At 51.7% G+C, this 57152-nt stretch carries 55 protein-coding genes and 1 tRNA gene (2 of these 56 running past the window's edge); 25 read left to right on the top strand and 31 right to left on the bottom strand.

The features are described 5' to 3' along the window. The 3 genes from purB to ACH50O_RS12125 all read right to left on the bottom strand — a co-directional run. On the bottom strand, positions 1–26 hold the start of the coding sequence (purB, locus tag ACH50O_RS12135) for an adenylosuccinate lyase (protein ID WP_446808055.1). 1333 nt of this gene lie to the left of the window's left edge; the window shows 26 of its 1359 coding nt (coding positions 1–26); it begins with the start codon at positions 24–26; its stop codon lies beyond the left edge, outside the window. 61 nt (positions 27–87) lie between these two features. Continuing rightward, entirely contained in the window at positions 88–1182 is a 1095-nt protein-coding gene (gene mnmA, locus ACH50O_RS12130) for a tRNA 2-thiouridine(34) synthase MnmA (RefSeq protein WP_446808054.1), read from the bottom strand. Next, positions 1179–1634 (bottom strand): NUDIX hydrolase, encoded by a 456-nt coding sequence (locus ACH50O_RS12125; protein ID WP_446808053.1) that lies wholly within the window; start codon positions 1632–1634, stop codon positions 1179–1181. The genes mnmA and ACH50O_RS12125 overlap by 4 nt, the downstream gene beginning before the upstream one ends. A 125-nt stretch (positions 1635–1759) precedes the next feature. On the opposite strand from ACH50O_RS12125, the gene clpS reads away from it, so the two are divergent. Further along, positions 1760–2083, top strand: coding sequence for an ATP-dependent Clp protease adapter ClpS (clpS, locus tag ACH50O_RS12120; protein WP_446808052.1), 324 nt, complete (start codon positions 1760–1762; stop codon positions 2081–2083). Between the two features lie 9 nt (positions 2084–2092). After that, a complete protein-coding gene (clpA, locus tag ACH50O_RS12115; protein WP_446808051.1) occupies positions 2093–4369 on the top strand; it encodes an ATP-dependent Clp protease ATP-binding subunit ClpA in 2277 nt (758 codons plus the stop codon). Between the two features lie 33 nt (positions 4370–4402). Here the strand turns inward: clpA and infA are convergent, their stop codons facing one another. From infA to ACH50O_RS12100, 3 genes are all read right to left on the bottom strand, one after another. Then, complete coding sequence (gene infA / locus ACH50O_RS12110) at positions 4403–4621, bottom strand: translation initiation factor IF-1 (protein ID WP_013819653.1); 219 nt, start codon at positions 4619–4621, stop codon at positions 4403–4405. Between the two features lie 102 nt (positions 4622–4723). Beyond that, positions 4724–6835: a RelA/SpoT family protein gene (locus ACH50O_RS12105; protein WP_446808050.1), complete on the bottom strand. Its 2112-nt coding sequence runs from the start codon at positions 6833–6835 to the stop codon at positions 4724–4726. Between the two features lie 165 nt (positions 6836–7000). Further along, positions 7001–7474: a hypothetical protein gene (locus ACH50O_RS12100; RefSeq protein WP_446808049.1), complete on the bottom strand. Its 474-nt coding sequence runs from the start codon at positions 7472–7474 to the stop codon at positions 7001–7003. 425 nt (positions 7475–7899) lie between these two features. On the opposite strand from ACH50O_RS12100, the gene ACH50O_RS12095 reads away from it, so the two are divergent. From ACH50O_RS12095 to ACH50O_RS12070, 6 genes are all read left to right on the top strand, one after another. Beyond that, on the top strand, positions 7900–9216 hold the full coding sequence (locus tag ACH50O_RS12095; protein WP_446808048.1) for a cobyrinate a,c-diamide synthase: 1317 nt from the start codon (positions 7900–7902) through the stop codon (positions 9214–9216). Positions 9217–9304: 88 nt separating this feature from the next. Then, positions 9305–10357 carry a recombinase RecA gene (recA, locus tag ACH50O_RS12090; RefSeq protein ID WP_446808047.1) on the top strand — a complete coding sequence of 351 codons (1053 nt, stop codon included), beginning with the start codon at positions 9305–9307 and terminating at the stop codon, positions 10355–10357. Further along, positions 10320–10817, top strand: coding sequence for a regulatory protein RecX (locus ACH50O_RS12085; protein WP_446808046.1), 498 nt, complete (start codon positions 10320–10322; stop codon positions 10815–10817). Before recA ends, ACH50O_RS12085 begins: the two co-directional genes overlap by 38 nt. Before the next feature lie 100 nt (positions 10818–10917). Then, the gene (gene alaS, locus ACH50O_RS12080) at positions 10918–13527 is read left to right on the top strand and encodes an alanine--tRNA ligase (RefSeq protein ID WP_446808045.1); all 2610 of its coding nucleotides are present in this window, start codon (positions 10918–10920) and stop codon (positions 13525–13527) included. Between the two features lie 190 nt (positions 13528–13717). Next, positions 13718–14404, top strand: coding sequence for a 4'-phosphopantetheinyl transferase family protein (locus tag ACH50O_RS12075; protein WP_446808044.1), 687 nt, complete (start codon positions 13718–13720; stop codon positions 14402–14404). A gap of 259 nt (positions 14405–14663) precedes the next feature. Next, the gene (locus ACH50O_RS12070; protein ID WP_446808043.1) at positions 14664–15026 is read left to right on the top strand and encodes a hypothetical protein; all 363 of its coding nucleotides are present in this window, start codon (positions 14664–14666) and stop codon (positions 15024–15026) included. A 473-nt stretch (positions 15027–15499) separates the two neighbouring features. On the opposite strand, the gene ACH50O_RS12065 is transcribed toward ACH50O_RS12070, so the two are convergent. The 9 genes from ACH50O_RS12065 to ACH50O_RS12025 all read right to left on the bottom strand — a co-directional run bounded on the left by ACH50O_RS12065 (position 15500) and on the right by ACH50O_RS12025 (position 22588). Then, a tRNA-Ser gene (locus ACH50O_RS12065) sits at positions 15500–15590 on the bottom strand. A gap of 10 nt (positions 15591–15600) precedes the next feature. Continuing rightward, positions 15601–15792 carry a carbon storage regulator CsrA gene (gene csrA / locus ACH50O_RS12060; protein ID WP_020482891.1) on the bottom strand — a complete coding sequence of 64 codons (192 nt, stop codon included), beginning with the start codon at positions 15790–15792 and terminating at the stop codon, positions 15601–15603. A 323-nt stretch (positions 15793–16115) separates the two neighbouring features. After that, entirely contained in the window at positions 16116–16583 is a 468-nt protein-coding gene (locus tag ACH50O_RS12055; protein ID WP_446808042.1) for a hypothetical protein, read from the bottom strand. 295 nt (positions 16584–16878) lie between these two features. Continuing rightward, positions 16879–17340, bottom strand: a complete 462-nt coding sequence (locus ACH50O_RS12050; protein WP_446808041.1) for a hydrogenase maturation protease — start codon at positions 17338–17340, stop codon at positions 16879–16881. Beyond that, on the bottom strand, positions 17337–18836 hold the full coding sequence (locus ACH50O_RS12045) for a Ni/Fe hydrogenase subunit alpha (RefSeq protein WP_446808040.1): 1500 nt from the start codon (positions 18834–18836) through the stop codon (positions 17337–17339). Before ACH50O_RS12045 ends, ACH50O_RS12050 begins: the two co-directional genes overlap by 4 nt. A 13-nt stretch (positions 18837–18849) precedes the next feature. Further along, on the bottom strand, positions 18850–19389 hold the full coding sequence (locus ACH50O_RS12040) for an NADP oxidoreductase (RefSeq protein ID WP_446808039.1): 540 nt from the start codon (positions 19387–19389) through the stop codon (positions 18850–18852). After that, on the bottom strand, positions 19379–20206 hold the full coding sequence (locus ACH50O_RS12035; RefSeq protein WP_446808038.1) for a 2Fe-2S iron-sulfur cluster-binding protein: 828 nt from the start codon (positions 20204–20206) through the stop codon (positions 19379–19381). Before ACH50O_RS12035 ends, ACH50O_RS12040 begins: the two co-directional genes overlap by 11 nt. Before the next feature lies 1 nt (position 20207). Further along, positions 20208–21989 carry an NAD(P)H-dependent oxidoreductase subunit E gene (locus tag ACH50O_RS12030; RefSeq protein WP_446808037.1) on the bottom strand — a complete coding sequence of 594 codons (1782 nt, stop codon included), beginning with the start codon at positions 21987–21989 and terminating at the stop codon, positions 20208–20210. Between the two features lie 332 nt (positions 21990–22321). Beyond that, positions 22322–22588 carry a hypothetical protein gene (locus ACH50O_RS12025; RefSeq protein ID WP_446808036.1) on the bottom strand — a complete coding sequence of 89 codons (267 nt, stop codon included), beginning with the start codon at positions 22586–22588 and terminating at the stop codon, positions 22322–22324. Between the two features lie 325 nt (positions 22589–22913). Here ACH50O_RS12025 and ACH50O_RS12020 point away from each other — a divergent pair, with 325 nt between their 5' ends. Beyond that, the gene (locus ACH50O_RS12020) at positions 22914–23660 is read left to right on the top strand and encodes a hypothetical protein (protein WP_446808035.1); all 747 of its coding nucleotides are present in this window, start codon (positions 22914–22916) and stop codon (positions 23658–23660) included. Between the two features lie 128 nt (positions 23661–23788). Here ACH50O_RS12020 and ACH50O_RS12015 read toward each other — a convergent pair whose 3' ends face one another. From ACH50O_RS12015 to ACH50O_RS11980, 8 genes are all read right to left on the bottom strand, one after another. Then, positions 23789–25564: a bifunctional metallophosphatase/5'-nucleotidase gene (locus ACH50O_RS12015; protein WP_446808034.1), complete on the bottom strand. Its 1776-nt coding sequence runs from the start codon at positions 25562–25564 to the stop codon at positions 23789–23791. A gap of 11 nt (positions 25565–25575) precedes the next feature. Further along, on the bottom strand, positions 25576–26133 hold the full coding sequence (locus ACH50O_RS12010; RefSeq protein WP_446808033.1) for a hypothetical protein: 558 nt from the start codon (positions 26131–26133) through the stop codon (positions 25576–25578). A 1130-nt stretch (positions 26134–27263) separates the two neighbouring features. After that, positions 27264–28439: a cation:proton antiporter gene (locus ACH50O_RS12005; RefSeq protein WP_446808032.1), complete on the bottom strand. Its 1176-nt coding sequence runs from the start codon at positions 28437–28439 to the stop codon at positions 27264–27266. 1096 nt (positions 28440–29535) lie between these two features. Beyond that, positions 29536–29850 carry a hypothetical protein gene (locus tag ACH50O_RS12000; RefSeq protein WP_446808031.1) on the bottom strand — a complete coding sequence of 105 codons (315 nt, stop codon included), beginning with the start codon at positions 29848–29850 and terminating at the stop codon, positions 29536–29538. A 165-nt stretch (positions 29851–30015) separates the two neighbouring features. Further along, entirely contained in the window at positions 30016–30339 is a 324-nt protein-coding gene (locus tag ACH50O_RS11995) for a hypothetical protein (protein ID WP_446808030.1), read from the bottom strand. A gap of 633 nt (positions 30340–30972) precedes the next feature. Next, positions 30973–31554: a hypothetical protein gene (locus tag ACH50O_RS11990; protein ID WP_446808029.1), complete on the bottom strand. Its 582-nt coding sequence runs from the start codon at positions 31552–31554 to the stop codon at positions 30973–30975. 63 nt (positions 31555–31617) lie between these two features. Further along, on the bottom strand, positions 31618–34137 hold the full coding sequence (locus tag ACH50O_RS11985) for an ExeM/NucH family extracellular endonuclease (protein WP_446808028.1): 2520 nt from the start codon (positions 34135–34137) through the stop codon (positions 31618–31620). A 297-nt stretch (positions 34138–34434) separates the two neighbouring features. Next, the gene (locus ACH50O_RS11980) at positions 34435–35229 is read right to left on the bottom strand and encodes a UDP-2,3-diacylglucosamine diphosphatase (RefSeq protein ID WP_446808027.1); all 795 of its coding nucleotides are present in this window, start codon (positions 35227–35229) and stop codon (positions 34435–34437) included. A 295-nt stretch (positions 35230–35524) separates the two neighbouring features. Between ACH50O_RS11980 and phoU the strand changes: the two genes are divergently transcribed. The 3 genes from phoU to ACH50O_RS11965 are packed head-to-tail and all read left to right on the top strand — an operon-like array spanning position 35525 to position 38604. Continuing rightward, entirely contained in the window at positions 35525–36241 is a 717-nt protein-coding gene (phoU, locus tag ACH50O_RS11975) for a phosphate signaling complex protein PhoU (protein ID WP_446808026.1), read from the top strand. A gap of 51 nt (positions 36242–36292) precedes the next feature. Further along, positions 36293–38227, top strand: a complete 1935-nt coding sequence (locus ACH50O_RS11970; protein ID WP_446808025.1) for a pyruvate kinase — start codon at positions 36293–36295, stop codon at positions 38225–38227. Positions 38228–38247: 20 nt separating this feature from the next. Beyond that, positions 38248–38604, top strand: coding sequence for a hypothetical protein (locus ACH50O_RS11965; protein ID WP_446808024.1), 357 nt, complete (start codon positions 38248–38250; stop codon positions 38602–38604). Between the two features lie 92 nt (positions 38605–38696). Here ACH50O_RS11965 and ACH50O_RS11960 read toward each other — a convergent pair whose 3' ends face one another. Continuing rightward, entirely contained in the window at positions 38697–39470 is a 774-nt protein-coding gene (locus tag ACH50O_RS11960; RefSeq protein WP_446808023.1) for a ParA family protein, read from the bottom strand. A 58-nt stretch (positions 39471–39528) separates the two neighbouring features. Beyond that, positions 39529–40017 carry a zinc ribbon-containing protein gene (locus tag ACH50O_RS11955; RefSeq protein WP_446812142.1) on the bottom strand — a complete coding sequence of 163 codons (489 nt, stop codon included), beginning with the start codon at positions 40015–40017 and terminating at the stop codon, positions 39529–39531. Between the two features lie 91 nt (positions 40018–40108). On the opposite strand from ACH50O_RS11955, the gene leuS reads away from it, so the two are divergent. The 3 genes from leuS to holA are packed head-to-tail and all read left to right on the top strand — an operon-like array spanning position 40109 to position 44248. Then, a complete protein-coding gene (gene leuS, locus ACH50O_RS11950) occupies positions 40109–42697 on the top strand; it encodes a leucine--tRNA ligase (RefSeq protein ID WP_446808022.1) in 2589 nt (862 codons plus the stop codon). A 22-nt stretch (positions 42698–42719) separates the two neighbouring features. Beyond that, positions 42720–43223: an LPS-assembly lipoprotein LptE gene (locus ACH50O_RS11945; protein WP_446808021.1), complete on the top strand. Its 504-nt coding sequence runs from the start codon at positions 42720–42722 to the stop codon at positions 43221–43223. Between the two features lie 2 nt (positions 43224–43225). Next, positions 43226–44248 (top strand): DNA polymerase III subunit delta, encoded by a 1023-nt coding sequence (gene holA, locus ACH50O_RS11940; protein WP_446808020.1) that lies wholly within the window; start codon positions 43226–43228, stop codon positions 44246–44248. Positions 44249–44321: 73 nt separating this feature from the next. On the opposite strand, the gene pepA is transcribed toward holA, so the two are convergent. Further along, on the bottom strand, positions 44322–45176 hold the full coding sequence (gene pepA, locus ACH50O_RS11935) for a flocculation-associated PEP-CTERM protein PepA (protein ID WP_446808019.1): 855 nt from the start codon (positions 45174–45176) through the stop codon (positions 44322–44324). A 300-nt stretch (positions 45177–45476) separates the two neighbouring features. On the opposite strand from pepA, the gene ACH50O_RS11930 reads away from it, so the two are divergent. Further along, positions 45477–45650, top strand: a complete 174-nt coding sequence (locus ACH50O_RS11930) for a rubredoxin (protein WP_446808018.1) — start codon at positions 45477–45479, stop codon at positions 45648–45650. 113 nt (positions 45651–45763) lie between these two features. On the opposite strand, the gene ACH50O_RS11925 is transcribed toward ACH50O_RS11930, so the two are convergent. Continuing rightward, positions 45764–47473 carry a proline--tRNA ligase gene (locus tag ACH50O_RS11925; protein ID WP_446808017.1) on the bottom strand — a complete coding sequence of 570 codons (1710 nt, stop codon included), beginning with the start codon at positions 47471–47473 and terminating at the stop codon, positions 45764–45766. A 163-nt stretch (positions 47474–47636) separates the two neighbouring features. Between ACH50O_RS11925 and ACH50O_RS11920 the strand changes: the two genes are divergently transcribed. Next, the gene (locus ACH50O_RS11920; protein WP_446808016.1) at positions 47637–48275 is read left to right on the top strand and encodes a response regulator; all 639 of its coding nucleotides are present in this window, start codon (positions 47637–47639) and stop codon (positions 48273–48275) included. Between the two features lie 42 nt (positions 48276–48317). On the opposite strand, the gene ACH50O_RS11915 is transcribed toward ACH50O_RS11920, so the two are convergent. The 3 genes from ACH50O_RS11915 to ACH50O_RS11905 form a co-directional block, all read right to left on the bottom strand. Continuing rightward, on the bottom strand, positions 48318–49223 hold the full coding sequence (locus ACH50O_RS11915; RefSeq protein ID WP_446808015.1) for an NAD(P)-dependent methylenetetrahydromethanopterin dehydrogenase: 906 nt from the start codon (positions 49221–49223) through the stop codon (positions 48318–48320). A gap of 47 nt (positions 49224–49270) precedes the next feature. Then, on the bottom strand, positions 49271–50179 hold the full coding sequence (locus ACH50O_RS11910; RefSeq protein ID WP_446808014.1) for an NAD(P)-dependent methylenetetrahydromethanopterin dehydrogenase: 909 nt from the start codon (positions 50177–50179) through the stop codon (positions 49271–49273). 86 nt (positions 50180–50265) lie between these two features. Further along, on the bottom strand, positions 50266–51060 hold the full coding sequence (locus ACH50O_RS11905) for an inositol monophosphatase family protein (RefSeq protein ID WP_446808013.1): 795 nt from the start codon (positions 51058–51060) through the stop codon (positions 50266–50268). Between the two features lie 90 nt (positions 51061–51150). Between ACH50O_RS11905 and ACH50O_RS11900 the strand changes: the two genes are divergently transcribed. The 5 genes from ACH50O_RS11900 to ACH50O_RS11880 all read left to right on the top strand — a co-directional run bounded on the left by ACH50O_RS11900 (position 51151) and on the right by ACH50O_RS11880 (position 54852). Next, a complete protein-coding gene (locus ACH50O_RS11900) occupies positions 51151–51879 on the top strand; it encodes an RNA methyltransferase (RefSeq protein ID WP_446808012.1) in 729 nt (242 codons plus the stop codon). Positions 51880–52080: 201 nt separating this feature from the next. Then, complete coding sequence (locus tag ACH50O_RS11895; RefSeq protein WP_446808011.1) at positions 52081–52812, top strand: methyltransferase domain-containing protein; 732 nt, start codon at positions 52081–52083, stop codon at positions 52810–52812. Positions 52813–52931: 119 nt separating this feature from the next. Next, positions 52932–53420 carry a Fe-S cluster assembly transcription factor gene (locus ACH50O_RS11890; RefSeq protein WP_446808010.1) on the top strand — a complete coding sequence of 163 codons (489 nt, stop codon included), beginning with the start codon at positions 52932–52934 and terminating at the stop codon, positions 53418–53420. Then, a complete protein-coding gene (locus ACH50O_RS11885) occupies positions 53417–54517 on the top strand; it encodes a cysteine desulfurase family protein (protein WP_446808009.1) in 1101 nt (366 codons plus the stop codon). The genes ACH50O_RS11890 and ACH50O_RS11885 overlap by 4 nt, the downstream gene beginning before the upstream one ends. An 11-nt stretch (positions 54518–54528) precedes the next feature. After that, positions 54529–54852, top strand: coding sequence for a HesB/IscA family protein (locus tag ACH50O_RS11880; RefSeq protein ID WP_446808008.1), 324 nt, complete (start codon positions 54529–54531; stop codon positions 54850–54852). A gap of 68 nt (positions 54853–54920) precedes the next feature. Here ACH50O_RS11880 and ACH50O_RS11875 read toward each other — a convergent pair whose 3' ends face one another. Next, complete coding sequence (locus ACH50O_RS11875) at positions 54921–55244, bottom strand: HvfA family oxazolone/thioamide-modified RiPP metallophore (RefSeq protein WP_446808007.1); 324 nt, start codon at positions 55242–55244, stop codon at positions 54921–54923. Between the two features lie 197 nt (positions 55245–55441). On the opposite strand from ACH50O_RS11875, the gene def reads away from it, so the two are divergent. The 3 genes in view from def to ACH50O_RS11860 are tightly spaced (at most 20 nt apart) and all read left to right on the top strand, a layout consistent with a single transcriptional unit that may run on beyond the window. Further along, a complete protein-coding gene (gene def / locus ACH50O_RS11870) occupies positions 55442–55969 on the top strand; it encodes a peptide deformylase (protein WP_446808006.1) in 528 nt (175 codons plus the stop codon). Between the two features lie 10 nt (positions 55970–55979). Continuing rightward, positions 55980–56894, top strand: a complete 915-nt coding sequence (locus ACH50O_RS11865) for a quinoprotein relay system zinc metallohydrolase 2 (protein ID WP_446808005.1) — start codon at positions 55980–55982, stop codon at positions 56892–56894. A 20-nt stretch (positions 56895–56914) separates the two neighbouring features. Further along, a protein-coding gene (locus ACH50O_RS11860) for a quinoprotein dehydrogenase-associated SoxYZ-like carrier (protein WP_446808004.1) crosses the window boundary here: on the top strand, positions 56915–57152 show its 5' portion. 596 nt of this gene lie beyond the right edge of the window; the window shows 238 of its 834 coding nt (coding positions 1–238); the start codon lies at positions 56915–56917; its stop codon lies beyond the right edge, outside the window.

The raw sequence follows: 57152 nt of genomic DNA, 5'->3' as shown, positions 1-57152 counted from the left end.
ATGGGGGAGATGGCAGTGAGGGTCATGATGGTTTCCTATCTTGAATGTGAGATGAGCTTTATTGTGTTCATCCCATCTTGCATGGATTTATTGGTTGTATTTGGATTCGATGATGCCGCCGCCTAAGCAAATCTCGCCGGCATAAAACACAACGGATTGCCCTGGTGTAATCGCTCTTTGCGATTGGTCGAAGCGAACTATGACGCGCAGACCGCCATCCAGCGGTTCGACAACGCAATCCTGATCCGGTTGGCGGTAACGAGTCTTGGCCGCGCAGCGTAGCGGTCCGCTCAACGGCTCATTGCCGCACCAGTCCAGTTGTCCAGCTTCCAGGGTGTTGTGCAGCATCAGCGGATGTTCGTGGCCCTGGCCGACTATCAGCACATTGTTGTCCAAGTCTTTTTCCAATACGAACCAAGGTTCGTCAGGCGCGTCCTTGACGCCGCCTATGCCCAACCCTTGGCGTTGGCCCAGGGTGTAATACATCAGGCCGTGGTGCTTCCCGATATATTGGCCTTCGGGAGTGCGCATTTCGCCGGGTTGATGAGGCAGGTAGCGTTGCAGGAATTCCTTGAACTTACGCTCGCCGATGAAGCAGATGCCGGTGCTGTCTTTCTTGCGACTGTTGGCAAACCCTGCTTTATCGGCCATGGCCCGAATTTCAGGTTTATGCAGGTGGCCGATCGGGAACAGGGTTCGCGATAAAGCTTTCTGGCCCATTGCGTATAAGAAATAGCTTTGTTCCTTGTTGGGATCCAGGCCTTTCAATAGTTGAAATTCGTCGTCTTGTTCGCGAACGCGGGCGTAATGGCCGGTGGCAATATATTCGGCACCCAGGTCTTCGATTGCGTAATCCAAAAACGCTTTGAATTTGACGTGTTTATTACAAAGGATGTCGGGATTGGGTGTCCGGCCGGCTTTAAACTCCGACAAAAACACTGCAAATACGTCGTCCCAGTATTCGGCGGCGAAGTTGACAGTCTTAAGCTCTATGCCCAATTTGTCGCAGACCTGCTGTGCATCGGCCAAATCTTCCATTGCAGTACAATATTCGGTACCGTCGTCCTCTTCCCAGTTTTTCATGAACAAACCGGTGACCTTGTGGCCTTGTTCTTGCAGGATTAATGCGGTGACGGAAGAGTCGACGCCGCCGGACATGCCGACGATGATATGTTTACTCATTCTAAATCGAGAAAAGACTGTAAGATGGTAAGCGGATAACGGTGGCCTTTCAGGTATTCGTCCACTGTAGTTAATACCAAAGGGCTGCGTAATTGTTGGCGCTTAGCGTAAATTTCATTGCGGCTTAACCAATGAGTGTCGATAATGCCGTCATCGAGAGGTTGTTCTGGATTGTGGTTGTTGACCGTGCCGGAAAAGCAGAAGCGAACAAAACTGGGCATATGTGGATTTCTACGCCATAGTTGTGTGGCGATTAACGCCTCCGGTTCAAATTGCCAAGCGGTTTCCTCCCACACTTCGCGTTTGACGGCGCTGATTAAATCTTCACCTTCTTCCAAATGACCTGCCGGCTGATTGAACGCAAGGCCTCGAGCCGTTGTCTCTTCAACCAGCAGAAAGCGGCCGTCTTTTTCGATCACGGCGGCTACGGTGACGTGAGGTTTCCAAACCATGATGTTGATAGAAAACGGTAAAAGGCGCGCATTTTACTAGAAATGTTTTTTATATGCCTAAAGATTGAAATTTAATGTTTAAGACGCTATTTTTAAGACCACAATGATTCGCAGCACCAAAGCTTATGTCCGATTTTGAACCCTTGAAAGATGTTGACGGTAATACTGCGCTGCAAGAAGCCAAACCGCAGCTGAAAAGACCGCCGCTATATAAGGTTATGTTGCTTAACGACGACTTTACGCCTATGGATTTTGTCGTCGAAATATTGACTGATTTTTTTAACATGAGCGAAGAGAAAGCAACGCAGGTGATGTTGCAAGTGCATACGCAGGGTGTAGGCGTTTGCGGTACCTATACCAAAGACGTTGCTGAAACCAAAGTACATATTGTTAATGAATATTCCCGCGAGCATCATCACCCGCTGATGTGCACGATGGAAGAGGCGTGAGGAGTAACCATGCTAAGTAAAGAACTTGAAGTGACATTGAATGCTGCTTTTACCGGAGCTCATGCCAAACGACACGAATTCATTACGGTCGAGCACTTGTTGCTGGCTTTGTTGGACAACGTCACGACGATACCGATTTTGATCGCCTGCGGCTGCAATGTAAATGCGTTACGGGCCGAGTTAACGCGGTTTATAGACGAAACCATTTCCCTGATTCCGGAAGGTATCCAGCGAGAAACCCAACCGACTTTAGGTTTTCAGCGCGTGTTGCAGCGTGCGGTTTTTCATGTGCAGGCCTCCGATAAAAAAGAAGTGACCGGTGCCAATTTATTCGTCGCGTTATTTAGCGAGCAGGATTCGCATGCGGTTTATCTTTTGAATAAACAGGATATTACTCGACTTGACGTCGTAAATTATCTGGCGCATGGGGTCTCCAAAATCGAGCAGTTCAGAAAAGAGAGCAGCGAAGAGCCGGAAGCCGAGCGTGGCGCCAATGAAGCCTTGTCCAGTCCGTTGGAAAAATATGCAACCAACCTGAACGACGAAGCGCTTAAAGGCAATATCGACCCGCTGATCGGCCGCGAACTGGAAGTGGAAAGAACCATTCAAGTGCTTTGCCGCCGGCGCAAAAACAATCCTCTTTTGGTAGGGGAAGCCGGTGTAGGTAAAACCGCGATTGCTGAAGGTTTGGCGAAAAGAATTGTCGAAGAGCAAGTTCCCGATATATTGCTTAACAGCGTTATTTATTCCTTGGATATGGGTGCGCTGGTTGCAGGTACCAAATACCGTGGTGACTTTGAAAAGCGCTTGAAGGCCTTAATAAATCAGCTGAAAAAAGAACCCGACTCGATTTTATTTATCGATGAAATTCACACCATTATTGGAGCGGGTTCTGCGTCCGGCGGGGTGATGGATGCGTCCAATTTGATTAAGCCGGTATTGGCGTCGGGGCAACTGCGTTGTATCGGTTCCACCACATATCAGGAATATCGCGGTATTTTCGAAAAAGACCATGCCTTGGCGCGGCGCTTTCAGAAAATCGATGTGATAGAGCCTTCAATCGAAGACACTGTGCTGATATTGAAAGGCTTGAAATCGCGCTTTGAGGAGCATCACGGTCTGAAATACACGCAAGAAGCGTTGCGACTGGCGGTGGAATTATCGGCACGCTATATCACCGATAGACATTTGCCGGACAAAGCCATCGACGTGATCGACGAGGCTGGAGCCAGACAGCGTTTGTTTGCCGGCGTGGAACGTAAAGATCTGATTGATACCGCCGAGATTGAAGAAATTGTCGCTAAAATTGCCAGGGTGCCGGCCCAATCGGTATCGTCCAACGATATCGATAAGCTATCCAATCTGGAAAAGAATCTGAAAATGCTGGTATTCGGTCAAGACGAGGCTATTTCAGAGTTGGCTTCAGCTATCAAATTGTCGAGGGCGGGTTTGCGGGATACCACGAAAACCATAGGTTCCTTCCTGTTTGCTGGCCCTACCGGTGTCGGCAAAACCGAAGTGACCCGGCAGCTAGCCAAAGTATTGGGTATAGAATTAATTCGTTTCGATATGTCGGAGTACATGGAGCGGCATACCGTATCGCGTTTAATCGGCGCGCCTCCGGGTTATGTCGGCTTTGATCAGGGTGGGTTGTTGACCGAAGCGGTGACCAAGCATCCGCATGCTGTGTTGTTATTGGACGAATTGGAGAAAGCTCATCCGGATGTGTTCAACCTGTTATTGCAGGTGATGGACCACGGCACCTTGACCGATAATAACGGCCGTAAAGCCGATTTCAGAAATATCATCTTGATCATGACCACCAATGCCGGTGCGGAGGAAAGCAGTCGGGCATCTATCGGTTTCACCCAGCAAAACCATGCTTCGGATAGTATGAAAGTGATCGAGCGGGGTTTTTCGCCGGAATTTAGAAATCGTCTGGATGCGATTGTTCAATTCAAACCGTTGGATATGGCCGTAGTCGGTAGCGTGGTCGATAAGTTTATTTTCGAACTGGAAGCGGTGCTGGCGGATAAAAATGTCACGTTGACTTTGGAGCCGGCGGCGCGGGCGTGGCTGGCCGAGCACGGTTGCGATCCGAAAATGGGTGCAAGGCCAATGGCGCGTTTGATTCAGGAAAAGGTCAAAAAGCCGCTGGCTGAAGATCTATTGTTCGGTCGTTTGGCGAATGGCGGGCATGTGCGCGTTCACGTCGAGAACGATGCGCTGGCTTTTGCCATCGAGAGCAAACAGCTAATCGTTTCTGAATTGAATCAAGTCGTGTAGAACGAGGGAAGCAATCGCTTTCCCGGAGACGGGTTAGCGATTGCGGAAGGTGATACGGCCTTTTGTCAGGTCGTAAGGTGTCATTTCTACGCGGACTTTATCGCCGGTCAGGATGCGGATATAGTGTTTACGCATTTTGCCGGAGATATGGGCGGTAACGATATGACCGTTTTCCAATTCGACCCGAAACATAGTATTGGGCAGGGTGTCGATAACCTTGCCATCCATTTCAATCTGATCTTCTTTTGCCATAGTTAAAGCTCTAAACTTAAAACGGCTATGTTAGCATGAATCCTCAGCCGAGCTTCTAAAAAAGTCTCCTACACAGGCGAATTAGCCGTCACTACTGGCCCTTCAGACTTTTCTCCTAACTTCAATAATATTCGGTAAATGGCTGATACGCGTCAGTACTAGACTGAGCTGCGCGGTGTTTTCAATTTGAATCGTCATGTTCAGGATTGCGGATAAATCGTCGTGAGTCTTCAGTGAGGCACTGCTGATATGCACTTTGCCCGCAGCCAATACCTGTGAAACATCGTTCAGTAAATTTTGGGCGTTAAAGGCATGAATCATAATAGGTACGCTGTGGTGTACGGTTTGTTGGCCGCTCCAATCGGCTCTCAACAATTGCAGTTGTTGCTCGGGCGATAAATGGCGGATATTCTCGCAGTCGCGGCGGTGAATGGTAATGCCGCGCTTGTGCGAGATAAAGCCGATAATGTCGTCACCTTTTACCGGCGAGCAGCAATGCGCCAGCGTGGTGACCACATTATCGATATCGTCTATCGTCACCGCCGACTGCGGATTGGCTTTGCTGGCTACCAGCTTGATCGGCGTAGGCTCCAATTCCGGGATTTTCAGCGCGCCCGCCAATTGCCTGTTGTTAATGTCGCCGTGACCAAGCGCTTCGTAAAAATGTTCCGCGTCCGCGAATTTAAAATGTTTTAACAATTCGTTGATGTCGACCGTTTTTAAACCCAGCCGTTTGCTCTCTTTATCCAGCAGCAATTTGCCGCCGGCGATATTCTCGGCTTGCTGCTGTTGTTTGAACCAGCTTTTTACCTTGCTGATTGCGCGCGGTGTTTTTAGATAACCCAAGTTGGGATTCAGCCAATTATGATTGGGCTGACCGTTTTTGACGGTGATGATTTCCACCTGTTCCCCGGAACACAGTTTGTAAGTCAGTGGTTTGATCTGGCCGTTGACCTTGGCGCCTCGGCAGCTATGACCGACTTCGGTATGGATTGCATAAGCAAAATCCAGCGGCGTAGCACCTTTAATCAAATCGATCAATTTACCTGCCGGCGTCAGCACGAATACCCGGTCGGAAAACAATTCGGTATGGAAGTTTTCCAACAAATTTGCGGCGCTATCCTTGTCTTCCAATAATTGCCTGAGCGAGGCGATGTTTTTCTCGGTGGCGGCGTTGAATTTACTGCCTTCTTTATAGCGCCAGTGCGCAGCAACTCCCAATTCGGCGAAGTCGTGCATGGCTTTGGTGCGGATCTGAATTTCGATACGGTTGCCGTCTTCATCCAAAACCACGGTATGCAACGATTGATAGCCGTTTTCCTTGGGGTTGGCGATGTAATCGTCGAATTCGCGTGGAATATGCTGCCAATGACTATGTGCCAAGCCCAGCACCATATAACAAGCCGACAAGCTATCGACGACCACCCGAACCGCCAATAAGTCGTAAAGCTCGTCTATCCCCAAGTGCTTGCGGCGCATTTTGTTCCAGATGCTATAGATATGTTTAGGCCTGCCGTAAATTTTGGCTTCGATACCTTCTTTTATTAATTGGTCGTTGAGCGCGGCTAAAAATCGTTCGATACACGATTGCCGCTGTTCCCGATTTACCGCCAGCGATTCGGTGACAAAACGGTAGTTTTCCGGGTCGAGGTAGCGAAACGCCAAGTCTTCCAGTTCCCATTTAAATTGATTGATACCCAAGCGGTTGGCCAGCGGCGCATAGATGTCCAGCGTTTCTCGGGCAATGAAACGGCGAATATCGTCTTGCTCGTGTTGCAAGCCCCGGAGCCGTTGAATGCGGAACGCTAATTTAATCAACACCGCGCGTACGTCGTGGGTCATGGCCAGCAGCATGCGCCGTAAAATCTCGGCCTGATTGGGCTGATTCGCCATCTCGGTGCTGTAGATGCTAACTTTGTTCAGCCAGGAGACGTCTTTAACCAGATCTGCAACCACTGGCCCGAATTGATCGCGGATTGTGATTTCGTTGAGTTTGCCGTCGACACGCGAGTCGCTGAGTAGCGCCGTTAAAATGGTTTCCAGATCGACATGCACGCTCATTAAAATTGTCGCCACATCGATGCCGCGCGGACGGGCAGAGTCAGGGCAACCGGCTGTTAAACGGGCTATCAGCGTTAGCGCTTTTTCGATCTGCAGGCTATCGGTTTCGGCAAAGCCTGGAAATAAGGTGGCGACTGGAGTGGTGTTGGTCATGCCGCTATTGTAAAACTGAATGGTGGTGGGATAGTTGCGGAGTTGGCGGCCGTTTCTAGGGCAGCAGGCAGGATAAATTTAGCGTTCCGGCCAGCCGCAAAGCAAGGTAGCTCCGCGGACTGGTCGAAAATTTATCTCGCCTGTTTTATCGGCACTGGCCGGCGATCAATACTTATCTTTAGCCGTGATACGGCCTTTATCGTTGACCGAAACCTTTAATTTGTTACCGGCGACCTCAATAAACAATTCGTACTCTTCGCCGACGCCATTCGGATTGATTACCAGCTCTGCCTTTTCCAGACGATAGCCGGCAAAGTTATCTGCCAATACTTTGGTGACGTCGGGCGATATTTCCAGCCCGTTTGCCAACAATATTTCATTCGCAAACAAGGCGCCGTCGGTTCTAAACAGTTCGTGTTTCAGTTCGTCCTCGGTATCCTTGAAGCTCACTTCCAACAGTTGTTGACCAAAATGGGTTTCGTGACTGGCTTTAAGGTCTTGCGCCTGCGGATGTCTTTTCAAGATGTTGGCCCGAACTTTATCGGGTATCGTCACGTTGCCGGCTTCTTCGGCTTGTGCCGTCGAGAAACTGCCGCTAAAAGCAGCGGCGGCGAATAATGAGATGACTAAAGTACGCATGTTTTCTCCTACAGTGGTGGGTGTCCCAATGACTTGAATCGTTGGGGATAGTTTCATTGCCATTTTGCCGATAAGGCATAAATCTAACGGGGCGCGATCAATGCAAAACCAATTCTTGCTCCCGATCATGGCATGAAGCCGTTAGCGCTTAACCGGGGCCGATTATGCGATAAAAAATTAAAATGCCGGTATGATTTTTCCGTGAACATTACAGAGATCAATATTTCATTTTTCCAATCCGCGTATTCCGTCTTGTGTCGTCAGGTTGACGTGGCTGCGGTTTGGCTCATGCGTCACGCTCGACTGGAGTCATGGCTTGTACCCAAATTAATTTGCCTATGTGGTCGTGCAAATCTGCGCGCCGACGGGCTTGTAAATACTAATCAGCATTTTTCAAATGTGGATTTACCAAAAGGACTGAAATTTTGAACGTTTCCTCCGTTCCAGTCGAAGCTGGCGAACCGCGCAGTTGTCCGGCCATATTGATCAGCGCTCCGGCTTCCGGGCAGGGCAAGACCACCGTTACCGCCGCGCTGGCTTATTACCATAGGCAGCAAGGCCGTCGGGTGCGGGTATTCAAAACCGGCCCGGATTTCATCGATCCGCAGATTTTGACTTTCGCTTGCGGACAGCCTGTTTACCAGCTCGATTTATGGATGATGGGCGAGGCGCATTGCCGCGAATTGTTGTATCGCGCCGCCGGCGAAGCTGATTTGATCTTGATCGAAGGGGTGATGGGTTTGTTCGATGGCGACAGCAGTAGCGCCGATCTGGCTCTGGCCTTGGCGGTGCCGGTGGCGGCGGTGATCGATGCGCAAGGCATGGCGCAAACCTTTGCTGCAGTTGCATTCGGCCTGGCCCACTATCGGCCGCAGCTAGCGTTTGCCGGCGTGATCGCCAATAAAGTAGGCAGCTCTGGGCATGCGAGATTGTTGCTGGAGGCTTTGCCGGCGGACATGCCTTTATTGGCGGCAATGAGCCGCGACGAAGCCGTCGGCTTGCCATCCCGGCATTTGGGCTTGCTGCAAGCCGATGAAATCGGCGACCTGGATACCCGGTTGGCCCGAGCCGCGGAATTAGTCAACAGCTTTACGCCCTGCGTGTTGCCGGCTCCAGTTGGGTTTGCCAACGTTTCCAACAATCCGCCGCCGCGATTGCTGGCGGGAAAACGTATTGCGGTGGCGCGCGACGCGGCGTTTTCGTTTATCTATCAAGCCAATCTGGATTGTTTGCGAGCGATGGGGGCCGAACTGGTATATTTCTCCCCATTGTTAGACCGCAGTTTACCGGAGGCCGACAGCGTTTATTTACCTGGCGGATACCCGGAACAGCATCTGCAAGCTTTGGCAGACAACACAGCGATGAAGCAGGCTTTAAGCGCGCATCATCGGGCCGGCAAAGCCATCTATGCCGAATGCGGTGGCTTTTTGTATTTGCTGGATAGCCTGGCCGACAAGGAAGGCCATCGAGCGGCGATGGTAGGCTTGTTATCCGGTAGCGCCGCCATGCAAACTAGGTTAGCTAACCTGGGTATGCATAGCCTGCAATTGGAGCAGGGCGAGATTCGCGGCCACAGCTTTCATTTTTCCACGCTGGAAACCGCGCTGCAGCCCTTGGCTACCTCAACCGCGCAACGCAGCTTTGGGCACGGTGAAGGCTTTTTCCGTCAGGGTGCCCTGCAAGCCTCCTATCTGCACTTGTATTTCCCGTTTAATCCGCAGCTTGCCGCAGGTTTTTTCTAAGCTTCGTACAGAGATTAAAACTGTTTCAAGGCCAGGGTCTATGGGATAATGCGCCGCTTTCACCGGCCAGACAACAGCAGGTACCAAAATGGACGAAAACAAAAAAAAGGCGCTGGGCGCCGCCTTAATGCAGATCGAGAAACAATTCGGCAAGGGCTCCGTGATGCGGATGGGCGACGTCGCTGCCAGCCGCGACATCGAAGTGGTGTCTACCGGTTCGCTGTCCTTGGATATTGCCCTCGGCGTGGGCGGTTTGCCGCGCGGCCGGATCATCGAAATCTATGGGCCGGAGTCGTCTGGTAAAACCACGTTAACGCTGCAAACCATCGCCCAAATGCAAAAACTGGGCGGCACGGCGGCGTTCGTCGATGCCGAGCACGCGCTGGACCCTATCTATGCGCAAAAGATCGGTGTGAATATCGACGACTTATTGGTGTCGCAGCCGGATACCGGCGAGCAGGCTCTGGAGATTACCGATATGTTGGTGCGCTCCGGTGCGGTCGACATCGTGGTCATCGACTCGGTCGCGGCCTTGACCCCCAAAGCTGAAATCGAAGGCGATATGGGCGATTCGCATATGGGCTTGCAAGCGCGCTTGATGTCGCAAGCCTTGCGTAAGCTGACTGCCAATATCAAACGCTCCAACACCCTGGTGGTATTCATCAACCAGTTGCGGATGAAAATAGGGGTGATGTTCGGCAATCCGGAAACCACCACCGGCGGCAATGCCCTGAAGTTTTACGCGTCGGTGCGTTTGGATATTCGCCGCATCGGCTCGATCAAGAAAGGTGACGAGGTAATCGGCAACGAAACTCGCGTCAAAGTCGTTAAAAACAAAGTCGCGCCGCCGTTCAAACAAGCCGATTTCGAGATTCTCTATGGCGAAGGCGTGTCCTTCTTCGGCGAGTTAGTGGATTTGGGTGTGGAGTTTGGTTTTGTACAAAAGTCCGGATCCTGGTATGCCTACAACAACGAGAAGATCGGTCAGGGCAAGGACAACGCCAAGCAATTTTTACGCGATAATCCTGACAAAGCCGCCGAACTGGAAAAAGCGATACGCGAGAAAGCCTTCGCCAAATTAGCCACAGCGCCGGCAGCAGTGCATGAAGACGACGACGCCGAGTTTGTCGACGGCGATTGAGCGCCGGCAACAGATCGAAGCAGTCTGCCTAAGATTATTGGCCCGCCGCGAACATAGTCGGCGGGAGTTGCTGGATAAATTGGCACTACGCGGCTTTAATCGCGACGAAGTTGAACCGGTCATTGATGGGATGGCCGAACAGAATTGGCAGAACGACGAACGCTACACTGAATGTTATGTGCGTCAGCGTATCCAAAATGGCTATGGGCCGATACGTATACGCTACGAGTTGCAACAGCGCGGTATCAACGATGCCGAACTAGATTTGCAAGCCGAAGAGCAGGGCGGTTGGCAGAACTTGTTGCTTGATGTGTATTTGGGAAAATACGGCGATGGTAAATCGCTGACCCAAAACGAATGGTTAAAACGCAGTCGCTTCTTGCAGCAACGCGGTTTCAGCGGCGAGATGATCAAGCGCTTGTTTGCCGAACTGAAAATAAAATTAAATAGGTCGACTTAATGCTAAGGCCCGGAATAGCTTTAGGATGATTCGACAAGTGGCTTCAAGTTAATCAAGGCCACGTATTTGTAACGGAATAAAAACCACCGAAGTAAGCACAATGAAAATAATGACCAGCTCCGAATTGCGGACCGCCTTTTTGGAATTCTTTCGTCAACAAGGCCACGCCGTGCAGCCGTCCAGCTCATTGGTGCCGGGCAACGACCCGACCCTGTTGTTTACCAATGCAGGGATGGTGCAGTTCAAGGATGTGTTTCTGGGTCGAGAAAAGCTCGATTTCACCCGCGCCGCGACCAGTCAGCGTTGCGTGCGGGCAGGCGGTAAGCACAACGATTTGGAAAATGTCGGCTACACCGCGCGGCATCATACCTTTTTCGAAATGCTGGGTAATTTCAGCTTCGGCGATTATTTCAAACGCGATGCGATTCATTTTGCCTGGGATTTTTTGACCAAGGAATTGGGTATCCCTAAGGAAAAACTGTGGGTCACGGTGTTTGATGAAGATTCCGAGGCCGAAGCCATCTGGCTGGAAGATATCAAACACGATCCGAAACGCTTCTCGCGGATCGGCGCCAAGGATAATTTTTGGTCGATGGGCGATGTAGGGCCTTGCGGTCCTTGCACCGAGATTTTCTACGACCACGGCGAACATGTGGCCGGCGGCCCTCCCGGCAGCCCGGACGAAGATGGCGACCGTTATATCGAAATTTGGAACTTGGTGTTCATGCAATACGACCGCGACAAGGACGGCAACCTGACCCCGTTGCCGGCGCCATCGGTCGATACCGGCATGGGCTTGGAACGGATTTCGGCGGTGATGCAAGGCGTACACAGCAACTACGAAATCGACCTGTTCCAAAACCTGTTAAAAGTCGCCGCGCAATTGGCCGGCACCACCGATTTGGCGAATAGTTCGCTGCGCGTGATCGCCGATCATATTCGTTCTTGCGCCTTCCTGGTGGCTGATGGCGTGTTGCCGTCCAACGAAGGCCGAGGCTATGTGTTGCGCCGCATCGTGCGCCGGGCGATCCGTCATGGTTATCGCTTAGGCATTCAAGATACGTTCTTCTACAAACTGGTCGCACCGTTAGTCGCCGAGATGGGCGCTGCATATCCGGAATTGGCCAAAGCTCAGGAGCAAGTAGAGCGTGTATTGAAAAAAGAAGAAGAGCGCTTCGCGGAAACGCTGGAACAGGGCATGAAGATCCTGGAAGCCTGTGTCGCCAAATTGGATGGTCACGTCATCCCCGGCGACGTGGTGTTCTTGTTGTACGACACTTATGGCTTCCCGGTGGATTTGACTGCCGATTTTGCCCGCGAACATAAGCTCAGCGTCGATCACGCCGGCTTTGAAGTGGAAATGGCGGCGCAACGCGATCGTGCCCGAGCCGGCGGTAGTTTTGCAGCCGATTATGATCAAGACATCAAACACGATAGCAGCACCGAATTTACCGGCTATTTCCATCTGGATGGTTCGGTGCAAATTCTGGGCTTGTTCAAGCAAGGTCAGCCGGTCGATGCTTTGGAAGCCGGCGACGAAGGCGTGGTGATTTTAGATCAGACCCCATTCTATGCGGAGTCCGGCGGTCAAGTCGGCGACACCGGCCGCATCGAATGCGGCGACGCGGTTTTCGAAGTGCACGATACCCAGAAGCAGGGCGGTAAATTGTTCCTGCACAAAGGTAAAGTGCTGCGTGGCACGCTCAGCGAAGGTCAGGCTTGCGAAGTCAGCGTCGATGCCGAGATTCGCAAAGCTACCGAACGCAACCATTCAGCCACGCATTTATTGCATGCCGCGTTGCGGGCGACCTTGGGTGAACATGTCGCGCAGAAAGGTTCGCAAGTGAATGCCGAGCGCTTGCGTTTCGATTTCTCGCATTTTGAACCGATGACGCCAACGGAAATCGCCACCGTCGAACGCTTGGTTAACGAACAAATCCGTTTGAACAACCCGGTAGCCGCCGAAATCATGGCCAAAGATGATGCGGTGAAAGCCGGGGCGATGGCCTTGTTCGGCGAGAAATACGGCGACGAAGTGCGGGTATTGAAAATCGGCGAGTTCTCCACCGAGCTCTGCGGCGGTACGCATGTCGATAGAGCCGGCGACATCGGTTTGTTCAAAATCGTCGGAGAAACCGGCGTCGCCGCCGGCGTCAGACGTCTGGAAGCCGTCACCGGTCAAGGCGCATTGGATTGGATCGATCAACGCGAGAAAGCCTTACTCAGCGTCGCCGGCTTGCTGAAATCCGCACCGGATAAAGCCGCCGATAAAGTCCATCAATTGCTGGAAAAAACTCGCGGCCTGGAAAAAGAACTGGAAAAACTCAAAGCCAAACTGGCTAGCTCGGCCGGCGACGAAATGACCAACCAGGCCGTCGATGTTAACGGTGTGAAAGTGTTGGCCGTGAAACTCGACGATGTCGATCCGAAAGCCCTGCGCGACTTGGCCGACCAGTTGAAAAACAAGCTGGGCAGCGCGGCATTGGTATTGGCGGCCGTCAGCGGCGATAAAGTTAGTCTGATCGCCAGTGTGTCGAAAGATGCGATGGATAAAGTCAAAGCCGGGGAATTGGTGAATTTTGTCGCCACCCAAGTCGGCGGTAAAGGCGGTGGTAGGCCGGATATGGCGCAAGCCGGTGGCAATGATCCTGTCGGATTGCCGGCGGCTTTGGCGGCGGTGCCGGAGTGGGTGAGGGCTAAATTAGGTTAGTTGGTCATTACCCGCCGTTAAATTTGGTGGTGTTGTGTCGCTGACGCGACGGTTAATCTAATGTCGGTTCGAGAGCCGGTGCTTTCGTTACTCCCTTTGGCGCTGTGTGGCCGCAGTTTTACCAATCTCCGTAATTCATAGTGTCCGTATTGCTGCTGGAGAAGCTGATGGGGCTATATAAGGCTGGCCAATGAGCCCGAATTTTATCGATGTCTACCACGGGCAATTGAAAGTGCCGGAACGGAAACTGCAAAGTTTCATGAGGTTGCTGTCCGGCGATGAAAAACTCAAGGCGGAGTCGTTTAAATTCCCTTTATTGCGCAATCGCTACATCGCCGTACGCGGGTTGTTGCGGCAAACCCTGGCAGGCTATCTGGATGTTGACCCGGTTGGCTTAAGATTTGATATCGGCCAACACGGCAAGCCGGCCTTGAGCGGAGGCCATTTGCATTTCAATCTCTCCCACAGCGCCGATACTCTAGTGATGGCCGTTGGCAATATTGCCGACATCGGTATCGACATTGAGATCAGCAAGCCAAAACGCGATTTAGCTCAATTGGCGGAACGGTGTTTTTCCGCAAAGGAGTATCAGGGCTGGTGTCAGTTGCCGCCGGCACAGCAAGGTCCGGCCTTTTACCGGTTGTGGACCAAGAAGGAAGCCTTCGTCAAGGCGGTTGGGCGGGGTATCGTGTTGGGTGTGGAACGCTGCGAGTTTGAATTGGTTGGCGGTGGAAAATTGTTAGACATTCCGGCCGAATATGGTCCTGCGCACGCCTGGCAAGTCCATGAACTGGATGTGGGCGAAGAAGCCTGCGCGGCCCTGGTGACGCCGGATTGCTCATACGCATTGCGCCGCTTGGCGTTGTTAGTTGACTAAGGCTTTTCCGGTCGTTCGGCCAAAGATAGGGCCTTGAAGCCGACTATGCTTAAGTCAGCGCAATAATCGCTCGCCCGGTTTGCCCAAAAGCGGAAATGTTATTGGCGTCTTTTTTCGTGGTTTGAATAAAAATCTCTCCTTCACCCGGCAATCGGCGGTTCGCCTGGTTTAATCCAATCATAATCAGCGCTTAATTCTGTTTTAAGCGATCCTCTTTAGAATTTGCCGCAACTGAATCTTTTCCATAGAGGGAGTTTACATGTTCAGAATGGCAAAAATTATCTTACTGAGTCTGTCGATTGTATCTGTTGCGCTGGCTGATGGTGATTGGGGTGAACATCATCATCATCACCATCACCGGCATCATCATGGCTATCCTGCTTACAGCGTAGAACGGGTTTATGTCCCTGAGAGAGTTGTTGAATATGTGCCGGTGGAGCGGCGCTACTACGCGCCGCCGCCTCCTGCAAGGTATGGCTATTACGATCAACGCTCTCCTCAGGGCTTGGTTGGCGGCTTGGTTGGCAGTGCGCTGGGTTACGAAATGGGGGGCGGCGATCCTCTGGCGGCAGGCATAGGTGCTGCGGCGGGTTCTTGGCTGGGTAACGGAATGAATAGATGATTTCCGGTTGTATCTTTCTGGAAATTCACCAATGACGACTGATAACAGCGGCGATTCCGGAGCTTCCCGCATTGGGATTGATATTTGCTTGGGAACAGAAACAACAGCCGGCGATTGCTTCGCTTCAACTTGCTGACTTTCTTTTGTGATTGGTTTGTCGGTCTATGGCATCGGCAAATCAGTTGTTCGTCGCGCTAGCTTTTTGGATCGAGCAACAACCCTTTGAAATTCCTGGCAAGTTTTAGCGCTTGGTAAGTCGCTTTTTCAGGATTTTTATTTGCCGGCTTCGGATGATTTTCCGAGCATCAAAAGAGACTTGAAGTTTCGCGGGGACGCGAACATGGAAATAAAAGGCGTATTGTTCGTCTAACAAGTCAGGGTGTTGTTCCCATAAAAAAGCCTCTTGTGTAACAAATTTGCTAAACAAGAGGCCTTTCGCTAAGACCATTTTGCAATCAATGGCTTTTATTTGTTGGCGGAGAGAGAGGGATTCGAACCCTCGATGCGCTTTTGGCACATACTCCCTTAGCAGGGGAGCGCCTTCGGCCTCTCGGCCATCTCTCCTATAACTTGCTCAGCCTTCAGTGCTCCCTGCTTCAGACTGTTCTTTTTTAATTCTCTCGTAGATTTCTTCCCTATGTACCGATATATCTTTTGGTGCGTTCACACCAATCCTAACCTGATTCCCTTTTACCCCGAGAACTGTAACAGTCACATCGTCACCAATCATCAAGGTCTCTCCCACTCTACGAGTCAAGATAAGCATACTATCTCCCTACACTATTAATGCGCTTTGTTACTGCAACATACTCGAATCGACAATTATATCCCTTTTTTAAAAAAAGAAAAGAGAAATAGTAAAAATCCTATAACAGGAACTCCCAGACATTACACACCAGTATCAATTCGGCAAGGAAAAAGCGGCAAGGCATAGTCGGTGATTCGGTCAAGCAACTCCAACACATGGATGTCATCCTTAGATGAGATGAGTACTTTCCCACTCCATGCATTGGGCGGCGTTACTACTTGATTTGATCGGTCGTTAAGCCAGCCAGATTATGGATCTGCGAGCCCATCAATCGCCGGCATTCAATTTTGAGATAATTTTTCGCCATCGAAATGACCAATTGGCCTTTCTGTCTGTGATTCATAAAGGTCTATTGAGTCAATAGATATGTCGTCATTCTTGAAGTAGGTCAGAACCACTTCTAGAATCACGTGCTTCTCGCTTGCAGTTAATGATCCGAACAAAGGAGTAATATAAACAATAGGCTTTGACGGACCTTTCTCGACCTTCAACAGAATACCATCGGCGATATAGCCTTGAATCAAATTTCTTAGCGACTCCTGTTTTCCACGTTCGGCAGTATGAGTAGGCGGCTGTTGAAAATCATGGACTGAGGCGTTAGTGAGCCACAAGTAAAGAAAAGCTAAAAATGCACTTAATACGATAAAACCCAGTATTATCAAAAGACTGGATTTTTTGATGTTTGCACCGCAATACGGACATTTTGCAGGACTGCCTTGAATTTCGTAATCACATTCCTTGCATTTCATACAAAATTAAAGCCCGATGCAGAGTCTAAATTCCCAACTCTTACAAGCACTGAAAGTTGGTATCCCCTAAACACCAAATCCAAGGCTGCCAACATTAGAGTATCCTGTTAAAAATTGATTTTATTGATAATTATCTAAAAGAATTGGCCGCGCAACTATATCCATGGAATAAGCTTTTCATCGACCACGGCAGGAGTATAACGCACTTAAGCGCTCTTAAGCGCATGAAAGCTTCTCATAATGTTAGCGCGTCGCTTACCGCGTCATAAGGCCATTTACGATTAATGTTTCCGGCTCAAATGACACGGGAGTTTGGTTGACTCAGAAACTGTTCCATATATCGACAAGCCTGTTCTAAATTGTCCGCGCAGCGTTCGCTTAACCCCGTACCCAGTTCGAAGGCTTCGGCTTGGATGCTTAATAAAAAGCAGGGCGGTAACGGCTGCTTGCAGATGGTTTGATAGACCTGTAACAGTGCCGCCGGGCTTAGGGCATGACTGCTGTAGCTCTGGTCCTGGGCTGCGGTAAGTGGAGTAAATGCGAAGCGGTTAGGGCAATCCACCGAGGCATCGACAAACACCACTAACTCGCGATTTTGCAAATCCAGTGCGTGTTCGATTTGCAATTGAAAGTCGCTGAGTAATTCGATACGGGTCAGGTCGAGATGTTCGGCGAGATAGTCCAATACTAATGGACCAACGGCATCATCGCCACGGCTGGGGTTGCCGTAACCGAACACCAGGACGGGTTTGCTCATTCGCTACCGTGGATAAATTCGCCGTTGCTATGCCGAATCAGTTTATCCACCAGTTTGCCTTTGGCATCGACCAGTTCCAACTGCAACGGCATTTTGCCCACCGCATGTGTGGCGCAGGATAGGCAAGGGTCGTAGGCGCGGATTGCCACTTCCAGGTTATTGAGCAACGGTTCGGTCAATTCGTGACCCGACAGATATTCCGTCGCGACTTGCCGTACCGATTCGTTCATCGCCGTGTTGTTACTGGTGGTCGAGACGATCAGATTGGCTTTGGTGACGATGTCGTTTTCGTCGATTTGATAATGATGAAACAACGTACCGCGCGGTGCTTCGATGACGCCAATGCCTTCATAGCGTTTTTCGCCCTTAGCGACCAGGTCGTTACTCAATAAATCGGCATCATCCAATAAGGCTTGGATGCTTTCCGCGCAATGTAGCAATTCGATCATTCGCGCCCAATGGAAAGCTAGGGTGCTATGCACCATCGCTTCACCGCTGCGCTGCTTGAACTCGACGCGAGCGGTTTCCGCCAGCGGTGTGTCGATAAAATCGCAGTTGTTGACCCGCGCCAACGGTCCCACCCGATACCAGCCATCGGCTTTGCCCAGCGAAGTCAGGTAAGGAAATTTCATATAGGTCCAGGAACGCACTTCTTCGCGGATCAGTGCCGGGTAATCGCAATAATCGTAATGGTCGACCAGGGATTCGCCTTGTTCGTCTTTCACGCGGATGCCGCCGTGATAAAGCTCCAGCGCGCCGTTGGGCTTGATCAAACTCAGGTAATTGCTGCGGATGGTGGCGAAGTCGTCGTAATAGGGCAGGTGGGAGGTGTGGACTTTTGTGACCAGTTGCAAAGCGGCTTGCGCCCAAGTCACGATTTGGGCGATGTCTTGTTTCAAATAGTCGCGCTCTGCTTTGCTTAAGGCTTTGTTCATGCCGCCGGGAATCGCCCCGGTGCCGTGGATCCGCTTGCCGGAGACCATGCGGATCACTTCCTGGCCGTATTTGCGCAACTTCACGCCTTGCAAGCCAATGTCAGGATAGTTGGCCAACACCGCGACAATACTGCGCTTGCCAATCTCACTTTCAAAACCAAACAGCAAATCCGGACTAGACAGGTGGAAGAAATGCAAAGCATGCGATTGCAAGACCTGACCGAAATGCAGCAAGCGGCGCAATTTATCCGCTGCCGGCGGCAGATTGACCGGATCGACGCCGACCAACTGGTCGATAGCCTTGGCCGCGGCTAGATGGTGGCTGACCGGGCAGATGCCGCACAAGCGCTGCACCATCACCGGTAGTTCCCAGTAAGGGCGGCCCTGGATAAATTTTTCAAAACCGCGAAACTCGACGATGTGCAGGCGGGCTTGCTGGACTTTATTGTTCTCATCCAACAGTAGGGTCACTTTACCGTGGCCTTCGACGCGGGAAACCGGATCGACGGCGACCCGTTTTAAGTTTTGCGGATTGGCCGCCGTTTCAAGGTGTTCGTACACAAGCGTTCCCCTGTTAGTCGTAATGGACCAACTCATAAGGTAAAGTCGGGTCGCGGCCCTCGATCAATGCGCTGAGGTAGGTCCAGAACACATCGGCGGACGGCGGGCAGCCGGGCATAAAGTAATCGATCTTCACAATTTCGTGGACAGGCCGCACCTTATCCAGCAATAAAGGCAATTCAGGATCGTTGGGTATCTGTGGATTGTCCACGCCGATGCCGTCTTGGTAGGCTTCCAGCAGGCAATCTTCCAACTTAAAAAAATTGCGCAGCGCCGGCAGGCCGCCGTTGATCGCGCAGGCGCCGACCGCCACCAGAATTTTGCAGTTGTGGCGAAATTCGCGCAGCACATGCACGTTTTCGGAATTGCACACGCCGCCTTCGATCAGGCCGATGTCGCACGGTCCGCAATGTTCGATGTCGGTCAGCGGCGAGCGGTCGAATTCGACGATGTCCGCCAATTTCAACAAGCGTTCGTCGATATCGAGAAACGACATATGGCAACCGAAGCAGCCGGCCAGCGAGGTGGTGGCGATTTTAATCTTAGCGGCCATGTTTGATATCCGGAGCGGGAGGCATGGTTGCCGCGTAGTGGGAATCGGGCCCGCCGTTCTGCGGTAGCCTGGTCTGATCGCAGCTTGGGTACCCTGTTGCCGCGCCGGTTTCCAGAACCGCCTTTTCGCAGGCTACATCGCTGATGGGATGATGGTCGTAAATTCGTTCGCCAATTGGTGCGAGGTATGCACTGCGTTTCACCAGGATCGCACCGGTTGGACAGACATGGGCGGCTTCATCGTTGACGCTAATATCGCTGTCTTTCAACTTGCCGCTAGGGGAGTTGACGATCAGGCGTTTGTGGATACCGCGCCCGGCGATGCCGAATACGTCCTTGCCGTCTTTATCCCTGCTGGCGCGTACGCACAGATTACAGAAAATGCAGCGGTCGTGGTCGATCAAGATATCCGGGTGCGACGCGTCGAGTTCCCGCTTCGCATAAAAGTGCGGGTAGTGGTTATCCAGCATGTTTTGATGGTAGGCCACGGCTTGTAACTGGCAATTGCCGGATTTTTCGCAGGATGGGCAGAAATGGTTGCCTTCCACAAACAGCATCTGGGTGATACGTTGGCGGTCGTGTTGCAGGTCTGGGCTGTTGCTGATGACGGTTTGGCCGTCGGCTGCCGGCAGAGTGCAGGCGGTGTTGGTGCGGCCGTTGACTTTGACCGTACACAGTTTGCAACTGCCGTAAGGGGCGTAACCCGGCCGGTGGCACAGATACGGAATGTACACGCCGGCGGTGCGTGCGGCCTCGATAATGGTTTGGCCATCGCTGAACGGCACGGCGATGCCGTCGATGCAAAGGGTGCCGCTCATGTCAGTTCTCCACTTGCGATAAATGCGCCGCGTCGTCGTCGCGCTGAGCCATGCGGCGGGCTACGGCCAAGGTAGCGTCCAAATCAAAGCCCGGTGTAAAACTGCTTTGTTTTAATTGCTTCAGATACAGCTCCGGATGGCTGGCCAAGGTGCTTAAAATCGGATTGGCGGCGGAATCGCCTAGACCGCAATGGCTGGTGTTTTTGACGATCAGGCATATCTCGCTGAGTTCTTCCAGATCGACCGCGGCGCCGTTGCCTTCGACAATTTTCCGCAGCTGATTTTTCAATAGCGTGGTGCCGACTCGGCACGGTGTGCAAAAGCCGCAGCTTTCATGGGCAAAGAAATCGGTAAAGTTTTGCACGATGTCGAAAATGCTGCGGCTACTGTTGAACACCATAAATGAGCCGGCGGTGGACAGGTCTTCGAAAGCCACGCGCCGTTGCAATTCCCGGTTGGAAATAAAGGTGCCGGACGGCCCGCCCACTTGCACGCCCATGACGTCGTCCGCGCCGCAGTCCCGCAAAATATCCTCGACAGGGGTGCCGAACGGGTATTCGTAAATGCCGGGCCGCGTGCAGTCGCCGCTGATGCTGAGCAGTTTGCTGCCGGTGGATTGGGGGGTACCGACCCCGGCAAACCATTGCCCGCCTTGTATGGCGATGTGGGTGGCGGCGAAAAAAGTCTCGACGTTATCGACCACGGTGGGTTTGCGTTGATAGCCGCAGATCACCGAGTTCGGCGGTTTAACCCGGGGTATGCCGGGCTTGCCTTCCAAGGATTCGATTTGCGCGGACGCTTCGCCGCAAATATAGGCGCCGGCACCCATGCGAATTTCGATGCCGAAATCAAAACCTGTTCGGCCCAGGATATTTTGCCCCAACAAACCCTGTTCGCGGCGAAGTTGCAAGATGCGCTGTAATTTGTCATGCAGAAATAAATACTCGGCGCGGAGATACAGTAAACCCTGGTCCGAGCCGATAATCGCGGCGCACAAAGTCATGCCTTCAAAGATTTGGTCGGCGTAGAGATCAAGCAGCATCCGGTCTTTAAAGGTACCGGGTTCGCCTTCGTCGGCGTTACAAATGACGTAGCGCGGAGTAGCAGCTTGAACGGAACAGGTGCGCCATTTCAAAGCGGTTTTAAAACCGGCGCCGCCGCGGCCGCGCAGATTGGATAAGTCCACTTCCTCCAGCGTTTCCGTCAGGCCGCGCGCAAAGGTGGCCGCCAGTGCCGCGCCGTTATTGAACGGTTGGTTCAGCAATAAGCCGGGTTTGCGGATCTGCTCGGTAACCGCAAAGAACTCGACCGGCCAAGCACTTAACGGTTCTTGCCGTTCGATCAGATCGGCGATAGCGTCTATTTTGGGAATATCCAGACGGGTTAAAGGGTAGCCATTGATCAAACCGGCTGGGCCTTGATCGCACATGCCGGTGCAAGAGGTATTGTTAAGACTGACCAGACCGTCTGTACGGACTTGGCCGACTTGGACCTTCAGTTTTTCCGCCAGATAGTTCAGCAATGCTTCCTTACCCAGCATCCGGTCGGTAATCGAATCGCTGATATGAATGTCGTAACGGCCTTGCGGCGTCAGGTGCAAGAAGCTATAAAATTCCGCGACGGCAATAATCTGCGTGCGGGGTATATGCAGGGCCGTAGCCAATTGCTCGATAGCTGCTTTCGGAATATGCAGGTACTGTGCCTGCACGGCCCTTAACATCTGTAAAAGTCTTTCCGGTTTATGCTCCGCCTCTGCAAGTACGGATCGAATAAAATTATTCATCGTGAGTTACTGGGCAGTTAAGTTGAATCGCCGTGTCCCATTGCATTTGAAAAATCATGAGCCACCCCGTATACCGTTCTTCTATTGGCGCTAGATTTTTCAAACCCATCACTGGCACTCTACCTGGAAAAAACAGCCCCACAAGATTGTTTGCGCGGGAAGCTTAAATTCCGATTGCCAAGCTAAATTGCCTGCCTTGTCACTCATTGCGGAAAAGCTAGACGCCGATTGCGATTTTCACCGTTTTCGCAGCTAGGGTTTTGCAAATTCGCTGTCGTCCATGGCGCAATACTAAACAAATTGGCCGGTGATGGACAGCAAAATATTGCCGTTTAAATCGAGGCAGTCAGGCGAAAGGGATTACGCTGTTGGCAGGGAATTCGTTTCTTCCCGGACTCGCGAATGCAGTCATGTTTGCGGTATTGGTAACACAGTATGCACCGGTTCAAACGCCGTTGGTAACGGACATAGGCGCAACTGACCAAACGTTCCAGACGATGCCGCAGCCTGCCGTCGTTTGCTGCTAGCGGCCTGACTTGGCGGGCGTGTAATGCGGCATAAAGCCGGCGGGCTTGGTCTATTAAGGTGTCGTTATCCATCGTCATAACCTGACCTAATCGCTAATGAGGCGGGAAAAAACGGCGTGTGCAAGCGCGATAGAACATGCAGAACAGAATTCTTGCGCATAATGGCACGGGGTGCTTTGATTTCAATCAAGCCGGCGAAACTTTGTTTCGCGGCTTTGGCGCGCCAAGGTGCCGGGTCTCTATCCTGCGCACATTTATAATAATAGGCACAAAACATGATTTAAGGTGTGATGGCCGATGTGCCGGTTATCCGCGAATAAACCGGAAATTCCTGCCGAAACCGAATCAGGGACCCCGGCCGTCCTAGACTTTTTAATGACGCAAACGCGCGATAGCCATGTCCAATATTCTTCATAAACTATTCGAAATACCGATTTGCCTTGGAGTAGTGCTTGCTTTGGCTGCTTGTAGCCATATACCTGCCCGGCACGCCGCCGGCACGGAGACTATCGACTTATTCTCGGAGAGTTTGCCGGCAGTTGCCGCCGAGTTTGTCACCACCCGGACAGGCGGGAAGCCGGAACACGACGAGCTGCCGTTGCCGGTTGCGCTTGGTTGGCGGTTCTGGCGCGATAGCCGGCAGATCACGATAGAAAGACCGCAATTGGGCATCGGCGAGCTTTGGCAGCGCGACGGGCAGGCGCTTAGTCACCGTAAGCTTTACCACGGCGACCGGCGCGTAATCGAGTTTCAAAGCGGCGATTTACGCATGCTGGGCATGACGCCGTCCTGGCAAAAGCTCTCGTTAATGCTGGACAGCCAACTGCTGAATAAGTTGACTGCCGGCGAAATCGAATGGACCGATGGCGTCCCGGCCCGCGAATATCGGGGCAAAGTTGCGGCAACCGAATGGCATGTGGTGATGCGTCCGGATCTGGGCCTGCCGGTGTTGATCGAACGCCGGCAAGGCGAGTTTTCCGAGCTTACGGAACTAATTCACGCTTATCCGCTTGATGCCGCGCCTTGGCAACCGACGCCAAGCAACAGCTACGACGTGATCGATTTTGCCGATTTGGGCGACAAGGAATCCGATTCGTTTGTGATTAAGGTACAAGCGCAAATGGGGTATGAATCCCAGCATTGATAAACCAGGCCAACGGCTTCGGTTTGATGCTTGGCTGGCGATGGCTGACGAAGCAAATAAAAAAAAGCCCGCTGTATCGCGTACCAGCGGGCCCGAGTCCTACAGAGCTTACAACTAATCCATAAAACTTACGGCGCTGGCAAAATCCGGTTTTGCGGGCCGGGGGCTACCGTGCCGTTCACGGTAAAGTAGCTTTCCAGCGCATCCAGATCCAGCGCGCCGCCCAGGCGGTTGGTGCCTTGGGTCAACACGTAATACTGATCGCCGCCGTCGGCCATGAAATTATTCACGGTAATCCGATAGCTGGCGGCGGGATCGACCACCACGCCATTGATTTTGATACTGGCTGGATCGACGTTATCGCACGCCGTGCCCTTTTCCTTCCATTCGTAGCTAAAGCCGTCGGAGACTTGCAGGATACGGTTGAAAGGCTGTCCGCTTGCCGGCGCGCCCGCCGGATAACCTACAGTGCAACCGGTGAACTGCTGCTCCAGCAAAGTGTGGATTTGCGCGCCGGTTAAGGTCAAGGTCACCACGGTATTGCCGAAGGGTTGCACGGTAAAGGCTTCCGCATAGGTGACCTTGCCGTCGCCTTCGTTGGCGGTGCCGGATGGGTAAGTCAGATTGGCACGGATGCCGCCGGGGTTCATAAACGCGGCGACCGCTTCGCCGAAGCCGACGTTGCGAGTCGCCAGCAATTGCGCATCGGCAATCACGTCGCCCAAGGCCGATTCGCCGGCCGCGTTGGCTGTGGTGGTGATGGCGGCACTGATGCTGCCGATTACCCGGTTGGCGATAGGAGTGGACAGGGTTTTGTAATTGTTGACGATGGTTTTAATCGCCGCATTCGGGGTAATGGTGGCGGTCGCGCGGCGGTCGACCACGATGTTTTCGGCGCTGACGCTGCTGACTTCGCCGTTGGCGGTGTTGATCGCCACGTCGATGTCGGTCAACACCCGGCCTTGGGAATTGGCGCTGGTCACCGAAATCAAGCGGCCGGCCTTGTTGGCGATTTGGCAGTTGTAGGCTTGATGGGTGTGGCCGGAAATCACCAAATCCACCTCATCGTCCAATTGATTGACGATGGTTTTGAGCGGCGAACCGTCCAAACCGCCGTCGCAGTTATTGATGGTGGAGGCGGTTTGGCTGACCGGTATCGTGCCGCCTTGATGGATCAGGACCACGACGGCTTCGACGCCGCGCGCGCGCAATTTCGGAATCAACGCATTCACGGTTGCCGCTTCGTCTTTAAACTCCAGGCCGGCCACGCCGGTGGGAGTGACTATGGTGGGGGTTTCCTTCAAAGTCATGCCGATGAAACCGATCCGGACGCCGCCTACCACTTTGATGGCGTATTGCGGAAACAAGGTTTTGCCGGTGGCTGTTTCCACGACATTGGCGGCCAGGAATTTGAAAGCCGCGCCCTCGAACGGCACCGGCGTGCCGACTGAAGCGCCTTGGCAGGAGTTCGGATCGGTCGGGTGGCAGCCGCCGTTTTGCATGCGTTTCAGCTCATTCTTGCCTTCGTCGAATTCGTGATTGCCGACCGCGTTAAATTCCAGACCCAGGCGGTTCATGGTTTCGATGGTCGGCTCGTCGTGAAACAGCGCCGAAACCAGCGGCGTGGCGCCGATGATGTCGCCGGCCGAGACTACTATACTGCTGGGGTTTTGGCTTTTCAGGTTTTCGACATAACCGGCCAGCCAGTCGACGCCGCCGACCGGAATCGTGGCGGTAGGGTCGCTAGGCAGATTGCGCAAATTACCCGGCGATTCCAATTGGCCGTGGAAGTCGTTGAAGGCGACGATTTTGATGGTGACGGTCGGGATAGTGGTAACGGCATGAGCAAGGCCAAACGCGCCTAAACCCAGCGCGATGCCGAAAGCAAGTTTATTCAGTTTCATCGTTGGCGTCCTTACACGTTGGATTGGCGGCGGCGCGAAACCCAGCCCAGCAGGCCGGCACCGGAGAGATACAAGCAGGCGGCAGCGGGTAGGGGCACGGCGGTCAGGCTGACAGCGCCCACGGTGGCATCGATGGCGCTGCTGTTGTCGTCCACTGCGGATTGCAGCAGGTAGCCGAAGATTTGGTAATTGCCAGGGCCCAATAAAAATTCGCCGCGGCTGTAGTTTGCGTCCGCGAAAGCAGCGTCGAAGTCGATGCCGACATTGACCGGATAATTGTTAACCGGCGACGAAGTCGCGCCCAGCAAGTTGCCGGTGCCGTTGAATACGGCGAAACGGTCGCCGGCGTATCCGCCATCCACAACTCTCAAGATCGCCGAACCACTCAAACTAAATTCGAAGCTTAGCGTGTCGTTGTTCAAGTCTATCCATTCCGCTGAACCGGAATTTGCCACCGATGGGTCTACGTCGAACGCATGCCAGGCCCCATCGGCATTGATGGTAATTGCCTCGGCTTGAGCGCAAAGTGCCGACAGCAAGGCTGCGGCGAGAACAGATTTTTTGATCATTTTAGGACGCTCCGATAAAGATAGTCAGTGGCGGTTTAAGTCACCGGCAGCTCGTTCATAGTTGGATTGAGAAGTTGCCATCGTCATGTTTAAAGCAAGCACAGACTAGGGAAATTTTGTGATGAACTTGTGATTGTTAGATGAAGATTCGGCGAAACGTAATACAAATTGATTGCCGCTTACTTGCGGGCTGCGGCCGCGGATTGTGTGGTCGGCATGAATTCAATGAAATTGTTTAGGGATGGGGTGAGCAGGGAACTCGGTCAGGCCATCTCGTTTGGAGCTTGGCGAATTGGGTTCTGAAGTGGAATGATCGAGAAACTAGCTCGAATGGTGGCGTTCGGAGCCGCAGCATTTGAGAAATTTTCTCGGCCGTTCTAGCTTGGAGCTCGACCGTTGCACAAAATTACGCCAATGGCGTGGTCCGGAGCTCGGTGGATTGAGTTCTGAAACGGAATGGTCGAGAAAATAGCTCGGAAGGTGGAGCTCGGAGCTCGGCCGTTGCACAAAATTACGCCAATGGAGTGGTTCGGAGCTCGGCGGATTGAGTTCTCAAACGGAATGGTCGAGAAAATAGCTTGGGCGATGGTGTTCCGAGCTCAAATGTTTCCGGATGTTATCGGGTATTCTAGACTCATTAAGTGTCGCTATCGCGACGGTTTTATTTGAAGTCGGTTCTCGGACCGACGACCGAGATACTTTCGCTACGAAAACCATCCCTGGTTTTCGCTCTCCGGGCCAGCCTATCGGCTGTTCAAATTCGCTTCCAAGCGAATTTGTGCGCGGCCAAAAGAAAGTATCCAAAGAAAAGGCGGCCCGGATGCCGCTTGTTCCCTGCGGTGCCCCTATCGGGCTGCTCACTCGGCACATCCATGTACCTCGCCCTTCGGGTGCTGCGCATGCAAATCGACTGTCCCGCCGATTTGTCCGTTTAAACCCTCCGGTGCTCGGCGCGGCATACGGGAGAAAACCCCGCCGAGAAGTTTAAACCCAGCTAATATTCGCGCAGTTTTGTAGGGCGCATTAGCGACAGCGTAATGCGCCGAATGCATTAATGCCAACATTCGGCGCAATACGGCTTACGCCTATTGTCGCCCTACGAATTGCGCCTTACGGCCTTCAGTAGGTACTTACCAATTCATAGGCTTTCCCTGTCTGATTCTTTCAGCCAGAATAGGAAACACCAATACGGAAATCATACCTGCGCCTACCAAAACCGCTGCTCGATTTGGAGCCATAAGTCCTGACGAAACACCGATTTCTGAAATGATCACGATCATAGGTAGGCCTGTGGCGGAATAAAGGGCGAATGGCAGTCGGTCTGAAGCTGAAAGAACCTTGTTGTAAAGTAGAACCGGCATACCACGAATCAGGATCAGTAGACCCAATAAACAGATGATCTGAACTGGAGCCAGCGGATTCGCCCAAAGCGCACTGACGTCAAATTTCATACCGGCGACAATAAAGAAGATGGGAATCAAAAAACCATAACCGATGGCATCCAGCTTCTGGCGCAGAATCACTCCGCCATCCCCTTTGCTGGCTAGGCTTACCACCATGCCGGCAGCAAATGCGCCAACTACCACGTTCAATCCAAACTTACCCGCTAAAACCACTAACAGGGCTTGGAGCGCGATACAAATTCTGACCGGCAATTGACCGCTACTTTGCATGGTTTGGGCTAGGATGTCGATCAAGGATGAAGATCGAGCGCGAATCGCCGTATCCGCAATCAAAAAAGTAACGCCCACGAATGTCACGATGAAGACCGTATGCAAAAACGTACTATGAGTCGGGATAATCAGCAAAGAGACGACCATCAGCGGGCCGAATTCACCCATCGCGGCTGCTGACATGAGCAACTTACCAAAGTCCGTAGTCAAAATGCCTTCATCGCGGAGTATGGGGGCCAATATGCCGAGTGCCGTAGTTGACAAGGCGACGGCGGCCAATATTGGTGGAGCTTGAATCAGACCGATGGCGTGAACGATGTACATGCACGCCATAGCCACCGTAAATGAAACTAGCCATCCGCCAACGGCCAGCGTTAAAGGTTTGCCTTGGATTTCGCCGAGATTGATTTCCATGCCCACCATGAAAAGCAAAAAAGTCAGACCTAGCTCGCCTAACATATCGACCAAACCATCCGGGGAGACCCAGTTGAAAATATGAGGTCCAATCAGTATTCCCAGCAGCAGTTCAACGACCACAACGGGCATTCGAAAGCGAGTCGGCATTCTGGCAAGCAACGGTGCGAAAGCCGCTGACAGGGCGATGACAAATAGCGCGGTACGGTATGATTCCATGACTTTCTCCAGGTTTAAGGTTGGCTAGCGATACAAGGAATATCAGGCAGGACTTAATGAAAAAATCACTTTATCCGTTCTTTTCGCAAATCTTTTTTCAGCAAGGCTTCATAAACGGGAGGGCTTCCAATCCGATCGGCAATAAGCAATGCGTAAAACAGGCGACGAACAAAGGTACAGCGTCGAATGCTTTAAGGTCAACATACGGCGCATGCGGCTGCGCCTTTGACGCTCTACGAATTGTGCCTTACGGCCTTAATTTAGTGTCGCTAACGCGACGGATGTTTTAATGTCGGTTCTCGCACCGACAGGCGAGATACTTTTCTTTGCTCCGCCAAAGAAAAGTATCCAAAAGAAAGGCGGCCCGAATGCCGCTTCGAACCCTCCGGTGCTCGGCGCGGCATACGGGAGAAAACCCCGCCTCGACGTTTAAACCCAGCTAATATTTGTGGAGTTTTATAGGGCGCATTAGCGATAGCGTAATGCGCCGAATGCTTTAAGGCCAACATGCGGCGCAATACGGCTGCGCCTATTGACGCCCTACGAATTGCGCCTTACGGCCTTGAACTTGAACGATGAACAAAATAACTCCGAAGTTACGGTTCGAAGCTGGATTAGTAGGATTCGTGTCGCTATCGCGACGGGTGTTTTGAAGTCGGTTCTCGGACCGACGACCGAGATACTTTCTTTTGCTCCGCCAAAAGAAAGTATCCAAAGAAAAGGCGGCCCGGATGCCGCTTGTTCCCTGCGCTCCTCGGGTTCGAACGGGGTTTTCCGAAGGGGCTTCCCAGCCCCTGCGTAAAACGCGCCGCATCCCTGCGGCGCCCCTGACGGGCTAATCCGTTCGAACCCTCCGGTGCTCGGCGCGGCATACGGGAGAAAACCCCGCCGCGACGTTTAAACCCAGCTAATATTTGTGCAGTTTTGTAGGGCGCATTTGCGATAGCGTAATGCGCCAAATGCTTTAAGGCCAACATGCGGCGCAATACGGCTGCGCCTGTTGACGCCCTACGACTTGCGCCTTACGGCCTTAGGTAAGCGTCCGGTTTTAGATGACCATTACAGCGTCGGCTGGATTGAATTGTTATGCGTGGTGCTACTGACCTTTTACAATGGTCAATTTAATAATTGGCGCTACTGATTCAGCAGTAATCCCACGCTCTTTGCAATATTTTGTGGTAAGCCACTCGTAAACCGACTTTTGTCCCTTACTGGCATTGCAGCCACGGCAGCATAAAGCAATGTTTTCTCTAGTTATTACGCGTGCGTCATTAATGATGTGTTCCCAACTTGCAGAAAACCTAGCTGATTCCTTTGGTGAGACAAATTTGCAGCCGCAATAGACGCATGAGGTATCTCTTTCTCGAACTTCTTTTTCTAGCCAGCTTGGGATATTCCAGTTATTTGCCATATGTCGCGCTTCTCATCTGAGCATAGCGTCTGAATTCATGGACTCGACGCGGCTTTATCGCGGTGCGTCCCTTGGAATCATGGGTTGGGCATCATGACTACGTTGCCTCATCTGCATGTGCTACGAGAGGTTTACTTCTTCTGAACAAACTGAAAAGACCCATTATCAATCTTCCGATTCTGTGGGAAGACCGCAAGTTGCCTTCAACACTGTCATAACGGAACGTATGGCTGGTTCCAGTGGCTTATGCGTTCCATTATCAAGTACGGCAATTACGATTGCAGCCTCAGCAAAAACGCCTTCGCCAAAAGGGGCATGAAATAGGCCTGGTGAACTTGTAACCTGAGTTGATGAGGAAAGTTCTCGTGGCACTTTCTTAGGAACAGAGAGTTGTGCATGTTTCGTTGCATCCGCAACATCTCTGATTATGGAAAAGTCCGGGCACCTAGAAGTAAGTTCTTCGCGGACGCTTTCTATACGTTTGTTCATGATCTGTCTATCCTGCCCCGTATAGCCTTCCAAAGCCACATAGTCAGCCATATGGTAAAGAACGATTGCGGCTAACCGCGCGCGACGAGCGTTCTGGACGTCAGCGAGAAACTCGGCAACAGTTGGCTCCACCGTTGAAGTATAGAAATCAGCAGCCGAAAATGGTGTTGAAAAATACGAACTAAAAATTTGCAGAAATATATCATCCCCGGTACTTTGCTTCTAGGCTGCTGGGTAGGGTGGGCACGGTTTTTGTGCCCACGCGGTATTAAATATATACCGCTGACGGTGGGGAGAAAAGCGTTGTCCAGCCTACGTTTTTGATTTTTCACGAAATTTCGGGAGTGGTTTTCTCCCGTTATTCCGCCCCGAGCATCGCAGCTTTTGGCGAGAATAGCCCGCAGGGAAGCGGCAAGGATGCCGCTTGTTTTCGGAGGGCCAGGGACGGCCCTTCCGAAAACCCTCGGCAAAAGCGAGAAGCACAGGAAATTGGCGGAATGTCGGGTGGCCTTTTCTTTGGATACTTTCTTTTGGCCAAGCAAAAGAAAGTATCGCGGTTGTCGGTCCGCGAACCGACGTTAGAATAAACCGTCGCGTTAGCGACACAAAAACCTCAACGGATTAAATCAAGTTTTAGCCTCGCTTCCGCCGAAACCCACCCAAACTCACCACCACCCCACAAACAAACATCAACAAAGACGGCGGCAACGGCACTGCCGTAATATCAAAGCCACGGCTGGCGTTAATTCCCACCGGACCTTGATTCAAAAAGATCAGGCCTTGATTGAAGTCGGACAAATCGGAAGCGATAGCCACCGAAACTTGGCCGATGGTCAAGGCTTTAAAATGCAATGTCGCCAGATTGAACGACAGCGCAGTCGACGGATTGCTGCTTATGCCGGGAAACGCCGAGCCGGCGGCATGCAGATTCACCAGCAAGCTATCGTCGGAAAACAGCGGATTGACGGTGCTGCCTTGAAACTCCAACAGACCGGAGATCGAGCTGGTGGTGTTTAAGCCAAAAGCCAATAACTCATCGCTGTTGTCGCCGGCGAACAGATCGTTCGCGACTAGTTCAATATCGAAAACATCGCCGACGTGGATCGGGCTGCCGGCGGTTTCCAGGCTGAAGGAGAGGGTCGCAGCCTGACAATTGGCAGTGGTCAGCAATAAGCCGGCGCCGCATAGCGCCAGCACATGAATCAAGTTTTTCATATTGGTATCCAAAAATAATGTATCCAAGGCCGCCGGCAAACGGTTTGCCGGCGGCCATCCGGGTTATTGAGCGTTAGCGGAAGCGGTATAGCTGTTGTAATAGCCATACCAGATTCGATAATCGGCGTAAGTCACACAACCGGTCGCATCGTAATCGGCCTCGCGGTTAAAGCCGGCTTTGCCGCTGCATTTGCCGACTTGGGCCTTGATCAGATTGGCGTCGTTATTGTCGACATCGCCGTCGTTATCCAGGTCGCCGGGTACAAACAGCTTGATCAACAGCGGATCGTGGTCGGAGGAACGGTAAGCGTCCGCCGCGTAAAAGCTGTTGATTTGGCCGGTGGTTTTAAACTCGGTGTTGTAATCCAGCGCGCGCGGTTCGTCGGCGTTGATGTGCCATTCGCCGATCCCTTTAACTTGCGGCGCCAATGCGGCGTTGGCCAGGCCGTGATCCAGATAACCGGCCGCGCCATCGAACACATAGCTATAAGCCGCCTGATTGCCCACCAAAGTTTCCAGCAGATTGTGATAGCCGGCGTTTTTCAAGGCAGTGATCGGGTCTTCCTGCGCATAGCTGTTTAGATCGCCGATGATCAGGGCATTGCTGACACCGTTGTGGGTCGGGTCGTTTGCCAGCCAGCTAGCCAAGGCTTGGGCGGCAGCCGTGCGGGTTTGGTTGCAATTGCCCTGGCCGTCGCCGGTATCCGGGTCGTTGACGTCAAGGCAGTCGGAGCCTTTGGATTTAAGATGGTTGACGGCTACCGTCAGCAACTTGTTGGAGGCTTTATCCAAAAAGGTTTGGGCAAGGGTGGGGCGGTTTTTGGTATCGATAAACTGCTGGTTTACCGAGGAATCCAAAATAGCCACCGAGCCTGCTGTCGACACTTTGGCGGGCTTATAGACGATACCAACCGCAATCTCGTCGGTACCGACTTTGCTCAAACCCGGATTGATAAAGGCGTAGGTGCCGGCGCCGGCCAGTTGATTCAAACCGTTCACCAGATCGGCGATGGCGCTGGTGCTGCCGTAACCGTCGTTTTCGATTTCCATCAACCCGATCACATCTGCGTTCAGCGCATGGATGGCCGGAATGATTTTGGCGCGCTGCCGGTTAAATTCCGCGAGCGCATTCGCGCCGCGCGCGGTTGGAAAGCCGCCGCCCAAGCCGTTACCGTTAAAGTAATTCAGCACGTTGAAGCTGGCGACTTTTAAAGAACCCAGGGCCGATAGCGTAGGAGCCGAACTGCGGCCGTTGTCGGCCACAAAGGTCAAAGGCTGAGTCGGTTGCAGGCGGTACACGCCAAAGTCGTAAGCCAACACCCCGGTGGCGCCAACCACCGAATCGCCGCCCCGCAATGGGGTGGCCGCGCTCAAACCCGTCGGTTGCGGGTAAATTACCGGGTCCGGATTTTGGGTATTGGAGCCGTCGTCTACCAGCAATTGGTTTAGCAGGTTTTGCGCGGCAACATCAACGGCGGCTTGGCCGGGCGCCGCAACTTGGGTGGGCGTCAACAAGCGGCCGCCGGAAGATAATAGAAATTCGCCGTAGCGGGCCAGATTGTAGTTTTCAGTAACGGTCAGGGCTTGCGGCAGATGCACCAACATGCCTTCCCAGCGTTCCGGATCGTTGTTGGCGGTATCGAACGGCAGATTGATGTCCACGGCTGCCGGCAAAGCGTTACCGGTTGAACAGACGTCAACCGAGCTGACACTTTCCAGACGGGTCATAGAGAATGTTTCGGTAACGGTGCCGACGATGTGCACTTTATCGCCCACATTGACCGGTATGCCGGATGAGACGAACAAGCCTTCCGACGTGGCCGGATTGGCGTCCGCGCCGCTGATTTGTTGTACGAAAAATCCGTTCAAGTTGCTGCTGCCTTGGAAGTCGGCGCTGACCACGGCTTCCACATGTTGCACACTACCGCTCAACGGGCTAACGCCGCTGCTGCCTTGGATCACGCTAATCAACGTTGCCGGCTGACCGCATTGTGAAGTCGGTGGCGGTGTAACGCCGCCGAAAATTTGTCCGGTATTGCTTGAGCCGAAAGTATTGGCGGCTGCGGCATTCCATGTGAAATCTTCGTAGTTGTTGCCGTTGCCTTTCAATTGCAGCGATTGACCGACCGGGACGCTGTTTTCAGCAACGCCAATGTCTACGCCGACTTTACCGGCGGCAGGTCCGCCGACGGCGGTAAAGCTGCCTTCGTAAGTTAAAAATTGCACGACCGTGCTGCCATTGATCAGGGCAATGCCGTCCGGCGAGCCGTTCTGGATGCCGTCGGCCGGGTAGCTGAAACTTAGCGTACCGAAGCCGTTGCCGGTTTGATCGGCAATGACGCCGCTCAGCGCCTTGGTGTTGTAACTGGCGCCGCCGTTGCCGTTGTACAGTACCAACGACCAGCCGCTGAGGTTGGTCCCGGCCGGGCCGGCTATTTCGATGGCCTCGCCAGTATCGCTGCCGGCATTGTCGTAGTGAATTTCGTTGATGAATACCGGTGTGGCGGCGTGGGCGGAACCCAGGCAGGCCAAAACGCCGATAGCCGCGAACAGCGGGTAACGGCCGATAGTTTTTACGATCATGATTGCTTAATCTCTCTGCTTCGTTGTCTGCAAACAGGCGTCGAGCCTGATCCAACTCGCGGTGAGGAGCGGTCGATAGCCGCGTTTGCGGCTTATCGCCGGAAACGCTGCGAGCCCGTCGGCATTCTGCGGGATAAGCGTTTTTAGAGGGTTAAGATACCGTGACGGTTTAGGGAATGTTTGGTGAAACGTAATACGTGCAACGGCTTGCTTGCCGATCGAGTCAGCCGGGCTCGACAAGCTTTGGAAAAATAGGGGATAGGCTGGCCTTGCCGAGGCTTAGCGGATAAGTCTGTGTCAGCTAAGGCGCGGTAGCTCGGCATTTGCAGAGGGGTTCGGCAGCGGCGTTTCCTGCTTCAGCCATTTGATCAATTCCAGTTTACCGTTCTGATGTTCGACAATGGCTGTGCAACTTTCCACGAAATCGCCGGTATTGACGTACAGGAAGCCTTCGATTTCCTTGATTTCGGCATGATGAATATGCCCGCAAATCACGCCGTCCAGGTTTTCGTTTTTCAGCGTGCGCACGATGCTTTCTTCGTAATCGGAAATAAACTGTACCGCATTCTTGACCTTGAATTTAACGAAGGCAGCCAGTGAGAAATGCGATTGCCGGCCCATGAGTTTGCGGAACATCCGCAAAAACCGGTTGATTTCGATCAGCCAGTCGTAACCCAGACTGCCTATCTTTGCTAGCCATTGGTGGTGTTTGGCGATGGTGTCGTATTCGTCGCCGTGCACGATCAGGAAACGTTTGCCGAGCGCCGTGGTGTGAATATCCGATTTTTTCACGACAATGTCGCCGAACACATAATCGTCGTAGTCCCGGACGTTTTCGTCGTGGTTGCCCGGTACGTAGATGATTTGGGTGCCGTGCCGGGCTTTGCGCAGGATTTTTTGAATGATGGTGTTGTGATCGCGCGGCCAGTACATTTTTTTGGACAAGGCCCAAAAATCGATAATGTCGCCCACCAGGTACAACTTCTCGCTGTCGTTATTTTTCAAAAAATCCAGCAAGGCATCGGCCTGGCACTGCGTGGAGCCTATGTGTAAATCGGAAATCCAGATGGTTCGATAAAAAGCGGTATTCATAAGCAAATGCCAAATAAGGGTATCGGACAGGAGCTATTCTTGTCCGCATTTATGACAGCAGCATGACAAAATAAGCCGGTACCCGCATAGCTTCGCGAACCGATGCGGCTTTATCGGGCTGGAAAACCAATCCGGGCGATTGGCGTTTTGACGGAGGCGAATAAAAATTGTATTTAAAAACAATCGCTAGCGAATCAACTTCGGTGTGTTGCGGGTGTCGTGTCACATTGTTGTAATATGCTTGCTATAGGGTTTGGCAATTACCGAGCGAATTCAATCAGCAAGAGAATGGCCGATGACTAATCAAACAGACACTATGAACAATTTGCATACTTTGCAGGTATACGACGCCGAATTGGGACATATGCATAGCCTGATGCTGGACATGACCGATCTATTGCTTTATCAGTTGGAGCAGGCAATGCGGGCCCTCGATTACGGCGATGCCGAGCTGGCGCAAAAAGTCGTATCCCGGCATAAAAAGGTCAAGCATTTCGAAAGTAAGATCGATAGCGAAGTGTTGAGCGTCATCGCTCGGCATTGTCCGGTGGCCAACGATTTACGGTATGTCATTTCAACCTCTAAAATTGCTGTCGAATTGGAAAAAATCGGTTTGGAGCTTGTGGATTTTGCCAAGTTGATTACGGTGTTGTTCGATCCGAATACCAGCGATCCCAATCAAAAATTGCTAACCGACATCGTTAAAATCGGCGGATACATTAAGTTGGTTTTGGATAAATTGATGGTGGTTTTCGAGAGTCGCGATTCCACTCAAGCATATGAGTTGTTGCAGTGCGACCGGGATTGCGAATCGGAATTGCAGGAAGGCATCAAACACCAATTAGCGTTGGTGTTGCACGATTCGCGCATGATCCGCAGGGCGCTGGATATCATGCAAATGATGAAAGCCTTGGAGCGTTGCGGCGAGCATTGCCGGAATGTGGCCGAGCACGCCATTTTCATGTTGGACGGTATCGATGTGCGGCACGGCGAGCAAAGTAAACTGCAGTAACCGCCCAAGCTGATGCCGGGCAATCGCTAAGCTTGGTTTTAGAGGCTATCTTTGACAACGAATCCCGCGGACACAGACACTTATTTGCAACACGCCGTAGTCGACGGCGTGCTTAGAGAGCTGATGGACATCCGCGCGGAAATGATTGCCGAAACCACAAGCTGTCAATCCCGTATCGATCAGGTTTGGGTCAATAACCGGGATAGCGCTCGAAATCTGCTGCATTATCTTGCGCTACGCCGCCGTGATCTAAGACCCTTGCAATTAAAGCTGGCCGCCTTGGGCTTGTCGTCGCTGGGTCGGGCCGAATCGCATGTGTTGGCAACTATCGACGCGGTTTTGGAAGTTTTGCATCGCTTAACCGGACAGGCCAGGATGCCGCCTACCCAAGAGACGACGGTGGTGGATTTTGCCGCCGGCGAGCGATTGCTGGCCGATCATAGCGATTGTTTGCTGGGAGCGGCCGCAAACGCTCGCGGCGTGCGGATTATGGTCACCATGCCCAGCGAAGCGGCGGAAGACTATTCGCTGATTCACAACTTGCTCGAGCACGGTATGGACTGTATGCGCATCAATTGCGCCCACGATGATCCGACGGCGTGGATGCAAATGATAGCTCATCTGCGGCAAGCCGAGCGCGCCTTGGGCAGAAGCTGCCGCGTCGTGATGGATTTGGCCGGACCCAAGCTGCGGACCGGTCCGCTCGATCCGCGTTTGGCAGTCCTGCGAATTCGTCCGGCTCACGACGACCATGGCCGCCTTATCGCGCCGGCGCGCGTCTGGTTAACCGCCGAGTCCCAGCCAACTGCTCCGCCGTCATCGGCTAACGCCTGCTTGCCATTGCCAACCGAATGGCTATCTCGCTTATGTCTCGGCGAGCAACTGAAATTTACCGATGCCCGCGGTGCAAAGCGCAGTCTGACGGTGGTTGACATCACCGAGCAGGGTTACTGGGCGGAGGCGACTCAAAGCGCTTATATCGTCCCCGGTACGGTTTTGAATCACGAGCGTAAAGTGGCTCATGCCGATGATCGGCAAGCGACGATCAATCTGTTGCCGCAAGCTGAAAATGCCATTTTGCTAAAGCAGGACGATTTATTGATTTTGACGCGCGATCTGGCGCCCGGTCGGCCGGCAACCTATGACAGTAGCGGTCAGGTGCTGACACCGGCGATGATCGGTTGCTCCATTCCAGAGATTTTTGACGATGTCCGAGCCGGAGAGCCGATCTGGTTCGACGACGGCAAGATCGGCGGTGTGATCGATAGGATTGAGTTTGCCCAGGTTCTTATCAGAATTACTCATGTGCGTCCGCGCGGCGAAAAACTGCGGGGCGATAAAGGAATCAATCTGCCAGAGAGTCGGCTCAGGATGGGGGCATTGACGCCAAAGGATATCGAGGACCTGGCTTTTGTGGTCGAAAACGCCGATGTGGTGGAGTTGTCTTTCGCCAATACGGCCCGTGATGTCGATTTGCTGCATGAACATATGGCCCGTCTGGGGGATAGACGGCCGGCTATTGTGCTGAAAATCGAAACCGGACGGGCGTTCGAAAATTTGCCGGCCATGTTGCTGGCTGCGATGCGGGCGCCTTGTTGCGGGGTGATGATTGCTCGCGGCGATTTGGCCGTGGAGTGCGGCTTTGAGCGTCTGGCTGAAGTGCAGGAAGAAATTTTATGGATCTGCGAAGCTGCCCATGTGCCGGTGATATGGGCGACGCAGGTGCTGGAAACCCTCGCCAAGGAAGGAATGCCGTCGCGCGCTGAAATTACCGATGCGGCAATGGGCGACCGGGCGGAGTGTGTGATGATCAATAAGGGGCCGCATGTACTTAGTGCAGTACGCGTGTTGGACGATATTCTCAGGCGGATGCAGCAACATCAAACCAAAAAACGCGCCATGCTTCGCGAACTGCGGCTGGCGCATACTTTGACAACCCGGCAATCTTCGGTCAACGAGTGCACCTTGACCGACATCACTATTTAGTACTTTTTCGGAGGACGGAAATGAACCATGTTTTGCAGTTCCCACTTCAAAACTTTGCTACTTACTGTAACGATTTGCACAAATTAAACCTGGATCCGGGGTATGTGATGTATACCAATCGGCATGCCGGCAAAGATCAACCGGCGGCTAGATTGATATCTCCGAATCACCTGGAGGCCGCATTGGCGCATATCGATGCCCCATCCGACGAAACATTCATGCAGTTAGTACGGCTGGGCGCCTTATTGGATACGGAATGGGATCGCCGAACCGATAATTGGGCCCTGATTTCGTTCGAAGGCTGGGAAGTGTTGCACAATGCATTTTGTCGATTGAACCTCAGGGTTGAGAAATCGATGCTGGAGCTGATTGGCTAAACGTTTAGTGCCGGATTCTTGGTGTGCGGTCTTCCTGGTAAAACAAAAAAGCCGGCATTGCCGGCTTTTTTGTTTTAGTGGTTCTGAAATCGCTATTTGTGAATTTCCAGGTGTAGTGCCCGATATTCTTCTGTTAGCTTGTGGGTCGGAGCGTAATGAATCAAGGGTTGGGCATCGCTGTGCGATTCCCGGACTTTCACAGAGGTGGATATTTTGGTTTCCAGGACCGGCAAACCTTCAGCTATCAATTCATCGACCAGCTGTCTCGGTAAGTTGGCCTGCTTTTGATATTGGTTGACGATGACGCCTTCCACTTCCAGTTTTTCGTTATGATCGGCTTTGACTTCGGCGATGGCGCGCATCAGGGTGTACAGCGCTTCGCGGGCGAAGGTGTCGCAGTCGAATGGAATCAGACATTTTTCGGCGGCGATCAACGCTGATAAACTGTAAAAATTCAGGATAGGCGGGGTGTCGATATAGATTTGATCGAAGCCTTCCAGTTTTTCCAGCGCCTCTTTTAATTTGTAGATTTTATGCCGCGATTCGAGCCGGCTTTGCAAGCCTTCTAAATCGGTATGGGATGGCAACACGTAAAGGTTGGGGAAGGGAGTTTCATGAATCAAACCGTCCAAGCCTTCCTTACCGCCGCCGAATAAGCCCAATCCCAAGCTGTCCTTGAAAAAGTGGGCGATGGTCTTATCGGAATCGGCGACCTTGTTACCCAACAAGTATTGGGTGGAGTTGCCTTGCACATCGAGATCGATCACCAGGGTTTTTTTACCCTCCACGGCGCTGATGGCTGCTAGATTGCAGGTAATGGTAGATTTACCCACGCCGCCTTTCTGATTGAAAATCACCCTGCGCATAATCGCCCTCGATTGCTAATAGATAAAAGCCCGCATTATAAGGTTAAAGCCTGCAATATCAAACGCGTGAGAAACTGTCGCCTTTGCATTCCGGACATGCCGGGATAATGCTGGTGGACTTGAAGGCGATTTGCTTGCCGCAGGCATCGCAGACGAAGGTGCCGGGGCCGGCTACTTCGCCGCTTTTATAAGGATGATATAGCTTTGCCTCCATCTCCAGCGCGGCCAGCTTGACCTTGGTCTTGTCGGCGATGTCGAGGAACGCATCCAATGCGAAGTTTTCGATCAAGTCGATGTCGAATTTCAGCCATTCGGACAACGAATTGTTATCGTTTTCTGGCGCTGGGGCGGTGGCGACATGCTCGACGTCGCGCATCACATAGTCGGCGATTTTATTGATTTCTTCTTGTGTGTGGCCGCCCAACGCGCTGGTTTTTTCCTTGGCTATTTCCAACGCGTCGGCGACGGAATGCAGCGTGTCGTCCAGCGCCTCGTAAAGATGGCCCATCAGATCGTCGTACGCTTTGATCAGTTTGTTTTCGCCCATGGCTGCTCCCAGTGTTGTTTTAATTTTCACGCTTTAGCTTTAAGCGTCTCTAAGGTATTCTAGCGCCTTTTTACAGCAAAAGACGAATAGGATGGAAGAGCATTACAAGCCGTCGGCGATAGAGCAAAAAGTACAGGCCGACTGGGGAAAATCCGGGGTGTTTACTGCGTCGGAAGATACCGGCAAGGAAAAATACTATTGTCTGTCGATGTTTCCTTATCCCAGCGGCAAGCTGCATATGGGCCACGTCCGCAACTATACAATTGGCGACGTGATCAGTCGTTTCCAGCGCATGCAGGGCAAACATGTACTGCAACCCATGGGTTGGGACGCTTTCGGTTTGCCGGCGGAAAACGCGGCGATGCAAAACAAGGTGCATCCGGCCGACTGGACCTATTCCAATATCGATTACATGCGCGACCAGCTGAAACGGCTGGGCTTCGGTTACGACTGGAGCCGCGAACTTGCGACTTGCGATCCGAGCTACTACCGTTGGGAGCAATGGTTTTTCTTGCGTCTACTGGAAAAAGGCCTGGTTTATAAAAAAACCGCGCCGGTCAACTGGTGTCCGCACGACCAAACCGTCCTGGCCAACGAACAAGTTATCGACGGCTGCTGCTGGCGCTGCGATACCCACGTCGAGAAAAAAGAAATTTCGCAGTGGTTCTTAAAAATCACCGCCTATGCCGACGAGTTGTTGACATCGCTGGATAAACTGCCCGGCTGGCCCGAGCAGGTGCGTGCCATGCAGGCCAACTGGATCGGCCGTTCCGAAGGGGTGGAGATGGATTTTGCGGTCGATGGTTTTGATTCGCCGATTCGCATCTATACCACCCGTCCGGATACGGTGATGGGCGTGACTTATGTCGCCGTCGCCGCGGAACATCCGTTGGCCTTGAAAGCGGCGGAAAGCAATGCCGACATCGCAACCTTCATCGAATCCTGCAAGCAGATGGAGACTTCCGAAGCGGCGATGGAAACCATGGAAAAGCGCGGTATCGCGTCCGGTTATAACGCCATTCATCCTTTGACCGGCGAATCCGTGCCGGTATGGATCGCCAACTTTGTATTGATGAGCTACGGCACCGGTGCCGTGATGTCTGTGCCTGCACACGATCAGCGCGATTATGAGTTTGCAAAGAGATATGGCATTGCCATCAAGGAAGTGATTGCCGCTGCCGATGGTGCCGACGACAGCATCGCCGAAAAAGCTTTTACCGATAAAGGCGTGCTAAAGAACTCCAGCGAATTCGATGGATTGAATTTCAAACAAGCTTTTGACGCTATCGCCGCCAAACTGGCCGGTTTGGGCAAGGGCGAGCGCAAAACCAATTTCAGATTGCGAGACTGGGGTGTTTCCCGTCAGCGTTATTGGGGGGCGCCGATTCCGGTGATTTATTGCGACGATTGCGGTACTGTGCCGGTGCCCGACGATCAGTTGCCGGTGACCCTGCCGCGCGATGTGGTGCTGGACGGCTCGCAATCGCCGCTGGGTGCGCATCCGACTTTTCCGTACACGACTTGTCCGAAATGCGGTAAGCTGGCGCGGCGCGAGACTGATACCTTTGATACCTTCATGGAATCGTCCTGGTATTTTGCTCGTTACGCCAGTAAAGACTGCGACACATCGATGCTGGATCAGCGCGCTAATTATTGGCTGCCGGTTGATCATTACATCGGTGGTATCGAGCACGCGATTTTACATCTGCTGTATGCGCGTTTTTTCACCAAGCTGATGCGCGACGAAGGCTTGGTGGCCTGCGATGAGCCGTTCAAGAATTTGCTGACTCAGGGCATGGTGATCGCGGAAACCTTCTATCAGATTGACGATCACGGCCATAAACGCTATTTCAACTTGACTCAGATCGATGTTGAGCGCGACGCCAAGGGCAAGATCATCGGCGCCAAATTGCTGGAAGACGGTTCGCCGGTCACGGTTGGCGCGGTGGAAAAAATGTCGAAGTCGAAAAACAACGGCGTTGATCCGCAAGTGTTGATCGATAAATACGGTGCCGATACGGTGCGGCTCTATACCATGTTCACATCGCCGCCGGACCAATCGCTGGAATGGAATGATGCGGGTGTGGAAGGTGCGTTCCGCTTCCTGAAACGCTTATGGAGGCAAGTCTATCTGCACGTCGAAGCCGGTTCACCGAATCAACCGTTGGACAAAGCGACGCTGAGTGACGATCAGAAGGCCCTGCGCCGCCAGTTACATCAGGCTTTGCAAAAAGTCACCGACGACATGGCGCGCCGCCATACCTTTAACACCGCGATTGCCGCCAACATGGAGTTGGTCAACGCGTTGAATAAATTTGAAGACGATAGCGCCAACGGCAGGGCAACCCGCCAGGAAGTACTGGAAGCCATCGTCTTGATGCTGGCCCCGATTATTCCGCATGCGTCGCAAGCGTTGTGGAATGAATTGGGACACAACGATGATATCGTGGTCGCGGCATGGCCGGCTATTGATGAATCGGCGTTACAACAAGATGCCATCGAGATGGTTGTGCAGGTCAATGGCAAATTGCGCGGGAAATTATCGGTGGCAGCGACGGCTTCCAAAGAACAAGTCGAAGCGCTGGCTTTGGCCGACGAAAACGTGCAGCGTTATCTGGAAGGTAAGCCGGTGAAGAAGCTGATTGTGGTGCCGCAAAAACTGGTGAATATCGTTGTTTAAACGCTGTATTTTCGAGAAACAGATGATGAATCAATGGAGCCGAATGGTCTTGGTAGGGGTGTTGGCGCTGCTGGTCGGCTGCGGATACCACCTGCGCGGCTCGATCGAGATGCCGGAAGTACTAAAAAATATGTATGTTTTTGGCGCTTCCGCACCACTACAAAGCGAAATGCGTTCGATCATGAAAGCCTCGAAAGGCAAGATGGTCGGTTCGCCGAACGATGCCGGCGTGGTGGTAAAAGTACTCAGAGAGGAGATGCGTAGCCGGGTGCTGTCGATTGGTTCCACTGGTAAATCCAGCGAGTCCGAGCTTGAGTATTATCTGCGTTTTCAATTTTTCGATAGTAAGGAAAATGCCCTGATGGACGAGCAAGTTATCGAAATCTCCAGGGAGTTTTTTAACGACCAGACTGCGGTATTGGCGAAGGGTAACGAAGAACAATTGATCCGCAATGAAATCTACAAACAAGTATCTCGGATGATATTGGCTAGGGCCAGGATAGCCATCGATACGCAGAAAAAATAAGTATGCGTTTGAAGCTAGATCAATTGACTGCCGCGTTGCAGAAGGCGCTGGTGCCGGTTTATTTGATTAGTGGGGACGAGCCTTTGCAGCTCGGCGAGGCGGCCGACGACATCCGTCAAGCGGCGCGTCAAGCCGGATATTCCACGCGCGAAGTGATCTCTATCGATACCGGCAACGAATGGCCGCAGTTAACGACTGAAGCCGAGTCGCTATCTATATTTTCCGACAAAAAACTTATCGATTTGCGTTTGCCTTCCGCCAAGCCCGGCTTGGAAGGCAGCAAGGTGCTTAGCGCGTATTGCCAGCGGCCTCCCGAAGACACGGTGTTATTGATTACCGCCGGCAAATTGGAGAGTGCCGCGCAGAAGGCGCAATGGTTTCAAGCTCTGGATAAGCTTGGTGCAATCGTGCAAGTGTGGCCGTTACAAGGTCAGGAGTTGCTGCTTTGGTTACAACGCAGGGCGGAGCGCAAGGGGATGCACTTGGAAAGCGATGCGTTGAAAAGTCTGGCTGCGAGGGTGGAAGGCAATTTACTGGCGGCAGCTCAGGAGATCGAAAAGCTCTATATTTTGCATGGCGCCAGCCGTATCGATAAGAACATGGTTGAAGACGGTGTGGCTGACAGTGCGCGATTCGACGTGTTTAAACTGACGGACGCTTTACTAATGGGTAAAGTAAACCGGGCCGTTAAAATTCTCGCGGGGCTCAGAGCGGAGGGTGTTGCCGCACCGGTCGTGCTTTGGGCGATTAGTCGCGAAGTTAGAATGTTATTTAACGTTAAAGCTGAATTAAAACGCGGCGGGGTTCAGGACCTTGTCTATAAAAAATATCAGATTTGGGATAAGCGCAGGCAACTGGTGCAAGAGGCATTGCATAAGTTGAAAGCCAAGGATTTGCAGGTAATTTTGCAAGCCTGCTCCAACACTGATTGTCAGATTAAAGGCCAGATTGTTGGTGATGAATGGGATGGATTGTTTGGGATTTGTTTGTTGTTCACGAAGGCCGAGGCGCCATCACTATCTTAATTGTCCCCATAAACAATGAATACCGCTCAAGTTTAGCTTGAGCGGTATAATACGAGCGCCACTGGAAAAATGTTTACGCCGCTATTTTTTTACGTAAGCTCGCGCCGAAAAAGCCAACTAAGCCTGTACCGAACAGCCACGCTGCCGCAGGAACAGGAACGGCAGTTAATTGTAAGTTGCCGTCGGCTGCGAATAGCTCTCCGCCGACCTTACTTTCACCTAGCACGCTGTTGACTCCAGATAATAACGACACGCCTTTGGTTTTAATCGTAAATATAGCGTCTCCGCCTCCTATGGTGTCGGGCGAATAGACGTTATGGTCATAGCCGCCGAATGCACCGGAAAAATTGAGGCTTAATTCTTCGAAACCCGAACCGGTGTTAGCGCCGGACACTTTAACACTGCCTTCACCACCGGCAATGTTGCCGAATAGAATCGGTGCCCAAGCTTCTTCAAATCCGCTGTCGGAGGCGAAATTGTAATCAGGTGTTGTGTCGAAATATAGGCCTACACTCCCACCCGTTATTTGGAATGTGTTAGTGGATCCGCTAATGTTATAAGTGCCGGTGAACCTTGATATTGCTGTCAACTCATACCCTGAGCCTATGCCGGTAGAATTTAAATTGGGCGATAGAGCGGTGACAAAATCCAAGGAATGCCCAACTACAGCAGACTGATACCAACCGGTAATCGAGCCGGTGGTCGCGCTGGATTGGGTAAACTTAATTAAGGAAACGCCCAATCCGAAGTCATAGGTATCAAATGGGCCAACGACATCTTCGTCTAAGCCACTCGCTGTCGGTGCTGCCGTGTAATCCGCTGTGCCCACCCAGGTAGTGGCCGCGAATGCGACAGGTGTGGACATAATTAAGCCCGCCGTTACTAGTGCGCTTCGCTTCAAGCTACTTTTAAAAATATGCGTTTTCATTTTGGAACCTCTAAAAAGTAAAAAATTTCAATCCCCCTTGTGATCTTTTATACCCGGTTTCGTCGAGTAGTTCAAATTACAATTCAATTACATCTTATCCAGAATGTTGTGTTTTCGGCATAACGGCACCTGAGCTTATAAAGTTAGACAGGTTTGCGGGTAAGTTTTAAAAAATAGGTTGAGCTTAAGGCTCGGTCCGTATTGCTGATACCTTCCAAGATTCGTGGTTTTTTAACACTGGAGCATAGGCTACAATTCCGCCGCTTTGTTTAAACCATCATTACAATCGAGGATCAAGAAATGGCAGAATATAGAAAATACAAATGCAAGACTTGTGGACATATCTATGACGAGCAGTTGGGCGATCCAAGACAAGGGGTTGCGCCAGGTACTCGGTGGGAAGATGTGCCGGAGGATTGGGGATGCCCAAAATGCGGTGCGACCAAGGCGATGTTCACACTAATGAAATCCTAAACGCGTACCGGTTTAGCGTTGTTTTTTATTGTGGGTTTAAGTTAGTTCGATCAGCGAATGGAGTCGAAGCCGGTATTCGCTTCGACTCCATTCGGTCGGCGGTAAATAAGTGCCTAGCTCAATTTATTTTTGATAAATTCGACAATATCTCCAAACGCGACGTCCTGACTTTCTTTATCCAGGCGGCCCTGATATTCGACGGTACCGCTGTCCAAGCCGCGGTCCCCGAGCACAATTCTATGTGGGATGCCGATTAATTCCATGTCGGAGAACATGAAGCCGGCGCGAACTTTTCTATCGTCTAATAATACTTCGATACCCGCATCCAATAATTCACGATAGATTTTTTCGACCGTATCTATCAAGCGATCAGATTTATGCATATTCATCGGACAGAGAGCAACCTGGAACGGCGCTAACTCGTTAGGCCAGATAATGCCGCGTTCGTCGTGGCCTTGTTCTATCGCGGCCGCGACTACTCGCGAGATACCTATGCCGTAACAACCCATGATCATGATCTGATTTTTGCCGGCTTCGTTGACAATGGAGGCGTTCATCGATTCGCTGTATTTCGTGCCGAGCTGGAAAATATGCCCAACTTCGATGCCTCTGGCAATTGTAATTTGTCCCTTGCCGTCCGGACTCGGATCGCCTTCGACCACCATGCGTAAGTCGGCGATTTGATCCGGTAAGGCAAGGTCGCGTTCCCAGTTGACGCCTTGATAGTGTTTGCCGTCTTGATTGGCGCCGCATATAAAGTCCGACATTAGTGCCGCGCTGCGGTCGGCAACTATTTTTATACTCAGATCGATCGGCCCTATCGATCCGGGTTTGCAGCGGCAGGTGCTCAGAATTTCCTCATCGCTGGCAAATTGCAGTGGCGACAGTACGCCGTCGATTTTTTCGGCTTTAATCGGGTTTAATTCGTGATCGCCGCGGAGTAGCAGCGCGACTAAGCTTTCGTTTTCGCCTCTGACGATTAAAGTTTTTAGACACTGTGTCGCGCCGACTTTAAAAAATTTGCTGACGTCTTCGATGCTGTGCTGATTCGGCGTATCAACCAACGCTTTGGCTTGTGTCGGCGCGGCGCAGCTGCCCTCAGGTGTTAAGGCTTCGGCTTTTTCCACATTAGCGGCGTATTCGCTGGCGGTGGAAAAGGCTATTGCATCTTCGCCGGAGTCGGCCAGTACATGAAATTCGTGGGAAACAGCGCCGCCTATCGAGCCCGAGTCGGCGATCACAGCTCGAAATTTCAAGCCGAAACGGTTGAAAATATTGGTGTAGGCTTGATACATCACATCGTAGGTCGCTTGCAGCGATTCTTGGTCGAGGTGAAATGAGTAGGCGTCTTTCATCACAAACTCGCGCGAGCGCATCACGCCGAAGCGCGGACGGATTTCGTCCCGGAATTTGCTCTGAATCTGATAATAAGTGATTGGCAGTTGCTTATAGCTTTTCAACTCATGGCGGGCGAGATCCGTGATGATTTCCTCGTGAGTTGGGCCCAGGCAAAATTCGCGGTCGTGACGGTCTTTCAGTCGCGCCAATTCCGGCCCGTATTTTTCCCAGCGGCCGGTTTCCTGCCACAATTCGGCGGGTTGCAGGGCAGGCATCAACACCTCCAACGCCCCCGCCTTATTCATTTCCGCGCGAACGATGTGCTCCACTTTGCGCAATACCCGCAGACCCAGCGGCAGCCAGGTATAGACCCCGGCGGCGAGTTTGCGAATCAAACCGGCGCGTATCATTAGCTTATGGCTGGCTATTTCAGCATCGGCAGGTATTTCTTTTACGGTGCTAAGTGGAAATTGGGAAGTGCGCATATTGGCCCTGAAGTTCGTTTATCAAAACCGCTATTTTAACGGCTAAACGCTAAAACCACGAATCAACAACGCAATTTGGATCTATCCTACTGTTTTTTAACGTTGCTGTTGTGCATGAAATTTGGGAAACTTGATAGGATAAAAGATTCCGGAAAAGGAAGTTATGATTAAAGTATTGCTGGTTGATGATCACGAGTTAGTCAGAAGCGGTATCGAGGCGTTATTGGCTGCGGAAAAGGATATCGCAGTAGTCGCCGTGTGCAATTGCGGAGAAGACGCTTTACGAATTGTGGAGAATGAGCCGCCGGATGTGATTCTGATGGATATTAATATGCCAGGTATCGGGGGGGTTGAAGCCTGTCGACGCATGCTGCAGTCGAAGCCGGCGATTAAAATCATTGCGTTATCGGTGCATAACGATGGACCAATACCACAGCAGTTATTGAAGTTGGGTGTAGTAGGTTTTGTATCCAAGGCCTCGCCGGTCAGCGAAATGGTAGCTGCGATTAAGACCGTGATTTCCGGCAAGCGCTATTTATGTCAAGACGTGGCCAGCAATTTGGCGTTTCAATTTTTGCCGGGTGCCGATGTCTCGCCATTTCTGCAGCTATCGCAGCGTGAGGCTGAGGTTGTGCGTTTGATTTTGAATGGAAAAAGCATTCAGGAAATGTCGGAGGCCTTAGTGCTCAGCGATAAGACCATCAATACTTACCGCTATCGAGTGTACCGCAAGCTTAATATCAAAAACGATGTCGAATTAACGCGTTTGGCTGTCAAATTCAATTATCTCGATGCAATGTGAGAACAAGGTTGTACGTTTGAATAGCGTACAACCTTGAATTGTTCACACCAGCGTGCGGGCTTTAGTAAAGGCTTCGCGAAAATCCAGGAATACAGGTTGTTCGGTTTCCAGCATGAGTTTTAATAACTCGTGCTGTAACTGATATTTGATGTTGCCGACAGCCAGAGCGCCGACGCCGACAGCGTTAGTCGATTGAACGACCAAGGCTAGTGGCGTGGCTGAATCGTTAAGCCCTATACCTTCGATGCCCGATGGCGGTACGGCATTAACGTCACCGGCAACTTTTAGCTGCTTGGCTTGCGTCAGTACGGCGGCATTAACGACACGGATACCTGCCTTTGCGGTACAGAACACGATGTCGGCATCGGCGATTAGCGCGGCTTTTTCCTCATCGTTGCGCGCAGCGTCACCGGTCATATTGGCACCGAAACGCCGGTTGTATTGTTTAGCGGCGTCCTTGGCGGAATCAACCGATAGGTGATCCACCAGGATAGTCTTGGCGCCTTGCAAGGACGCGATGACGCCGGTGGCTATACCGACTGGGCCGGTGCCGCCGAACACTACCGCTTTACATCCTTTCAGTTCCTGGCCGTGATTTTCTTTCAGCGCTTTTTCGACGCAAGCTACCAGTGCAGCTGCTGTGGTGCAGGCACCGCTAGGGTCGGCAAATACCGAGACCTGAAACGGTGGCACCATGGCTGGCTTGGTGGCCTGCAGCATATCGATAGCCATACCCATATCCCGACCACCGATGAAAATTGCCGTTTTTTTGCTGGCTGCCGGGCTGCGCGAAAAAATCGCGTCCTGAGTCAAATTGTGAATGCTCTCCAGTTTGACATTGGAGTAGGGCATGAGCACATCAAAACCGGCATCGAGTGCCATGTTAATGTCAAACGGACTGTTGTTTGGCATCGGGTCGAACATGTGGAGTATGCTGCGTTTTGCCATTTTTACCTTACCCTCTGTGATAGGCAGACTTAGATGAACTTAGCTGATTATTTAGTCGATTTGATGAACTCGCGAGCGACTTCAAAAGCGTGTTCAAAATGCAAAAATAGCGGTTGATCGCTTTCCAGCATTCTTTTCAGCAGGCGGCTTTGGGCCTGATACTTGATGTTGCCTATTGCCAGTGCGCCAATGCCTACCGCGCCGCTGGTCGATCCTGCGAGCGGTTTGCCGTTATCGAATGCATCAATTCCGGCGATGCCGGCTGGCGGTACTGCGTTGACATCGGCTGCTACTTTTAATTGAGCGGCTTTGGAAATCAAGTCGGCGCTAAGTAATTCAATGCCGGCCGCGCCGGTTGCAAAAACCACGTCGGCGGTTTGCATGTATTCGGCTTTGTCGGCATCGGCACCTGCAAGTACCGTGATTTTGCCATCGCCGAATTCCTCGCTGCACAGCTCCGCGGTACGCTCGGCTTTATCGAGTTGCCTGCCAATGATTCTGACATTGGCTCCGGCTTGGGCGGCAATCACTGCTGCCGCTTGACCGACCGGTCCGGTGCCGCCGAGGGCGATGACGTTTTTACCTGCCAGCGTGGTATCGAATTTTTCAGCCAGTTCTTTTTCGACTGCCGCAACCATGCCAGCCGCAGTAGTAAATGCGCCGCTTGGATCGGCGAACACCGATACTTCAAACGGAGGCACCATAGAGTTTTTCGCCATTTTCAGCATATCCATTGCTTGCTTGGTTTCCCGGCCGCCAATGAAGATGGCGGTGCGCAGCAGGCCTTTGGGGCTGCGGGAGAAAATGGCATCTTGGACCAAGCCTCTGACTTCACTGGGTTCAACGTTGATGTACGGTATCGCTGAAATCCAGCCTGCATCCATCGCCATATTGACGTCGAATGGGCTTAAATTTTTGGCTGTAGTCAGCATGTGCAGGATAAAGGGTTTTTCCATGATGGCCTCTTATAATTTGATTAGCCGGTAAGTATAAAAGAAAAGATAAGGCGATAACAATTCTAGGCCAAATGCAGGGTTGCGCTCTATTTTAGGCGCGCTGGTACATGCGGTTCGATGGCATGATACATAAGCTGGTGCATTTTGGGGTTGCCGACGATGATGTTACCGGATTGCAAGTATTTGTCGTTAAAGGAAAAGTCGGTGGCGACGCCGCCTGCTTCCTGAACCAATAACACGCCTGCCGCGATATCCCATTCCTTAACGCCGATTTCCCAGTAAGCATCAAGTCTGCCGCAGGCAACATACGCCATATCCAGGGCAGCGGCTCCTGCCCGGCGGATGCCTGCGGAGTCCGCGCAAACTGCTTTAAACATGCCTAAATACGGCTCTATGTTTTCCATGGTTTTAAACGGAAAGCCAGTGCCGATAAGGGCTCCGCGCATACTGCTTTGTTTGGTGACCCTTATTTTGCGATTGTTAAGCATGGCGCCGCCACCGCGTTCGGCGGTGAACAGTTCGTCGCGAGTGGGGTCGTAAATTACGCCCAATTCCAGTTTGTTTTTGTTTTTTAGCGCTATAGACACAGCGTATTGCGGAAAGCCGTGTAAAAAATTAGTGGTGCCATCCAGCGGGTCGATGATCCAGGTATATTCGTTACCTTTGTGTTCGCCACTTTCCTCGGCGAGGATCGCATGTTCGGGAAATGCGGCGCGAATGACTTTGATAATTTCTTGCTCGGCAGCCCGATCGACTTCGGAGGCGTAGTCGTTGCGGCTTTTTTGATCGATGGTGAGTTTCTCGATATTTTGGGAGGAGCGTTGGATTAGGTCGCCGGCGTTCCGCGCTGCGCGGACGGCAATATTAAGCATCGGGTGCATAGATCGAATTGAAAATGAGCAGTTAGAAAACTCGGATAGCATAGCAAATTTTGCTAGAATCTCCGCTTTTTTAGGCACTGAGGCCGGGCATTGCTATCGCATTTTAAAGTGGTTTTGGTCGAAACTTCGCATCCCGGCAATATCGGTGCGGTGGCAAGGGCTATGAAAAATATGCGGCTGGAGCAGTTGCGTTTGGTCAGTCCAAAATATTTTCCGCATGCCGATGCCACTGCCAGGGCGTCTGGGGCTGACGATGTCTTACGAACGGCGGTGGTTTTCGATTCACTGGCTGATGCGATTGCCGATTGCCAGATTGTGCTGGGTGCCAGCGCCCGCGACAGAACTATCAGTTGGCCTAATATAACGGCGAGACAAACTGCGGAAAAATGGGTAGGAGCGGTACCCGAGCAAAATATTGCGTTGGTATTTGGGCGTGAAAACTCCGGGTTGAAAAACCATGAGCTGGATTTATGCCATTATTTGCTGCGCATACCCTGTAATACCGAATACAGTTCGTTGAATCTGGCGGCTGCGGTGCAAGTAGTCTGCTACGAATTGTTTGTCGCGTCCGGGCAGGAGATAGTTAGCAATATCGGCGATCTCGGCCAAGAACCCTTGGCAACGGCGGCGCAAATGGAGGCGTTCTATGCGCATCTCCAGCAAACCATGGCCGATATAGGTTTCCTGCATCCCGAGCGCTCTAAATCCATCATGCGTCGCTTGCGTCGTATCTTCAATAGAACTCAGCTAGATACTAAAGAACTGGATATCCTTAGGGGTATCCTGCGCTTCTCGCAAAACCACAACACGATAAAATAGAGAGTCCCGCCGATTCTCGGTGCCGTTTAGGCTTTTTTCCATTTGACGGCAGCTTTTTAGAGTAGATAAATCGGTCCTATCTGAAAAGATAGGGCAATACAAAACCAAATATTGAAAGACTGAGAGGTGTCAGTGCAAAAATAACGAGCTTAAAAACTTCTGGTCGTTTGCGACTCTCGCTACGGATACGGATCATATGTTATGAATGTCAGAGCACTAAAAAATTTTCTAAAACCCTTGCTGAAAACGCCTTTCCATCCCCAATGGATATTAACTAAAGGTAGTCGCAAAACCTGGGAATACATAAGAGCTGTCGGTAGCGATAAGATCGTGCTTGATGTCGGTTGTTTTAACAAGTGGCCTGCTCGCTTACTGCCTACAAATTGCACTTATATTGGTCTGGATTACTATGAAACGGCTACGACTTGGTATCAAACCTCGCCTGATGTTTTTGGCGATGCTTGCAATTTGCCTGTCCAGAATTCAGTTGTGGACGTTGTAATGTTACTAGATGTGATAGAGCATTTACCATCCGCTGATCGAGCTATCCAGGAAATCAGTCGAGTATTGAAACCTGGTGGCTGTTTGATACTGCAAATACCATTTTTATATCCGTTACATGACGAACCTAGGGACTTTATCCGTTTGAGTCATTACGGGGTTGAGGCAGTTACAAAACGGCACGGATTGATGATCGAAAGCTGTCATGCGCAAGGCAGTCCCATCGAAACGGCAGCTTTACTTACAAATATTGCCATCGCAAAAATCGCTTTCGGGTGGATTAACCGAAAAAGTCCGACAACGATTTTTTTGCCATTAGTATCTATGAGTATTTTGCTAATTAATTTGATCGCCAAAGCACTTGCTTCAATCAGCGAGCCTGATGATTTTATGCCATACAGTTATCAAATACTTATAAAAAAGCCTGGATAGACTGCTTAGATAATTGGAATGGCTAGTGGTACATAGTGTATTGGTTGTAAATACTTGACCAAATTACTAGGTTTATTTATAGTCGCATCTATTTTCATTAGTTATTCAAGGGGTTTGACATGCGGCTTACCACAAAAGGGCGTTACGCAGTTACCGCGATGTTGGATTTGGCGTTTCATAGCCAATCCAATCCAGTGACGTTGACCGATATTGCGACGAGGCAAACCATTTCCTTGTCCTATCTGGAACAGTTGTTCGCGCGGCTGCGTAAGGCGGGAATGGTAAAAGGCGTTCGTGGGCCGGGCGGCGGTTATACGCTTAGTCGTGGTGCTAGAGATATTAATATCGCTGAGATCATCGAAGCGGTTGACGAGCCGGTGGATTCAACTAAATGTGGCGGCAAGGCTAATTGTCACAACGACGAACCCTGTCTAACCCATGATTTGTGGATGGGCTTGAGTGAGCAGATCCGCGCCTACTTGAAAGAAATCAGCCTGGGACAACTGCTAGAACGCGATTTTGTTAGTGATGTGGCAAAAAGGCAAAGCAAGCAAGTGGAGCACGTTATCGAAATGCAAAGCCGGCAGGAAAAACGCATAGCTCAATGATCTATCTGGATCACAATGCCACTACTCGTTGCGACGAACGGGTGGTGGAAGCCATGTTGCCATACCTGCATGCGATGTATGGCAATCCCTCCAGTCTCTATAAACTCGGCCGGATTGCCCGCAGCGCAGTAGATACTGCCAGAGAACAGCTGGCGGCCTTGATTGATGCTCAGGCTTCGCAAATCGTGTTTACTAGCGGCGGTACAGAGGCAAATGCCTTGGCTTTAGCAAATGCTCAGGGTTCGCGATTATGGATATCGGCAATAGAGCATCCTTCGATTTTCGAAAACGCCCGTTACAACAGGTTTTTCAATGAACAAACCCTGGAAACCGATGCAAACGGCGTTGTGCCATTGGCATCGGTTGCTGACCGGGATTGGCAAACCGGCGATTTCGTTTCGCTGATGTTGGCCAATAATGAAACTGGTGCCATTCAAAATGTACCGGCAATCGCCGAACTTTTAGTCGAGAAGGGCGTCAAGATACATACCGATGCGGTGCAGGCGCTGGGTAAAATTCAGTTCTCGTTCAAAAAGCTGGGTGTTAAGTTGATGAGTTTGTCCAGCCACAAAATCCATGGACCCAAGGGATGCGGAGCGTTGGTGGTGGCGGAAGATTTTGTGTTAAAGCCCTGGCAACGCGGTGGCGATCAAGAGCATGGTCGGCGGGCGGGGACGGAGAACGTAGCGGCGATTGTGGGTTTTGGCAAAGCCGCCGAGCTGGCTAAAAACGAGATGGCCGAGCGGGCTGCTACGATGCTCAGTCTGCGGAATCGTCTGGAATCGGCATTAAGTGAGATTCCCGGCATGGCGATTTTTGCCGAGCATGTTGACAGATTGCCCAATACCGTACAATTTGGGATTGACGGCGTAAACGGGGAAATGCTGCTGATGCAACTGGATCAGCGCAATATTGCGGTTTCCAGCGGTTCTGCCTGTGCGGCGGGATCAGAGGAAATCAGTCCGGTGTTGGCGGCGATGGGCGTAAATGCTTCGCTAGCCAGAGCTGCGATACGCGTCAGTCTGGGTAAAGATAACCAGGAAACCGAAATCGATCAATTTGTCGATGTCTTAAAAGCATTGATACGTAAAAGTTAGGAGAATCAGCAATGAGTATTACCGTTACCGAGAGCGCGGCTAGACAAATTCAAAAACAGATACAAAAACGTGGTTCAGGCGTGGGCTTGAGGCTTGGCGTTAAAACCTCCGGTTGCTCGGGATATGCATATGTACTGGATTATGCGGATCAAGCCGATGCGGATGATGTAATCTTCGATCAATATGATGTGAAGGTGTTGGTCAAGCAAGCGGATTTGGAAAAGTTGAGCGGTATACAGCTGGATTATGCCAAGGAAGGGTTTAACGAGGCTTTTAAATTCAACAACCCGAATGTCAAGGGAACCTGTGGTTGTGGTGAAAGTTTTTCGGTTTAAAACTTAAGATAGTGCCGGCTTTGTAAGTGGGCAAAGCCGGCTTCGCAAACGCGTGGTTCGACAGCGTTTCAATTACCTTCTTTTTTCTTATCATCCGCGGGTTTATCGCCTGCCGTGGCAGGTTTGTTGCCCGCGCATTTGCCTTCGGTAGCCGCTTTGGCGTCTGTGCTTTTTTTCATGGATGCGCCGCATTTGCCTTCGCCGCAAGCACCGTCTTTCATTTTGTCTGCACCGGTTTGATCCGGTTTGGCTTCCGCAGTCATCATGTAGCCTGAGCTTAGTTCGGAAAGCGCGAACGGATTGTTATCGGCTTGGGCAATATTGCCCGCCAGAGTAGGTAATAGGGAGGCGCCGATCGCAATAGCAAAAGGGGTTCTATTGATTTTTTTCATACTGTCTCCTGTGGAAAAAATAATTGTTGTAATAAGCGGGCTGCAACCTCAAATTGCACTTAATCAGGCATCGGCCTATCGCTAATATCACAAAAAAGCCTAGTAAAGTAAAGGCGGGAAGATTCTGCCGATCGGCAGTATACTGGCGCCCCGGACCATAATTTTTGCAACCTGCCTATCCGAACTTCCTTGTAACCATGACTGAAAAAATACAGATAGCACAATTGGGCGCGGACGTATTGCGGCTGCAGGCGCAGCCTGTTGACGATTTTGCGTGCCCCGAGTTCCATAGTCTAATTGCAAGCTTGCAGGACACGATGTTAGAGGCAGGCGGTGTCGGTATTGCGGCGCCGCAAATAGGTGTTTCCCGGCAAATTCTGATCATCGCGTCGCGGCCCACCTCCCGCTATCCGCATGCGCCGCAAATGTCGCCTATTTTGATGGTCAATCCGCGTTTTGAAGTTCTTGATAACGATATGCGGAAAGACTGGGAAGGTTGTTTGAGCGTGCCGGGCATTCGTGCGTTAGTGCCGCGCTACCTGTCGATCGATGTGGCATATCAAGACCGACATGGCGAATGCTGCAGCTTGGTGCTACAAGGGTTTCCGGCCCGAGTTTTCCAGCACGAGTTCGATCATTTGCAGGGCTTGGTATATCTCGATAGAGTCGAAAATAATCGAGACATCATTTCCGAAGCTGAGTTTTTCAAACGTATTGCTGCGTAGGGGGCATTGCATGAAGTTTGTGTTGTTTTTTGTGGGCATGTTGTTTAGTTACATTAGCTTTGCCTTGCCGCCGTTATCCTTTACCCAGATAGCTCCCGGTATTTATCTGCATACGTCGACCCACCATTGGCCCGATCGGGAAAATCACGGCGAGATCGCTAATATCGGTTTTATTGTCGGCGAAAATTGTGTGGCAGTGATCGATAGCGGCGGCAGTCCGCAGCAGGGCGCGGCGTTGCATGCCACCATTAAACAAGTCACCACTAAGCCGATATGCTACGTCATCAACACGCATGTGCATCCCGATCATATATACGGCAACAAGGCCTTCCAAGGGCCGGGCGTAAAGTTTATCGGACATCATAAGTTGGCGCGAGCCATGGCGACGCGCGGTGAGCATTATCTGGGGCGAGCGGCGGAGTTACTGGATATTCAGGTCAATCAAGATAATATCATTCCGCCCGATGTGGAAGTTAAGGACAGCATCACGTTGAACCTGGGTAATCGGGAATTGGTGTTGACGGCACATCCAAGCGCTCACACCGATAATGATTTAAGCGTTTACGATAAGGCCACGGATACTTTGTGGCTAGCAGACTTACTGTTTTTAGAGCATATTCCGGTTATCGATGGCAGTATCAAAGGCTGGTTGAGCGAATTAAACCGATTGGAAAAAAATAGCTATAAATTGGTGATTCCCGGGCACGGGCGGTTGGTCAAGGATTGGCCGGCAAGTATGCAGCCGCAGAAAGCGTATTTACAGGGATTGGCGACCGAAATTAGAGCCATGATCAAGCAGGGCAAAACTATAGAACAGGCCGTAAATAGCGTAGGCTTGGCGGAAAAAAAGAATTGGCAATTGTATGAACAATTCCATCGCAAAAACGTCACGATCGCGTTTGCTGAGTTGGAATGGGAAGATTAAAAGATTAGGAGAATATCACTATGTTTAAATCGTATAACATCGTTTGTCTGCTGGTTTTGATGGCGTTACCTGCATTTGCAGCAGCAGAAGGCGACGACATTACCTGGAACACTGTATTGAAAAGCCAGTTTTTTGCCGGGAAAAATATAGAAGAATCTAATGCGGTTATAGAGCTGGATGTGCCTTACCGGGCCGAAGATCCGGCGATCGTGCCGCTTAAGGTCGTCAGTAAATTTCCGCAAAGCAAAGGTAAATACA

Source organism: Methylomonas sp. 2BW1-5-20, from assembly GCF_052474515.1.
Note: the sequence above shows the minus strand (reverse complement) of the source record. Positions and strands in the feature narration are given on the sequence as shown.

Bases quoted from the DNA above. Each gene is read 5' to 3' on its own strand.
- ACH50O_RS11890 (WP_446808010.1), top strand. From the start codon at position 52,932: ATGCGGCTTACCACAAAAGGGCGTTACGCAGTTACCGCGATGTTGGAT.
- clpA (WP_446808051.1), top strand. From the start codon at position 2,093: ATGCTAAGTAAAGAACTTGAAGTGACATTGAATGCTGCTTTTACCGGA.
- ACH50O_RS12050 (WP_446808041.1), bottom strand. From the start codon at position 17,340: ATGAGCAAACCCGTCCTGGTGTTCGGTTACGGCAACCCCAGCCGTGGC.
- ACH50O_RS11865 (WP_446808005.1), top strand. From the start codon at position 55,980: ATGAAGTTTGTGTTGTTTTTTGTGGGCATGTTGTTTAGTTACATTAGC.
- leuS (WP_446808022.1), top strand. From the start codon at position 40,109: ATGGAAGAGCATTACAAGCCGTCGGCGATAGAGCAAAAAGTACAGGCC.
- phoU (WP_446808026.1), top strand. From the start codon at position 35,525: ATGACTAATCAAACAGACACTATGAACAATTTGCATACTTTGCAGGTA.
- ACH50O_RS12040 (WP_446808039.1), bottom strand. From the start codon at position 19,389: ATGGCCGCTAAGATTAAAATCGCCACCACCTCGCTGGCCGGCTGCTTC.
- ACH50O_RS11875 (WP_446808007.1), bottom strand. From the start codon at position 55,244: ATGAAAAAAATCAATAGAACCCCTTTTGCTATTGCGATCGGCGCCTCC.
- csrA (WP_020482891.1), bottom strand. From the start codon at position 15,792: ATGCTTATCTTGACTCGTAGAGTGGGAGAGACCTTGATGATTGGTGAC.
- ACH50O_RS11895 (WP_446808011.1), top strand. From the start codon at position 52,081: ATGAATGTCAGAGCACTAAAAAATTTTCTAAAACCCTTGCTGAAAACG.
- infA (WP_013819653.1), bottom strand. From the start codon at position 4,621: ATGGCAAAAGAAGATCAGATTGAAATGGATGGCAAGGTTATCGACACC.
- ACH50O_RS12035 (WP_446808038.1), bottom strand. From the start codon at position 20,206: ATGAGCGGCACCCTTTGCATCGACGGCATCGCCGTGCCGTTCAGCGAT.
- ACH50O_RS12100 (WP_446808049.1), bottom strand. From the start codon at position 7,474: ATGCGTACTTTAGTCATCTCATTATTCGCCGCCGCTGCTTTTAGCGGC.
- ACH50O_RS11920 (WP_446808016.1), top strand. From the start codon at position 47,637: ATGATTAAAGTATTGCTGGTTGATGATCACGAGTTAGTCAGAAGCGGT.
- ACH50O_RS11915 (WP_446808015.1), bottom strand. From the start codon at position 49,223: ATGGCAAAACGCAGCATACTCCACATGTTCGACCCGATGCCAAACAAC.
- ACH50O_RS11985 (WP_446808028.1), bottom strand. From the start codon at position 34,137: ATGATCGTAAAAACTATCGGCCGTTACCCGCTGTTCGCGGCTATCGGC.
- ACH50O_RS12085 (WP_446808046.1), top strand. From the start codon at position 10,320: ATGAAGACGACGACGCCGAGTTTGTCGACGGCGATTGAGCGCCGGCAA.
- mnmA (WP_446808054.1), bottom strand. From the start codon at position 1,182: ATGAGTAAACATATCATCGTCGGCATGTCCGGCGGCGTCGACTCTTCC.
- ACH50O_RS11965 (WP_446808024.1), top strand. From the start codon at position 38,248: ATGAACCATGTTTTGCAGTTCCCACTTCAAAACTTTGCTACTTACTGT.
- recA (WP_446808047.1), top strand. From the start codon at position 9,305: ATGGACGAAAACAAAAAAAAGGCGCTGGGCGCCGCCTTAATGCAGATC.
- pepA (WP_446808019.1), bottom strand. From the start codon at position 45,176: ATGAAAACGCATATTTTTAAAAGTAGCTTGAAGCGAAGCGCACTAGTA.
- ACH50O_RS12125 (WP_446808053.1), bottom strand. From the start codon at position 1,634: ATGGTTTGGAAACCTCACGTCACCGTAGCCGCCGTGATCGAAAAAGAC.
- ACH50O_RS11990 (WP_446808029.1), bottom strand. From the start codon at position 31,554: ATGAAAAACTTGATTCATGTGCTGGCGCTATGCGGCGCCGGCTTATTG.
- ACH50O_RS11925 (WP_446808017.1), bottom strand. From the start codon at position 47,473: ATGCGCACTTCCCAATTTCCACTTAGCACCGTAAAAGAAATACCTGCC.
- def (WP_446808006.1), top strand. From the start codon at position 55,442: ATGACTGAAAAAATACAGATAGCACAATTGGGCGCGGACGTATTGCGG.
- holA (WP_446808020.1), top strand. From the start codon at position 43,226: ATGCGTTTGAAGCTAGATCAATTGACTGCCGCGTTGCAGAAGGCGCTG.
- ACH50O_RS12055 (WP_446808042.1), bottom strand. From the start codon at position 16,583: ATGAAATGCAAGGAATGTGATTACGAAATTCAAGGCAGTCCTGCAAAA.
- ACH50O_RS11955 (WP_446812142.1), bottom strand. From the start codon at position 40,017: ATGGGCGAAAACAAACTGATCAAAGCGTACGACGATCTGATGGGCCAT.
- alaS (WP_446808045.1), top strand. From the start codon at position 10,918: ATGAAAATAATGACCAGCTCCGAATTGCGGACCGCCTTTTTGGAATTC.
- ACH50O_RS11930 (WP_446808018.1), top strand. From the start codon at position 45,477: ATGGCAGAATATAGAAAATACAAATGCAAGACTTGTGGACATATCTAT.
- ACH50O_RS11910 (WP_446808014.1), bottom strand. From the start codon at position 50,179: ATGGAAAAACCCTTTATCCTGCACATGCTGACTACAGCCAAAAATTTA.
- ACH50O_RS12010 (WP_446808033.1), bottom strand. From the start codon at position 26,133: ATGATCAAAAAATCTGTTCTCGCCGCAGCCTTGCTGTCGGCACTTTGC.
- ACH50O_RS11945 (WP_446808021.1), top strand. From the start codon at position 42,720: ATGATGAATCAATGGAGCCGAATGGTCTTGGTAGGGGTGTTGGCGCTG.
- ACH50O_RS12005 (WP_446808032.1), bottom strand. From the start codon at position 28,439: ATGGAATCATACCGTACCGCGCTATTTGTCATCGCCCTGTCAGCGGCT.
- ACH50O_RS11995 (WP_446808030.1), bottom strand. From the start codon at position 30,339: ATGAACAAACGTATAGAAAGCGTCCGCGAAGAACTTACTTCTAGGTGC.
- ACH50O_RS12075 (WP_446808044.1), top strand. From the start codon at position 13,718: ATGAGCCCGAATTTTATCGATGTCTACCACGGGCAATTGAAAGTGCCG.
- ACH50O_RS12030 (WP_446808037.1), bottom strand. From the start codon at position 21,989: ATGAATAATTTTATTCGATCCGTACTTGCAGAGGCGGAGCATAAACCG.
- ACH50O_RS12015 (WP_446808034.1), bottom strand. From the start codon at position 25,564: ATGAAACTGAATAAACTTGCTTTCGGCATCGCGCTGGGTTTAGGCGCG.
- ACH50O_RS12025 (WP_446808036.1), bottom strand. From the start codon at position 22,588: ATGGATAACGACACCTTAATAGACCAAGCCCGCCGGCTTTATGCCGCA.
- ACH50O_RS12105 (WP_446808050.1), bottom strand. From the start codon at position 6,835: ATGACCAACACCACTCCAGTCGCCACCTTATTTCCAGGCTTTGCCGAA.
- ACH50O_RS11980 (WP_446808027.1), bottom strand. From the start codon at position 35,229: ATGAATACCGCTTTTTATCGAACCATCTGGATTTCCGATTTACACATA.
- ACH50O_RS12020 (WP_446808035.1), top strand. From the start codon at position 22,914: ATGTCCAATATTCTTCATAAACTATTCGAAATACCGATTTGCCTTGGA.
- ACH50O_RS11905 (WP_446808013.1), bottom strand. From the start codon at position 51,060: ATGCACCCGATGCTTAATATTGCCGTCCGCGCAGCGCGGAACGCCGGC.
- ACH50O_RS12000 (WP_446808031.1), bottom strand. From the start codon at position 29,850: ATGGCAAATAACTGGAATATCCCAAGCTGGCTAGAAAAAGAAGTTCGA.
- ACH50O_RS11885 (WP_446808009.1), top strand. From the start codon at position 53,417: ATGATCTATCTGGATCACAATGCCACTACTCGTTGCGACGAACGGGTG.
- clpS (WP_446808052.1), top strand. From the start codon at position 1,760: ATGTCCGATTTTGAACCCTTGAAAGATGTTGACGGTAATACTGCGCTG.
- ACH50O_RS11960 (WP_446808023.1), bottom strand. From the start codon at position 39,470: ATGCGCAGGGTGATTTTCAATCAGAAAGGCGGCGTGGGTAAATCTACC.
- ACH50O_RS12070 (WP_446808043.1), top strand. From the start codon at position 14,664: ATGTTCAGAATGGCAAAAATTATCTTACTGAGTCTGTCGATTGTATCT.
- ACH50O_RS11880 (WP_446808008.1), top strand. From the start codon at position 54,529: ATGAGTATTACCGTTACCGAGAGCGCGGCTAGACAAATTCAAAAACAG.